Raw genomic sequence first — 47607 nt, 5'->3', positions numbered from 1 at the left:
GCCAACGCCGGCGCCCGCTACATCAGCCCGTTCGTGGGCCGCTTCGACGACATCGCCGAGGACGGCATCGAGCAGCTCGCCAACGTCGTGACCTGCGTCAAGAACTACGACTGGACGGGCAAGAACGTCGACGACCAGGTGGAGATCATCACCGCCTCGGTGCGCACCCCGAACCACGTGACCCAGGCGGCCCTGCTCGGAGCCGACATCGCCACCGTGCCGTTCGCCGCGCTCAAGAAGTGCCTCAAGCACCCGCTCACCGACCAGGGCCTGGCCTCCTTCGAGGCCGACTGGAAGAAGGTCGTTGACGCCCAGTAAGGCGCTGTTTTGTCACGCCCGCCGCGGGGTCTTGCCCTGGGGCGGGCATGCTTTGAAAGGAGGCACCTCATGACCGACGACCAGCTGAAGAAGGTCGCGAACGAGGTCCGCAAAGGCGTCATCATCGGTACGCACGCCGCGAAGTCCGGCCACCCGGGCGGTTCGCTTGGCGCTGCCGACATCATGACGTATCTGTATTTTGAAGAGATGAACATCGATCCGGCCGACCCGCACAAGGCCGACCGCGACCGCTTCGTGCTGTCGAAGGGCCATTGCGCGCCGGGCCTGTACGCCACGCTTGCCGAGCGCGGCTACTTCCCCAAGGAGGACCTGGAGACGCTGCGCCACATCGGTTCTCACCTGCAGGGTCACCCCAACATGAACGACACCCCGGGTGTCGATATGTCCACCGGCTCGCTTGGCCAGGGCATCTCGGCCGCGGTGGGCATGGCGCTTGCCGCTAAGCACTGGGGCGATACCTATCGCACCTATGCGCTGCTGGGCGACGGCGAGATCGAGGAGGGTCAGGTCTGGGAGGCTGCCATGTTTGCCGGCAACCACCAGCTCGACAACCTCTGCGTGATCGTCGACCACAACGGCCTGCAGATCGACGGCACCATCGAGGAGGTCAACTCCGCGATGCCCATCGCCGACAAGTTCCGCGCCTTCAAGTTCCACGTGATCGAGGTCGCCGACGGCAATGACATGGCGCAGCTTCGCGCGGCTTTCGCCGAGGCCCGCGAGACCACCGGTGCCCCGACGTGCATCGTCTGCGAGACGGTCAAGGGCAAGGGCGTCTCGTTCATGGAGAACCAGGTGGGCTGGCACGGCAAAGCCCCCAACGATGAAGAGTTCGAGCAGGCCATGGCCGAGCTTTCGAAGGAGGCCTAGAGATGGCAGATGTGAAGAAGATCGCCACGCGCCAGAGCTATGGCGAGGCCCTGGTCGAGCTGGGCGCCGAGCACGATGACTTCGTCGTCTTTGACGCCGACCTCGCCGCTGCCACGCAGACCGGTAAGTTCAAGGCCGCCTATCCCGACCGCTTCTTTGACGCCGGCATCGCCGAGTCCAACATGATGGGCCTTGCTGCGGGCGTTGCGACCACCGGCCGCGTCGCCTTTGCAAGCACCTTTGCGATGTTCGCCGCTGGCCGCGCCTTTGAGCAGGTGCGCAACTCCATCGGGTACCCGCACCTCAACGTGAAGGTCGGCGCCACGCACGCCGGCATCTCCGTGGGCGAGGACGGCGCTACCCACCAGTGCAACGAGGATATCGCCCTCATGCGCACCATCCCCGGCATGACGGTGATCGTGCCTGCCGACGACGTAGAGGCTCGTGCGTGCGTCCGCGCCGCCTACGAGTACGAGGGCCCGGTCTACATGCGCTTTGGTCGCCTGGCCACCCCGGTCATCAACGACCGCCCGGACTACTCGTTCGAAATCGGCAAGGGCATCGTCATGCGCGAGGGCGCAGACGTCACCATCGTCGCCTGCGGCCTCATGGTTGCCGCCGCGCTCGAGGCCGCCGAGAAGCTGGCTGCCGACGGCATCGACGCCGAGGTCATCGACATGCACACCATCAAGCCGATCGATGCTGAAACCATCATTGCGAGCGCGCGTAAGACCGGCAAGGTCGTCACCGCCGAGGAGCACTCGGTGATCGGCGGCCTGGGCAGCGCCGTGTGCGACGTGCTGGCCGAGTCCTGCCCCGTTCCGGTGAAGAAGGTCGGCGTGCAGGACGTGTATGGCGAGTCTGGCCCCGCGGTCGACCTGCTGAAGAAGTATGGCCTTGACGCCGACGGCGTGGAGGCTGCCGTGCGCGAGCTGCTGGCCTAGCGCGCGTATCGTCGCATGATGCGATAACAATCCAACGGCGCCGCACCGATAACGGTGCGGCGCCGTTTTTCTACGGATTCCGTGTGGTGCCCAGAGCGTTTGGATGCCGAGAATCTGTTTCGAAAGGCGTTTGAGGGGCAATCGAGGGGGAGTGCCATATGAGTATCACCATTGAGCAGGGGAATCGCGACGATGCGTTCGCGGTGCGCCGCGCTGTCTTCATGGAGGAACAGGGGTACGAAAACGAGTTCGAACCACTCGATGACGTGCCCGAATGCATCCATGTGACCGCTTATGTGGACGGCGAACTCGCCGGATGCGCCCGCACCTTCCCCGAGCCGCTTGAGCATGCATTTGCACCCGATGCTCCACACGCTCCTGCAAGCGCCCTTGACGCCAATGTCACACCCCAGGAGATTTACCTGCTGGGTCGCGTGGCAGTGATGCCCGCATTTCGTCGGCAGGGCCTGGCAAGCATGTTGGCGCGCGAGGCCGCGCGCCTCGCCGCGGCCGCTGGTGCGCGCGTTATGAAGCTGCACGGTCAGGAGTATGTGCAGGGCATGTATGCCAAACTGGGTTACGACCCCATCGCGCCGGTCGACTACGAGGATGAGGGCCAGCCGCACGTGTGGATGGCAAAGCGTTTGGACGGCGCATCGGAATAAGTGCCGCTTGTAGCACATGTCTTTCGTGCGGCGCCGGCATGCGCCGGCGCGAGCGCGCTGCCTGTGGACCGCGAACGTGGCGGCCGGCCGGGTTAGTTACAAGAAGCTCCCATAGCGCTCGATCGCAGGCAGCAGCTTCTGGCGAAGAAGCTGCTGGCGCGTGGCAAACGCGTCGCTGCGCACGCGTATCCGGCGCCCCGTGGCCCGAGCGATGTCGTCTACGAGCTGCTGAAACAAATGCTCTTGAACAAGGTCGTCATACCAGACGTTCAAGATGGTCATGCCGGTGCCGGCAATCTTGTTCTGGCGGCGGTCGTCGCGGCTTGTGCGTTCAAGTGAATGCGCCTCTTTGCCTTTATATTCGAGACCTAGGTTGTATGCCACGAACGCCGCGTCTATCCAGCGTGGGCCGGTGGAGGTCTGGACCTGATAGTTCAACGCAACGGGACCCAGGTCCAACCCGCCAAGGCGGCGTGGGAGGGTAAGCAGCATGCACAGTATGGTTTCCATGGGAGAGTTCGAGCCGTTGCGGATAAGCGAAAGGGCCCCGCGAGCTCGTTTTATGCCTCTCCTGTGGGGCAGCTGGTCTGCTAAGCGGGCTATCTTCTCGACGGACGTCATGGCAATCCCCGTGTTTACCAATCCGTCCCAGGATTGGTCGACTACGTACGTCCCGCACAGCTCATAGCCGATTAATATAAGGTCAAGTTCGTCGAGAGCGCTGCTGGAGGCAAGGTCACAGAAGAGCAGCTCTGGGCCAGTTACCAGAATGCACCTGTTCACAACAATTAGGCTGCGACGCGGTAGGTCTGTTAGCTGTTTATGGCAAACGACATCATCACGGCTGCGCCAGTCTGCGTGAGATCCCACCATCAGGTGGTAGGGCCGGGTCTTTACGCCCACTCTAACGAGCTCATCTTCCAGGATTGCGTGCGGCGGGATGCCCAAGCCGGTCGTTTTTGAGGTTCGGGGAAGTTCAAGCAGCTCGGGCAGGAGGCGTCCATACGAACGCAGCAGCTCCAATCCCGATATGTTGCAGACGCAGGCTCGCATGTCCTGCTCCAATCGCCAAAATGTATAAACTACAGTCAGTTGTGTATCAAAAATCCGCTGCTTCCACTCTCGCGTACGCTAAAAATCAAATGGGTGGTCAATTTACCCACTGAGGTAGTTTTTCTTATCTCCAACTTGGACGTACAAGGGCGTCCTCGCGCCTCAACGGAGCCATTTTTCCGGTGGGCGTGCAGTAAATGGGGTGTTATTAGCGCCTTTTGGCGTATGCATGTAACATCGAGGCGCCTCAAAAAACTACCTCAGTGGGTAAATTGACCACACAAACGATTTCTAGCGTGAATTCCCAGCGCGATCGAAATGAGCGCATCATGGTGGGCGGTGTGTTTTGCCGGCGGCAGGTGTTTTGTATGCGCCTCAATGCATGCACTGGGAACGTTGCGGCTGTTCAATGAAATAATCTAAGTCTTTAACACTAAGGTTTTATGAGCGTCCAGATGGGTACTATGCACTAGGAACATGAACAATGGCCCACGAGGCGTCAGACGGGTGCAATCCCGTATTGCAGGCAGAAGGGATGACGGTACATGCGTCAATTCAAGACCGAGAGCAAGAAGCTCCTCGACCTCATGATTAACTCGATTTACACCAACAAGGAGATCTTCCTGCGCGAGCTGATCTCGAATGCGTCCGACGCCGTGGACAAGCTGAACTTCAAGAGCCTTTCTGACGATAGCGTCAAGCTCGATGAAGGCGACCTGGCTATTCGCGTTGCCTTCGATCGCGATGCCCGCACGATCACGATCTCGGACAATGGCATCGGCATGACCGAGGAGGAGCTTGAGCGCAACCTGGGCACCATCGCACACTCCGGCAGCGAGGAGTTCAAGGAGGCAAACGCCCAGAGCCAGGGCGACGCCGTAGACATCATCGGCCAGTTTGGCGTGGGTTTCTACTCGGCGTTCATGGTCGCAAGCCGCGTCCGCGTGGTGTCGCGCGCGTATGGCGAGGACACCGCACATGTGTGGGAGAGCGACGGCCTAGAGGGCTATACCATCGAGCCGGGCGAGCGCGCGACCCATGGCACCGACGTCATCCTCACAGTGCGCGAGAACGAGCCCGGTCACGATGGCGAGGAGGGCGAGAACTACGATCGCTATCTCACCGAGTGGGGCCTCAAGGACCTCATCAAGCGCTATAGCAACTACGTGCGCTACCCGATTCAGATGATGGTCACGAAGTCCCGCCAGAAGCCCAAGCCCGAGGACGCCGGCGACGACTACAAGCCCGAGTATGAGGACTATCAGGAGCTTGAGACCATCAACTCCATGACGCCGATTTGGAAGAAGCGCAGCTCGGACGTAAGCCAGGATGACTACAACGAGTTCTACAAGAGCACCTTCCATGATTTTGAGAACCCGGCCCGCGCCATCAGCTTCCATGCCGAGGGCGCGCTCGAGTACGACGCACTGCTGTTTATCCCTGGCCGTGCGCCGTTCGACCTGTACAGCAAAGACTACGAGAAGGGCCTCGCGCTCTACAGCTCCAACGTCATGATCATGGAGAAGTGCGCTGACCTGCTGCCCGACTACTACAACTTCGTGCGCGGCGTGGTCGACTCGGCCGACGTGTCGCTTAACATTTCCCGTGAGACCTTGCAGCACGATCGCCAGCTGCGCGCCATCGCCCGCCGCGTGGAGAAGAAGATCACGAGCGAGCTGGAGGACATGCGTGACAACGACCGTGAGACCTACGAGAAGTTCTTCGAGAACTTCGGTCGCGGCCTCAAGTACGGCATCTATGCGAGCTATGGCGCGAAGGCCTCCGAGCTGGCCGACCTGCTGCTGCTCTGGAGCGCGAAAGAGCAGAAGATGGTCACGCTTGCCGAGTATGCGAAAGCCATGCCCGAAGGTCAGAAGGCCATCTATTACGCCGCGGGCGACGACCGCGAGCGTCTGGCGAAGATGCCGGTGGTGACGGGCGTGCTGGCGCGCGGCTACGACGTGCTGCTGTGCACGCAGGACGTGGACGAGTTCACCTTCCAGTCCATGCGTGAATACGTGGCTAGGGATATGCCCAAGGTCTACGAGGATGACGCGGCGCGCGAGGCGGCCGAGAAGGCCCAGGCCGACGGCGCCGAGCCCGAGACCGAGGACCGTCATCTGGCGCTCAAGAACGTCGCGACCGGCGACCTCGACCTTGCCACCGAGGACGAGAAGAAGGATGCCGAGGAGGCAACCAAGGAGCACGAGGGCCTGTTCGACGCCATGAAGGAGGCGCTCGGCGACAAGGTCGAGAAGGTCGCCGTGTCGTCGCGTCTGGTTGATGCGGCGAGCGCACCGGCATGCATCACGACCGAAGGCCCGCTGTCGCTCGAGATGGAGAAGGTCCTGAAGAAGGGCCCGGATGGCGATATGCCCGGCGTGCCGCAGGCGCAGCGCGTGCTGGAGCTCAACGCGAAGCATCCGGTTTTCCAGAAGCTGGCCGCTGCTCAGGAGGCAGGCGACACCGACAAGCTGAAGCTCTATGCAGGTCTGCTCTACGATCAGGCGCTGCTCGTTGAGGGCCTGCTGCCTGAGGACCCCGTAGCGTTTGCCCAAAACGTCTGCGAGCTCATGTAGCAAAGCGCACGTCGTCCAACAGCGGCGGAGCATAGCGGCGGTGAAGCGTCGCACAACATCGGTGGGGCTCGCGCGGCGCAATCGCAGCGCGAGCCCCACCGTGGTAACGGTGCACTGTGCAACGCGATGCGGCCGTGGCGCCGTGCCGGTTGTGCGTGACTGCTCGTGCGATTGCCCGTGTAACAATCCCGCTCATAACAGAAAACCCGGCGTCCGAGGTTTCGGAGCCGGGTTTTCTGCGAGTCGCCACAAAGGCGGCGCGCTGTAGAAGGGGAAGGGGAGAGAAAGCCTTTACAGCGCTGCCGCGTGATTAAGGGGCTGCACGCTTAATGCATCGAGCAGCGCGCGGCAGGACGATACAAGGTTGTCCCGCTGGTCGCGCGAGCGATGCGATGCAGCCGACTGCTGGCGAGCGGTGGGGGAGCTGAGGAGGCCTGATCTCTGTGTCGGGGGGAAGGAGAGTTGGTCCGCATGTGAGGATGGCTGCATGGCTGCTCGTGTGTCAGCTGCGTCTCTGGGAGAAAACATGCGATAGCCTCCTCGCTCACCACCTGTACCATACGCGCAAGGAGTGCTGCTTCTCCTGCGCTGACCTCATTATGTCCAGGGTGCCGAGAAGCTACACCACAAGCCTGCTTAAGACCTTCTTACGCCTTCGTGAAGGACCCGTGATTCCGCAGGTGGTATGCGAAATCTGAGCCAGTTGCAGCGTGTGAGACAGGCGCCTGTACAGGTGGGATATTGTGGCGAAACCATGGCCGAGCCGTGATGAAACCATGAATGCGTCTGCGGCGCCGCCGGCTGCCGCCCAAGGCCGAGGCACTCCCGCCCGTGCGGTAGCCTGGCTGCTCTATCGCTTGGCGGCGCGCACCGTGGCGATGACCTTGTCCATGGTCTCGTCGATACAGTCGCGTTTGAGCTGGCATTCCCAAATCGTTATAGGGGTCCAACCCATCTCGGTAAGCTCGGAGATAGCCTTAGCGTCACGCTCGACGTTGCGGCGAAACTTGGCCTCCCAAAACTCGGTATTGCGCTTGGGGGTGCTGGGATGGCAGTGCGGGCAGCGATGCCAGAAGCACCCGTTTACAAAGATGGCAACCTTGCGGCCGGGAAACGCGATGTCGGGACGGCCCGGCACCTTTTTCCACTGCAGGCGATAGCCGGTGAGTCCGGCGGCTCGCAGGCGCTGGCGCACAAGCAGCTCGGGCTTGGTGTTCTTGCCGCGATTGCCCTGCATGGAGTGGCGGCTGTCGTGGCGGCGCTTGACCAGCGCCTGTTCGGACGCGGCGTCGTGCGTCTCGGAGAGGGCATCGATAAGCCCCTGATCTGCCGGCATCCATTCCAGCGTGGCCAGGGAGCGCCGAGACACCCAGCGAATGTCGAGCTGGCGGTCAGAGCGCTGTGGCTCCTTCGATGCGTCGTCAAGCTCGCAGAAGAAGCACTCCATGGACAGGTGAAAGTCGGGGTAGTCGTATTCGACGGTATAGAAATCCCGCAGGTTGGTGACGCGCACCTGAAGCTCCTCGGCAAGTTCGCGCCGGCAAGCGTCCTCGGGCGTCTCGTCGCGCTCGATCTTGCCGCCCGGGAACTCCCAGAGCCCTGCCATATCCCCATAGCCGCGCTGGACCGCGAGCACCTCGTCATGGTTTCCGTCGCGGCAGATGATGCCGGCGGATACGCGGACGGTTTTCATGGGGCTCCTCCAGATGCACTCGGGGATAGAAACGCATATGCATCCTAGCAGATAGCAGCCACCACCTGCCGCTTAAGGCTTCCTTCAGCATACCTTACAAAAGCGCAAGCTCGCTGTAAGCCAAATCGATGGCAGCGCGTGGGCGGTGCTGCGAGTATAGGGTCAGGAGGTGTCGATGATGAACATCACAAATGCAACCGCAACGACCCCAAGGCCCGCTACGTATGGTGTTACCGACCGCAACCCATATGCGGTGAGGCCGGCTGAGCGCAAGCATGGTCGGGTGACGCGAGCCGGCATGTCGCTTGTCGAGATGATCGCCTGGCTCGTCATTATGGCGGTGCTCTCGCTGGGTATGATCTGGCTTCTCTGGAAGACAGGCAACTGATAATCGCCGGGGCCGGGGCGGTGTGCCGTCCCGGCCGCACGCGGTGAGAGGCGCCGGCAAGGCGCTCCTGCTCTGAACGATATGGACGCCCCGCCCGCGACGTGGCTTCGCCCGCGACGTAGCCCCGCCCGCGGTGCGGCGTCTACGAGGAAGGAATACCATGAATCGCCTCACGAATGTTCCCACACGGCCTGGCGCCGCTTCGTCCCGTCACGGCGCTGCGCCTACGGTCCCTGCCCAGGTCGCGCCGAACGCTGCGGTTGTGGCACCGAACGCTTCGACCACGGCGCCGGCAGCAGCCGCCGTGCCGCCGACCGCAGCCACCACAGCGCCGACCACGTCCGCGCCTGCGGCCCCCGGGGTGCACATGCGTCTGGATGCGCAGGCGGCCCGCAAGGGTGCGGCCCCGGCCTTCGCGCCCTCCGCCCGCCAACAGCCGGTCCTAGACGTCCGCCACATCGAGAAGGTCTATGGCGCGCGCGGCAACCTGACCCGAGCGCTCGTCGACGTGTCGTTTACCGTCATGAAGGGCGATTTCGTAGGCATCATGGGCGCGTCGGGATCGGGCAAGTCGACCCTGCTCAACTGCGTGTCCACCATCGATGCAGTCACGAGCGGCAACGTGCTTGTAATGGGCGAGGACGTCACGAAGCTCAAGTCCTCTAAGCTCACGCGATTCCGCCGCGAGCAGCTGGGCTTTATCTTCCAGGACTCCAACCTGCTGGACACCCTCACCGCGCGCGAGAACATCGCGCTGCCGCTTACCATCAGCCATGTACCTGCCAAGGAGGTGCTGAGCCGCGTCGAAGAGGTCGCCGGCCGTCTTGGCATCCACGAGACGCTCGACAAGTATCCCTATCAGCTTTCGGGCGGGCAGCAGCAGCGCGTTGCCGCAGCTCGCGCGCTCGTGACCGACCCCGCCATCATCATGGCCGACGAGCCCACAGGCGCGCTTGACTCCAAAAACGCGCGCCTGCTGCTTGAGAGCTTCGAAGCCATGAACAAGAGCTATCAGGCGACGGTGCTCATGGTTACGCACGACAGCTTTGCCGCGAGCTACACGCACCGTGTGCTCTTCATCCGCGACGGGCGCATCTTTACGGAGCTGCGTCGCGGCGACTCCACGCGCCAGGAGTTCTTCGAACGCATCATGGAGGTCGTGGCCATGATGGGCGGGGAGGGGTCCGATGCTCTGTAAGATCGCTTTGGGCAACGTGCGGCGTGCGGGTAAAGACTACCTCGTTTACCTGCTTACGCTCACGCTGGCCGTCACCGTGTTCTATGCGTTCAACACCATCTCCCTGCAGGTGGACATCGCCGGCGTCACCCAGGAAAACGCCGGCATGGGCGAGACGCTTGGCAGCATCATTTCGGGCCTCACGGTGTTTCTTGCCGTGGTCATGGGCTTTCTTATGGTGTATGCGAACAACTTCATCATGAAGCGGCGCAAGAAGGAGTTTGGCCTGTACCAGGTGCTTGGCATGAGTCGCGGACAGGTGGCCCGCATCATGGCGCTCGAGACCCTGTTCGTGTCGCTTGCGGCGCTGGTGCTTGGTGTGGTGCTGGGCCTTGCGCTCTCGCAGCTCATGGTGTTTTTCACAGCGTCGCTCTTCAAGACGCAGATCGCCAACTTCCACTTCTTCTTCTCGGTTGGCGCCTTCATGACCACCGTGGGATGCCTGGTCGCGATCTTCCTGGTGACGCTCATCTTCAACCTGCGCGTGGTCGCCCGCGCCCGCATCATCGACCTCATGAGTGCAAGCCGCAAAAACGAGACCATCAAAACACGGAACCCCTGGGTCTCGGCGGCGATTTTCATCGTGGGGCTGGCGGCGATCATCGTGGCGTATGTGCGCCTGCTCAACGACGGCCTGCCCTACGACGGCTCGCCCCAGGCCATGCAGGCGTTTCTCATCACCACTATCATCGTCGTGGTGGGCACGATTCTTTTCTTCTTTGGGCTTTCGGGCTTTTTGCTCAAGGCGCTGCAGGGCGCTCGCGGCATCTACTGGCGCGGCCTCAACATGGTCACGCTGCGTCAGCTTGCCGCGAAGGTGAACACGGTGAGCTTCTCTATGGCCATGATCGCCATGATTCTCTTTTTGGCCATCACGTCGGTCACGGCGGGCATGTCGCTCGCAAGCGTCATGAACGAAAACGTGGACCGCGGCACGCCCGTGGATTTCACGCGCTGCCTTGTGTACTTTAGCCCACAGACGGTCGACGAGATGAACGCCTCGGGCGATGCACCCGAAGACCCGTCGCCCACGCACTATGCGGTGGCGACGGAGCCGGTGGACCTTATGAAGGCAAGCGAGGCCGACACGTTTATGTCGGGTGAGCGCGAGGGGCAGCCGTTCGATCTGCAGTCGATTGTGGGCGACTACGTAGAGGTCAACGCCTACGACTCGACGCCGCTGGGCACAGATGCCCCGGTCGTGTCGCTGCAGGGCCTGTGCGATGCGGTGAACATGCCGTTGCCCAAGGGCGTGAGCGACGCGGGCGTGGAGACGCTGGGGCTTATGGTGATGCGCGCGAGCGACTACAACGCGTACCGCGCCTTCCGAGGAATGGATGCGCTCGATGTGGGCGAGGACGGCTACACGCTTCTCTCCGATATGGGCGACACCGTGAACCGGGTGTACAACGCCGTGCTCGGCCAGGGCATAGGCCTTACGATCGGCGGGCGGTCGCTGCATCCCGTGCAGGATCGCGTGGACGTGGAGGCGAGCGTCTTCATCAACTCCTCGATGGGCATGAATTCCGGCACGATCGTGCTGCCCGACGATGTGGTCGATTCGCTGAACCTGCCGCTTTACTACGGATACCTGCTGTGCAACTACGCCGACGGCGTCAGCGTGCAGGACGGTGACGACTACGTGTCGGAGCCCCGCTCGTACGGCGAGATCACGAACAGCCAAGGCGATGTCGTGGCTGGGTGGGGCGTCGAGGCGACGCGCACGACGACCTACCAGTCGGTGGACTCCATGAACGGCCTCATCAGCTACCTGGCCATCTACATCGGCTTTGTGCTCGTGGTCGCATGCGCTGCCATTCTCACCATCCAGCAGCTCTCGGGTGTGGCCGACGCCGGCCCCAACTACCGCATCCTGTCTGAGCTGGGCACCTCCACGCGCGAGATCTCGCATTCGGTGCTGGTGCAGCAGGCGATCTTCTTCGTCTTTCCGCTGGTGATGGGCATCGCGCACTCCTGCGTGGCGCTCTCGGTGATCATCGAACTCGTGGCGCTGTTTGGCGGCATGTCCATCGGTGGCACGGTGGGGCTTACGGCGGCGATTTTTGTCGTGGCCTACGGCGGGTACTTCCTGGTGACCTATCTCATGAGCAAGGGCATCATTCGCGACGCCGTCCGAGTGCGTCACGGGGAGTAGTCGGTCGAGCGGCAGGGGCCCGCCAGAGCGGCGGACTTCGACCGCGAGCTCCGCCGGAGGCGCCGGCCTTCGAAGCAGGGGTGGTGGCATCCAGCCCCGCCCCTGCTGGAGACGCACGACACACAACAGGGAACAACAGCAATAGGTTGAAAGGGGTGCGCTGTGAAACGCGTACTGGGAATCGTCGTGACGTGTTTGGTCATTTGTGCGGCGGCTGCGGCGGCCTGGTGGGGGTACCAGCAGGTATTCGTGGACTCGTCGGAGTGGTACGTGCAGGTGGATAACGCGCGCCTCACCAAGGCAGATGAGAACAACAACGGCTTTGACTATCACTACGACCTGCCTGCAGCAGATGCCCAGGGCAAGCAGGAGACGCTGGGGTTCGATGCCTCGCACGAGCTGCGCGAGGGGGCCTATCTCAAGCTCGAGACGCTTGCGTTGCGCGGCGTGGTGAGCTGGGAAGAGGTGTCGTGGGACGAGATTCCCGCGGCGGCTCAGGACAAGCTTTCCGCACCGGACGCTGCATCGGCTGCCGCGCCGGACGCCGCTCCGGACGTCGCCGCTGAAGCCGCGGTGGGCGCTGAGGCGGCGGCGTAGCCGACACATCCCCGGCAGCCGTGTGCCGTCTGCGCGCGGCTGTCCCCATTGGAGCGCATTGCACCGAAAGGAGTCACGTCATGTCCAAGGGCATCAACTGGTCCGCTGTGATCCAAACCGTTACCGACTCCTGGCTTCCGCTTTTGGGGTGGCTTGCCGCCGCGGCGGTGGTGTGGCTGGTTGCCGGCACCATTCGTCGCAATCGCTAGCGCGGCGGCGCGTGCGGTAGCGCTATGGCACGGGCAGTAGTGCGGCGGCGCGCGTATGCCCCGTCAGGACTTCCAGAAGTCTACGCACACGTCGTCGCGGGTCTTTTGCTCGGTCTTGACCAAGATATTGTGCACGTGCGCCTTGACGGTGCCCACGGCTAGATAGAGCTCATCGGCAATCTCCTGGTTGTTCTTGCCCAACAGCACCAGGCGCAGCACCTCGGCTTCGCGCGCCGAGAGCCCATGGGCATCGCGATAGAAGGGCATCTGCTCGTCGATGTGGCGGTCCAGGTCGCTCACATCCTCCTTCTGCGGCACCTCTTTCATGCGGATGGAGAGCACGTTGACGGCGTTGCGAATGAGAAAAACCGCCAAGTAGCACATGAGCACGTTTTCCGAGAGGTTGCGCTCAGACAGATAGAGGGGCAGCCAGTCGGGATAGATGCTCATGGGAGAACCCAGGATGACGATGCTGTCCTCGATGAGCACCACGAGGGTCAAGACGGCAGTCACCGCGAGCGGTGTGCGAAACCGCTGGAGCCGCGTGCGGTAGCTTTGGTCCGTTGAGCGACGATAGGTGTAGAGGCAGTAGGCGTACACGAAGAACAAGAACAGCTGCCGCGTGGTGTAGTAGAGCCACTGGCGCCAGGGGCCTGTGGGCAGCAGGGCAAGGATCGCCACGTTCGATAGAGCGAAGACGACGACTGGCGTCCAAAACCTGCGTGAAGAGATGCGGTCGAGCGCGTCGAGCACGATGGCCCAGATGCATCCGTTCAGTATGGAGATCACAACGGTGCGAAAGACCGGCATGGTGATCTCGTAGTACATGCCGGCGTCGAAGGGAAGGTTCTGCATGGCGTACTCGCCGAAGAAGATCTCGGTGGTCTCGACGGCGTAGAGCGCAAAGATGCCGGCGGCAAAGAGGTACGACCGGCGCCGGCACGAGAGGTAGGTCGCACCGGCGATCGCGGCGGTGAGGACGCAGATCACCAGAAGCGCGAGCGTATAGAAGAAAAACACGTAGTTCATGGTCGCTCCATCCGCCATTTGGGTTCCAGTTGATGGTACCGGCGGTTTGGGGCGATTCCTGTCCAGTAATGTGTCTAAACTGTAAGCACATTTGTGAGCTGCGGGTTTACTGAGTTTAGCGCGGATATATTTCCGCCAGCGGTGCTCAATCGACCGTTCACGCCTCTGCACCGCGTGTTGTTGGGGTCGAAGACCCCCTGCCGTTTGCGGGACGCATCCGACCGTTCGCCTCAGGCGTCTCGAGGCGCCACAATCGGCGAGCGGCAGGCCCGTCGGCGCGTCCGTGCGTGCGGTGTGCGCCTGACCTGTGGAGGCGTGCGCGGTTTAGACCGGTCCTATTTCCGCCAGCGGCATTTAACCCAGCATAAACTCACGCTTTTTTGAGCGAGGCGAAAAGATGGAGTCAGCGGGGACGCGCACCACGGCGTCCCAAGAGACAAGGTCGCGGGCCAAACCGCGACCGCCGGGTTTAGGAGGAACCATGGTTAAGGACTTCATCGACACCAACGACTTCACCAAAGAGGAGATCCTCGCGATCGAGGACCTGGGCCTCGCCATGAAGAAGGCCATTAAGGAGGGCGGCTACTATCCGCACCTGCTGCGCAACAAGAGTCTCGGCATGATCTTCCAGCAGGTCTCCACCCGCACGCGCCTCTCCTTCGAGACGGCCATGACCGACCTCGGCGGCCACGCGCAGTTCTACGGCCCCGGCAGCATCCAGCTGGGCGGCCACGAGTCCCTTGGCGACACCGCTCGCGTCATGGGCAGCTTGCTTGACATCATGATGGCGCGCGTCGACCGCCACAAGGACGTGGTGGGCCTTGCCGCCGGCTCTGCCGTGCCGGTCATCAACGGCATGTCCGAGTATAACCATCCCACGCAGGAGATGGGCGACCTCATGACCATGCTCGAGAACCTGCCCGAGGGCAAGAAGATCGAGGACTGCACGCTCGCGTTCATCGGCGACGCCACGCAGGTCTGCGTCTCGCTCATGTTCATCTGCTCCAAGATCGGCATGAACTTCGTGCAGTTTGGTCCCAAGGGCCATCAGGTCACGGACGGCGGCCTGCAGGTCGAGAACAAGGTCGACCTGGTGGCTATCGCCGAGGAGAACTGCAAGGTCTCCGGTGGCACCATCACCATCTCCGACGACATCGAGTGCATCAAGGGCGCCGACTTCATCTACACCGACGTGTGGTACGGCCTCTATGACGAGGAGGTCTCGGGCGAGAGCTACATGGACGTGTTCTATCCCAAGTACCAGGTGACCATGGACATGATGAACTACGCCGGCCCCAACTCCAAGTTCATGCACTGCCTGCCCGCCACCCGCGGCGAGGAGGTCGTGGACGAGGTCATGGACGATCCCGAGCGTTCACTCTGCTGGGTCGAGGCCGAGAACCGCAAGCACTCCATCCGCGCACTGCTGGCCGCCCTTGGTCCCCGCACGCCGCTCAACGATGAGGGCGTGGACTACGCGGGCAAGGACGAGCTGCACGCCGCCCTCTCCAAGATCGAGGCACTGCAGGCCTAAGGCCTGAAGCCTGAGGCGACCTTTGGCGCCTCCCACCCGGCAACCGGGAGCGTTTGTCTCTTTGCGTTTCCGGTCGCTTTCCCTTCTGCTGCACGGCGCGGCGACCATGCGGGCCCGCGCCGTGCGACCCACGCACCAATGTGTGACTCGTCCGGAAGCCACAGGTGTGCTTTAGACGCCTGCTTTAGAGCTGTGGAGCTGCGCCTGCGCTTCTGGACCGGCGGATGCTCGTCTCCGCCACGGTATGGCCGGCACCCCCTCGCATGTCTTGCGACGGCACGCCGGCGTTGCAACGACTGAGCAAAGGATTTTGTATCATGGCAGAAAAAGCAAAGAAGCTATCGTTTCTGACCGTCATCGCGTCGGTCATCTGCGTCGTGTTTGTCTGCGAGGCCGCCGCTCCCGCTGCGGCCATTGGAAACCAGCAGTTCTTCTGGTGGATCTTCCTCATCCTCACGTTTTTGCTGCCCTACGGCATGGTGGTCGCCGAGCTGGGAACCACCTACGACTCTGAGGGCGGCCTCTACGACTGGGTGCGCGAAGCGCTCGGTGACAAATGGGGCGCGCGCGTTTCGTACTACTACTGGGTGAACTACCCGCTGTGGGTGGCATCGCTCGCAACGCTGTTCCCCGACATTCTGGGCATGGTCTTTGGCGTGAGCTTTGACCTCCCGGTGGCGCTGGTAATCGAGCTCATTTTCGTGTGGGTCGTCGTGGTCATGGGCTTTTCCAAGGTCTCCGACTCCGAGTGGATCCTCAACGGCGGCGCCGTGCTGAAGGTTGCCATCGCCGTCGCCGTGGGCGCGCTGGGCATCTGGTTTGCCACGCAGCATGGATTTGCCGGCGACATGAGCCCGCAGACGTTCCTGCCCGACCTCACCAACACGAGTGCGCTCGGCTACCTGTCCGTTATCATCTTCAACTTCATGGGCTTCGAGGTCGTGTGCACGTTCGCAAACGACATGTCCGACCCCAAGCGCGACATCCCGAAGGCCATCATCATGGGCGGCCTCGCCATCGGTGTGATCTACCTCTTCTGCGGCTTTGGCATCGGCGCGGCGATTCCGGCCGACCAGATCGACCCCGACTTCGGCATGATCGTGGCCGTGCGCACCATCGTGGGTGACTCGCCGATCTTCTCCGTCATCGCCATCGTGTTTTTGATCACGCTGTTCGCCAACATGGCCTCGTGGTCCTTCGGCGTGAACTCTGTGGCGTGCTATGCCGCCAAGCATGGCAACATGCCCAAGGTGTTTGGTTACGAGAACCCCAAGACCGGCATGCCCACGCACGCCTCGGTGGTCAACGGCGTCGTCGCCACGCTTGCGCTGCTGCTGCAGCTTGTGCCCATCCCCGCGGTGTCCGAGGGCGTCTTCTGGATGCTCTTCTCGGCCAACGTCGTGTTCCTGCTCATCTCCTACATCCCCATGTTCCCGGCGTTTTTGAAGCTGCGCCGCGTCGACGCCGACCGTCCGCGCGTCTTCACCTTCCCCTTCAAGGGCAAGGCCATGATGGTGGCGCTCGTCATACCGGCAATCGAGCTCGTGCTCGCCATCATCGCCACGGTGGTGCCGCTGTCGGCGGATGAGGTGGCCGACAAGCTGCCCATTCTCATTGGCGTGGTCTTCTTCATCGCTGTGGGGGAGGTCGTTCGCGTGGTGAGCGCACGCGGTCGCGCCGAGGAGTATCACGGACTTACGCCGGAGCTTGCGGCGGAGCGTCTGGCCGAGGAGGCCAAGGCCGAGTAGCCGCTTGCGGTCTGCAGGAGCAGCTGCCCGCGATGCGCAGAGAAAGCCTCCTGCCGCCCATCGGGGCGGGGCCACGCCGGGCGAGCTGGATATTCCCCGTCCCGTTCCTATCAGCAACGAAACCTTTTAGGTCATAACCACTCGATTTGGAGGTTCCCATGCGTACCATCACCGAGTCCGAATCCACCCCTAAGGCCGACGGCTTCTACATGCCCGCCGAGTTCGCGCCGCAGGACCGCGTGTGGATGGGTTGGCCCCACCGCACCGACACCTGGGCCCACGGCGCCAAGCCCGCGCAGAAGCAGTATGCTGCCATCGCCCGCGCCATCGCCGAGTTCACGCCGGTCTACATGTGCGCCAACCAGGCCGACTACGCCAACTGCAAGGCGGTCTTTGAAGAGGACGAGAACATCACGGTGCTCGAGATGACCACCGACGACGCCTGGTTCCGCGACACCGCCGCGACGTACGTCATCGACGGCAAGGGCGACAAGCGCGCCTGCCACTGGCACTTCAACGCGTACGGCGGCATGATCGACGGTCTGTACTTCCCGTGGGACAAGGACGAGCAGATCGCCCTCAAGATGGCCGAGCTCTCTGGATGCCGCCGCTATCGCCCCGACGACATGATTCTCGAGGGCGGCTCGATCACCGTCGACGGCGAGGGCACCGTCGTCGTGACCGACCAGTGCCTGCTCTCTCCGGGCCGCACCGCCTCTGCCGTGCGCGTGGAGGAGGACGAGGACGACCTGTGGCCGAGCTACGCCCTTAAGTTCCAGCCCTGGAGCGAGGAGCTGCGCGCATACATGACCGAGCACCTCGAGCAGTACCTGGGCGTCGACAAGGTCATCTGGGTCAAGGAGGGTATTGACCCGTGTGAGACGAATGGCCACATCGACGACGTCGCGACCTTCATCGCGCCTGGCGTCATGGCCTGCATCTGGACCGACGACCCCGAGTACCCCTTCTACCGCCAGTGCCACGAGGCGTACGAGACGCTCTCGAACGCGGTGGACGCCAAGGGCCGCAAGCTCAAGGTCTACAAGCTTCCCATGCCCGTGAAGCCGCTCTATATGGACCAGGCCTCCTGCGACTCCATCGACATCGACGAGAACGCAGAGCCCCGTGTGCCCGATGAGCCGCTGATCGCGTCCTACATGAACTACCTCGTCACCAACCACGGCGTCATCGTGCCGCAGTACGGCGACGAGAACGACCAGCTGGCCGTCGATACGCTCCAGAAGATCTACGACGAGGTCTGGGGCGAGGGCGTGTACCGCTGCGTAGGCGTCAAGTCCGAGCAGGTCGTGTATGGCGGCGGCAACATTCACTGCATCACGCAGCAGGAGCCGTCTGCGTAATCGTTTCTCCTCTCGCGGGGCGTCCGAGCGGCGCCCCGCATCATCTTCTGCACACGCTGTCCCCGCGCGCATGCCGGGGACATGACCAGTGAAGGGAACCGCTATGTCCAAGCCTATCGGCAAGCCCGACCGTATCGTTGTCGCGCTGGGCGGCAACGCTCTGGGAGACACCCCGGCCGAGCAGATCGAGCGCGTGAACCACGCCGCGCATGCGCTCATCGGCCTCATCGAGCAGGGCAACGAGATCATCATCACCCACGGCAACGGCCCGCAGGTGGGTATGATTCAGAACGCCTTCGCCGCGGCGCACAACGCGATCGGCACGCCCGAGATGGACCTGCCCGAATGCGGCGCCATGAGCCAGGGCTACATCGGCTACCACCTGCAGCAGGGCATCGGCCGCGAGATGCATCGCCGCTACAAGCGCTGGCACGTGGCCACCGTGGTGACGCAGATCGAGTGCGACCCGGACGACCCGGCGTTCCAGAATCCCACTAAGCCGATTGGCCCATTTTATACCGAGGAGCAGGCCCGCGAGCTCATGGCCGCTGACCCCGAGAAGATGTTCGTGGAGGATTCCGGCCGCGGATGGCGCCGCGTGGTGGCCTCTCCCGAGCCCAAGAAGATCGTCGAGGCCGATTCGATCCTGAACCTGCTCGACAACGAGTTCATCGTCATCGCCTGCGGCGGCGGTGGCATCCCGGTCGTGCGCGATTACGCGGACAAGGGCTGCTACAAGGGCGTGGCCGCGGTCATTGACAAGGACATGGGCGGCGAGCTTTTGGCCGAGGACTGCGACGCGCAGGTGCTGTTCTTGCTGACTGCCGTCGAACACGTGGCGGTCAACTTTGGCAAGCCCGACCAGCGCGACCTGACGGAGGTCTCGGCGGACGAGGCCGAGCGTCTGGCCGACGAGGGCCAGTTTGGCAAGGGTTCCATGGAGCCCAAGGTGCGCGCCGCCATCAAGTTTGCGCGCTCCCGTAAAGGTCGTGTGTGCATCATCGGTGCCCTCGACAAGGCCGCCGAGACCATGGCCGGCCTCTCCGGCACGCGCATCTACGCCTAGGGCGTTACAAAGGCGAGCACAACCACCGCACTTCATACAGGGCCGGCCCGGCGGCGAGATGCTGTCGGGCCGGCTTTGCTGGCATTGTGGTCGTTACTGCTGCTAGTACTGAAGCTTTGCGGTGCGACAGGTGTGTTCAAAGATCAGCTGTCCCGCCACGATGGCGACCGCGCCGACGGCGAGGGTGACCACATGCCCAACCGTGACCTCGGTGACAGCCGAAAGCAGCATGGTGCCTGCGCCTCCGCCGAAGCCGATCGCCATACCGCCGAAGACGCACACCATCACAGGCAAGCCACGCTTGACCACCTCGTTTGGGGAGCTCCAGTCCAGGTTGGGGTTGCGCGCGTCAAGGTGCAGCGCAATGCAGGTGACCAGGTAGAAGCCGCCAAAGCCTACGATAAGAATCTCGAGGGCGGTCACCGGGGCGATCTGTCCTGTTCCCAGAAGTACGCCGGTGCAGAGCGCGAGCACGGCGGCGACGGGAATGGCGTTGGCGGCAAGCTTGGCGCCCAATACGGTGCGAGGTGGTATCGGCAGCGTTTCCATGATCCAGGCACCGCGCCCTTCCATAGAGACCGAGCATGCGGCGGTGGGGCTCATGGTCGCAAAGAAGGCGAACATCCACGGCACGATGAGCATGATCTGCCCCAGCGCCGCGTCAATGTCTTGCGCCGAGAGGTCGACGCCGTCGATGACTCCGGAAAGCAGCAGGTCGCGCAGGCCCACAACCGACAGCGCAATAGCGATGACTATGAGAAAGACATAGCCAAACAGGCAGTTGATGGCATAGGCGGGCACCCCCACCATGGTGGCGAACTCTTTGTGAAGGAGCGCTTGGAACGGCGTGCGCGAGCGCATGGACACGGGCGCCGCGGCGTCGGTGCGGGCAGCTTGGTCGGCCCTTGCGCGCTGCGCCGGTCCAGAGCGTCGGCCGGTCCGTGCGACGAGCATGCCCGTGAGCGCAAGGTAGTTGCGCTGGATTACTTCGAGTGTAAGCGCAGGTATGGCCAGGGAGAGCCCGACGAACAGCAGCAGGCTTACCACAGACCCCGAGGTCACCGCCGAGGCTGCCCAGTTGGCGGGCGGCCAGAACGTGGCGATGCCGCTGCTCGCGGTGGAGGCCAGGGAAGTCACCATGGCCATGGCAGCAGCGTCGTCCTGACGGGGCATGGCGAAGGAGAACCCATAGATGCCCACGACGAGCGCGGTGATGAGCGCAAGCGTCAGAACGATATAGGCGGAATTGGCATGCCGGAACCGCGCAGCAAGCGCCGTGAGCCCAAACGAGGCGAAAACGGCGATGCTCACCGGGATGGCGGGGGCAAGCACTACGGTGACGGCCGCGCACACCACGCCGGGTACCGTTGCTCCCGTTTCCAGGAAGTAGGCAGCGTAGAGCGGTCCCGCAAGCAGGATCGATGTGGCCACAGATGCAAGATAGAGGCTTGCCAGACGCGATGCGACCACGGTTCGACGCGGGACGGGCAGCGCCATGACATGGTCAAAGTCGGTGAGCTCGAACAGGGTGCCGCGCGTCTTTGCGAAGGCAAACCCCACGCCGCCCAGGGCGCCGGCGAGCACGGCAAAGACAGGGATGGCGTTCGCGAGCCCCAGGGCAACAAGGCCGCAGCCCATCATGAACAGGTATCCAACGCAGATTACGGCGAGCACCACATAGCCAAGGGCGGCCAGGGCTATACGCCCCTTCGTTCTGCGCTTTCCATGGTTGCGATGTCCCGGTGCGAGCGAATTAAGAAGGCCAAGCAGTTGGACGCGGCACAGAATGACAAAGTCGTGCATGGCTACCGCCCCGTCTCGTCGGTAGTTTCAACAAGCTCGAGGAAGATGTCCTCAAGCGAGTCGTCGCCGCGCACTTCGTCGGTGGTGCCCGCAGCGATCAGCTCTCCTGCGCGAATGATGGCGACTTTGCTGCAGAGTTTTTCGACCACCTCGAGCACGTGCGAAGAGAAGAATACTGCGGCGCCTCGAGCTGCGGTTTCATGAAGAATCTCTTTGAGTTCGTGCGAGGCGACGGGGTCCAGGCCTACGAAGGGTTCGTCAAGCACCAGGAGTCGGGGATCGTGAAGAAGAGCGCCGATGAGCACAAGCTTCTGGCGCATGCCGTGGGAGTAGGTTGCCACCGGATTGGCGAGGGCATCGGAGAGCTGAAGGCGCTCGGAGAGCTCGCCGGTGCGCTGGCGGCGCACGTCGGCGGGGACCCGGAAGATGTCTGCCAGGTAGGCGAGGTATTGCAAGCCGGTCATAAACGCATAGACGTCGGGGTTATCGGGCACGTAGGCGAGCTGTCGCTTGGCCGCCACGGGATCGCGCGCTACGTCGATGCCGCAAACCTTGATCTGCCCGCCGTCGATGTCCTGGGCACCTACGACGGATCGGATCAGAGTGGTCTTACCGGCGCCGTTGTGGCCGATGAAGCCATAGATGTCGCCGGGCTCGACGGTAAGCGAGAGGTCGCGTACGGCAACTTTGTCGCCGTAGCGCTTCTGGTAGTGGGAAACCTCGAGGATGGGGCTGGTCGGTGCCATGTCCATGGGTAACTCCTTCGTGTAGTCTGTTGGATAGGGTGTTTGTAATTAAGAATCCAGGCGGTTTGGGACGTTTGCAGGGTGCTGATTTCAACTCGTTTCGTTTTTATGCAGTTACTTTGCGATTTGCCGAGTAGCCCCGCTTTTTGGCTCGTCGCGACCTGCGGTTTTGTTGGAAATATTGGCCGTCTACTCGCCGAATCCGAAAACAACTGCATAAAAACGAAACGAGTTTTCCTGGAGGGGCTAACAAGACGAGCTGACAGGAGGTCGATCGGGCAGGAATGGTGCGGTGTGCGAGGTGGGCGGCCGTCCTTCGGGCCAGGGACGTGCTTCACGCCTGTTTTGAACGCGCGCTCCGCCCGGGTCTCTTTGTTCAGGCTGCCCTGTCTAGAGCGTCCCGTCCGGAGCGGCAAGGTGTTGGCTCTTACTGGTTGGGTTCGTTTGCTTTGGTGGCATCGGTGTCGGTTCCGCCGGGTTTTGGGAGGCGACCGTAGCGTTTGAGGGCGTCGCGCAGTATCCATTCCACCTGGCCGTTGGCGCTGCGCATCTCGTCATCCGCCCAGCGTTGGACGGCCTCCCAGATTTTGGGGTCGATGCGTAGGGGATATTGTTTGCGTGCCATGGCGGTCACCTGCTTTATTGGGCGACAGGAGGTGGAATTCCACGTGCGCGGTCCTGCCGTCCCTCGGGTTCGGGAACGCGGCGGCAGCGGTGCGCGCATGCTGTCGCCGCGTGTGCGATCTGGTGGGAGCCGGTATCCGCTGCGGGCGCAAGTTGACTACGCCCGCCAGACGACCGTGCCCCTCACTTCAGGAAAGGCTAGTAGAGGGAGCCGGCGTTCACCACGGGGTGCGCCTCGGATTCGCCGCAGAGCACCACCATGAGGTTGGACGCCATGGCGGCCTTGCGCTCCTCGTCAAGCTCCACCTGGCCGCCGCGGGAGAGCTCTTCCACGGCCATCTCAACCATGGAGACTGCACCTTCGACGATCTTCTTGCGGGCGGCGATGACGGCCTCGGCCTGCTGGCGACGGAGCATCGCCTGGGCAATCTCGGGAGCATAGGCGAGGTGTGTGAGGCGCGCGTCGTCTACGGCAACGCCGGCGGGCGCAAGGCGCTGCGTGAGCTCATGCTTGAGCGCGGTAGATACCTCTTCGATGTTCGAGCGCAGCGTGATGGAGTCCATGGAGTCCGAGCTGTCCTCGGCGTGGTCGTAGGCGTAGATGCTTGCTACATGACGGAGCGCCGTCTCGGCCTGCGTGGCCACGAACTGCTCGTAGTTGTCTACGTCAAAGAGTGCCTTGGCGGTGTCTTTCACGTGCCAGACCACCACGTTGGCGATCTCGATGGGGTTGCCTACCTTGTCGTTGACCTTCAGGATGTCGCCGTTGAGCGTGCGTGCGCGGACGGAGACCTTCGTGGACAGGCCGCCTGCCGCCTTGGCCGCGACCTCGATGGACTTACCGAGTGAAAGACCACTTTTGGTGACGGTCGACGCGATGGCATCCTCGCTGGCAGAGTTGGAGCCCATGGAGCGGCTGTAGAAGGGGTTGGCCCAGCGGAAGCCCTCGTCACGGACGGTGCCCTTGTAGTTGCCAAACAGGATGCATACGCGCGCCTGTCCTGGCTGCAGCGTGAAAAAGCCCGAAATGGGAATCCAGATGAGGCAGAAGGCGGTGATGCTGAGCCCAAGGCCCCAGCCATAGAGCGGGCTGGCGGCTACACCCGTATCTTCTGCGGTAGCGAGCCCGATGATGCTAAGGACGAACACGGCGATGATGACGATGAAGGCAATAATGACTGCGAGGAGCATGCCCCAACCGGATGCAGCCTTGATTTTCTTCTCGGCACTCATGGGAGTTCCTTTCTCACTATCGGTCGCGCGATGCGACCCGTGCCGCCTAACGCGGCCTACCCCTGAATTGGTGGCGGGGGGGGGTGCTCCCCGAGCAAGCGCCCTGTGCGCTTGTTGATTGCATTGTGATATCACTTTGAGTTCAGGTCAACTACCGTTCACCGAAGAGCGGCGGCATGCGGAGGCCGCGCGGCAAACGGCGAGAAGTTGCCGGTGGACGGCACCTGAGTGGGTGGGGAGCGCGTTGGGGCGGGTGGGAAAGCGGGAACAAACACCTCCATCATTCCGAAAAGAAATAATGACCCACACGTGGTCGCCGAAGCAGTTAGCTATGGTATCCTTCCGCGTATAGGATTTCTCGGTGAACGGCTTCGAATGCGCCCTGGACGCATCGCGGAACAGGCAAGTGGTACGGCGGCTACGATTGGCTTGGTGGTTCGTTCACCGGCTGGTGACCGCCGTGCAAATTGCTTCCAAAGTGCTTTCATTTAGCGTATCCGCTCCTGGCACCGAGAATCGGTGAATCCCGTGCCGTACCCACCGGCACAGACACGAGGAGCGTGGTTATACAATGCAGGAAGCATGGGAAGGCTTCGAGGGCGGAACCTGGACCGGCGAGGTCGACGTCCGAGACTTCATCCAGCGCAACTACACCCCCTACGAGGGCGACGGCTCGTTTTTGGCCGGCCCCACGCAGCGTACGACGGAGCTTTGGGACTACGTCATGGGCCTGCTCACCAAGGAGCGCGAGCAGGGTGGCGTCCTCGACATGGACACCAAGACGGTCACCGGCATCGTGAGCCACCCGGCCGGCTACATCGACGCTGCTCACCCCGAGCGTGAGACTATCGTTGGCCTGCAGACCGACAAGCCGCTCAAGCGCGCGCTGCACGTGAACGGCGGCATCCGCATCTCCATGCAGGCGGCCGAGCAGCACGGCTACAAGGTCGACGACGACGTGGTGGAGAACTACACCTACCGTCGCAAGACCCACAACCAGGGTGTCTTCGACGTTTACACCCCCGAGATGCGCGCCTGTCGTTCGGCTCACATCATCACCGGTCTGCCCGACGGCTATGGCCGCGGCCGCATCATCGGCGACTACCGCCGCGTGGCCCTCTACGGCATCGACTACCTCATCAAGGACAAGGAGGCCCAGAAGGCCTCGACCCCGGTGGTCATGACCGAGGATAACATCCGCGACCGCGAGGAGCTGCAGGAGCAGATCCGCGCCCTCGGCGAGCTCAAGATGATGGCCGACTTCTACGGCTTTGACATCTCTGGCCCGGCGAAGAACACGCAGGAGGCTATCCAGTGGATGTACTTCGCGTACCTGGCCGCGGTAAAGGAGCAGAACGGCGCCGCCATGTCCATGGGCCGCACCTCGACCTTCATCGACATCTACGCCGAGCGCGACCTCAAGCGCGGCACGTTCACCGAGGAGCAGATCCAGGAGTTCGTCGACCACTTCATTATGAAGCTCCGCATGGTCAAGTTCGCCCGTACCCCGGAGTACCAGAACCTGTTCTCCGGCGACCCGCAGTGGGTCACCGAGTCCATCGGCGGCATGGGCGTTGACGGCCGCACGCTCGTCACGAAGACCGCCTTCCGTTACCTGCACACGCTCGAGAACATGGGCACCTCGCCGGAGCCCAACCTCACCGTGCTGTGGTCCAAGAACCTGCCGCAGGCCTTCAAGGAGTTCTGCGCCAAGACCTCCATCGCTTCGAGTTCCATTCAGTACGAGAACGACGACGTCATGCGCGTATACCACGGCGACGACTACGCGATTGCCTGCTGCGTATCCTCCATGCGCGTCGGCAAGGAGATGCAGTTCTTCGGCGCTCGTGCGAACCTGGCCAAGTGCCTGCTCTACGCGCTCAACGGTGGCGTGGACGAGATCTCCAAGAAGCAGGTCGGCCCGAAGTATCGTCCCGTCGTGGGCGACACGCTTGAGTACGACGACGTGGTCGAGAAGTTCAACGACATGATGCGCTGGCTCGCCGGCGTGTACGTGAACGCGCTCAACATCATCCACTACATGCACGACAAGTATTGCTACGAGCGCATTCAGATGGCTCTGCACGACAAGCACGTGCATCGCTGGTTCGCCACGGGCATCGCCGGCCTCTCCGTCGTGGCCGACTCGCTCTCGGCAATCAAGTACGCCAAGGTGCATCCGGTGCGCGACGAGAACGGCGTCATCGTTGACTTCGAGATTGAGGGCGATTTCCCCAAGTACGGCAACGACGACGACCGCGTCGACACGATTGCCCACGACGTGGTGCACCAGTTCATGGAGTACGTGCGCATGAACGACACGTATCGCAACTCTGTGCCCACGACCTCGGTACTCACCATCACCTCGAACGTCGTGTATGGCAAGAAGACCGGCGCCACCCCCGACGGCCGCAAGGCCGGCGTGCCCTTCGCCCCTGGTGCGAACCCCATGCATCAGCGCGACACGCACGGCGCCATCGCGTCGCTGTCCTCTGTCTCCAAGCTGCCGTTCCGCGATGCTCAGGACGGCATCTCGAACACCTTCTCCATCATTCCGGGTGCGCTCGGCAAGGATGACCAGGTGTTCTTCGGCGAGCTCGATCTGGACAGCATCGATTTCTCGACCGCCGACATCTCGGTCGAGAACCCCGACTGCGCCGAGTGCTAGCAGCCGGCATGGGGCTGGACAAACGGGCCCGGCCCCATGCTGTGTCGGACATGCGTGCAGCGAGAAATTGGCTCGCGGCGCGCGTGTTCGGCTGCCATAAATGGTAGTAGCGCGGTATCAATATCGCGGTATACTGAGAACACCCCATGGCGTGACCCCCGGGCGGTCGCGCCCCAATGCAAAGGAGATACCATGAAGGTCCAGGACGTCCCCCAGGCGCAGGCCGACAACCTCGTCAGCATGATCGATGCGTACGCCGAGAAGGGTGGCCATCACCTCAACGTGAACGTGTTCAACCGTGACACGCTGCTCGACGCGCAGGCTCATCCCGAGAAGTATCCGCAGCTCACCATCCGTGTGTCCGGCTATGCGGTGAACTTCCACAACCTCACCAAGGAGCAGCAGGACGAGGTCATCTCCCGTACCTTCCACGAGGGTATGTAACGACTCGTCCGAAGGCTGTGTGGGCCAACGACTCGTTCGAAGGCCGTGTGACCGCTTGTTCGTGGCCTGACCCAAGACGCCTGCGCGCGGGCTTTGTAGCATCTGCTGCGAGTTGGGCCCTTCGAGCTTAAATGGATTCGGCGCCGCACCTCTGCGCATAGGGCGTATGAGGTGCGGCGCCTTTTTGTTGGCGACTTTGTTGGCGAGTCGGCGATGTGCTTGCCGGGGTTGTTGGGGATGGCGTCGCCTTGTTGGTTCGGACGACGCACGTTGGAGCAAGGCGAGGCGTGCTGATGCGCGGATGACGCGCGGATGACGCGTGCCGGCGCGGGGAGCAGCGGCGCTACCAGCTCTGCTCGATATCGCGAATACGCCCGTAGAGCCACTCGTTTTGCGGCACCAGGATGCCGTGTTTGTGCGCCAGAGCGACAACGGTTCCGGCGAACTCGTCGACTTCAGTGGGTTTGTGGTTGATGCGGTCCTGCGCCATGGAGGGAAGGCCGGCGGGGTCAAGCGACGCGATAAGCGCAGCCATCTCCGCAAGGTCTCGCTCGGTAAGGCTGATGCCTTCGGCGCGTCCCACCGCAAGCACCTCGCGCATCGCTGCCACAAAGCAGCGGTTTTCTTCGCCCGGACGGCTCGCCGCTCCATAGTCGCAACCGTAGGCCATGCAGGTCTGATTGATGCCTGCGTTTAGCATGAGTTTGGTCCAAAGCCGATGCCAGATGTCCTGCTCGACCACATGGGGCACGCCGGCGCGCACAAAGAACGCATCCAGGGCAGGAACGACCTCTGGGAGCGTTTCTTCGGCGGCGCCAAATCGAATCTCGCCGGTGTGCGTGAACGTGAGGCCTCCATCAAGAAAGACCGCGTCCATGCCCTGGGCGATTGCAAGCACCGTGCGCTGCCAGCTAAAACGCTCGGCGATGCGCTGCTCACTTCGAATGCCGTTGATCAGCGAAATGATGCATGTGTCCGGACCTACCAGCGCCTCCATGGTGTCAAGCGCCTGCTCGAGTCCCGTCGCCTTGGTTGCGACGATCACCAGGTCTGCCTGCGTGGCCTTGCTAGCGGGAACGGTTGTCAGCGCAAGTGGCTCGCCGTTGATGGTGATGTGCTCGCCGCGATGACGCTCGTAGCGGGCATCGTCCATCACATAGGTCACGCTGTCTTGGCCCAGGTGCTCGGCGATGACACTGCCGTAGAGGAGCCCCACGGCTCCGCGTCCAATGATGGCGACATGTTTGATGTCCATAGATACCCCTTTGAGTTCAAACGCCCGGGCGTCTTCGACGCCTGTCGAAGCAGTAGGCGTACGGCTAACGATTGGCTGGTTCATTGTACGATGCGACGCAAGGGTAGAGCGCCTTGTCCCTGAAGGCGCGCGCATTAGGTTTCTTTTACAATGGCGATAAACAATCGCTACGGCGACGTGAGGCGCGGCGGACCAGACGGTTCGCGCATCGTATGGCGCGGCAGGCCTGATGACTCGCGCACCGCGCGTCGCGGCGAGCCTGATGGCTTTTGCGTTGATCGGCAGGCGGATTGATGTCTCTTGCGTCGACCGCCCGGCGGGCCGAAGGACTCACGCACCGCGTTTTCGACGCTGTGGCAACAAGGATAGAGGAGGTTCCCACGATGGCAAAGATGGAGCTCGAGTCGTTTGGAGGCGACGCCTCATCGCGTTTTGCCATCGGGAATATCCACTCCATTGAAACCATGGGCACGGTGGACGGCCCGGGCATGCGATTCGTTGTATTTGTGCAGGGGTGTCCCATGCGGTGTGCCTACTGTCACAACCCCGATACCTGGCCGGTCAATGTGGGGACACCGGTGTCGGTTGAGCAAATCGTTGCGGCGTTCGAGAACAACCGGCAGTTCTATCGCAACGGCGGCATTACGGTAACGGGCGGCGAGCCGCTGCTGCAGCCAGAGTTTGTCGCCGACCTGTTCGAGCAGATGCATGCGGCGCCTCATGGCCGAGTGCATACCTGCTTGGATTCCTGTGGCTACGCCTTTTCGCCTGACCATCCCGAGCGGTTTGCGCGGCTGCTTGAAGCGACGGATCTGGTGCTGCTGGATATCAAGCACGCCGACCCGGAGGGACATCGAAAACTTACCGGACGGGACCCTGCGCGTATTCTCGCGTTTGGTGACGAGCTCGCCCGGCGGGGCATCAAGGTCGTCATTCGTCATGTGGTTGTGCCGGGATATACCGATACGGTGGAGGAGTGCGAGCAGCTCGGCCGCCTCATTGCGCCGTGGCATAACGTGGTTGGACTTGAGATGCTGCCGTATCACACCATGGGTGTCGTGAAGTACGAACAGCTGGGCATTCCATACCCTCTGGAAGGCGTTCCGGCTATGGATAAGGCGCGTATGCCCGAGCTGCGTACGGCGGTGCTGCGCGGCATGAAGAAAGGACGCGCCGAGGGATAGCGAGCGCGCCATTCTCAAATCATTCTTAGGCAAGAATGTGCCGTTATCAGCTTCAATAATGCTTTATATCGGTACAATCTTGCCTAAGAATGAAAGAGGCGCGGAATCTTCGTACATATCCCTTGCCTCTTGTGCTCCGGCGTATACGGAGCGCATTCACCCAGAAGGGGGTGAGGACCACGCGATCAGAGGTTTCAGAGCGAATCGCTTGCCAGATTGCTCAGGCCGAGAAGGACGGCGCGCTTTTCCGTCCATCGCGAGAAGAGATTCGTGCGTTTCGCCGGCGCGTGGGCCGAGGTGAGCTGGTAGAGCCGTTTCCGCAGCTGTTTGGGCGTAGCGCGTACTGGGCGAATCTTGAGCGATGGGAGCGTCCGTTCGTCATCATCAAATCGCTCGCGCGCCATGACGATCACCTGATCTTCGCCTCGTTCTCTGCGGCATGCGTTTTTGGACTGCCCGTATCGCTCGAGCTGCTGGAAGACGTGTATCTTGCGGTTTCGCCTCGCTCTCACACGGGAAAGGCGGGCCGATTCGTGCGCTGCGGCGTGCGTGCCACGCCGGGCATTCCAACTTTTGCGCGCGGTACGGTGCACGGAATCCATGTGACATCGCCCGAACAGACCGTGGTCGACTGCCTCTGCACGGCGCCGTTTCCCCAGGCGCTGGCCATCGCGGATGCAGCGTTGCGCCTTCTTGGCATATCGCGCGACGAGCTCATGCAGCTCGTTAAGCGATTCGGTGGTCGTAAGCGCGGCGTCAGAGGTGCGCTTCGTGTGGCGTCGTATGTAGATGCACGCAGCCAAAGTGGAGGAGAATCTATCGCGCGCGGCGTCATGATTCAGGAAGGGTTCGTCGTGCCCGACCTCCAAGTGGCGTTTCCCGATGTGCTGGAGCCATGGCAAACATTCTATGTCGATGGAGCGTGGCTTTTGGATGACGGGACAAAGTTGGTGTGGGAGTTCGACGGCAAGGACAAGTACACGCGCTTTGCGGGAGAGCACGGCGATGCCGTGGGGCGCATGATGCACGAGCGTCAGCGTGAATCTCGTCTGACGGCAGTGTGCGACGCGGTGATTCGTTTTGATTATCGTACGGTGATGACGCCCGGCGCACTCGCGCGCCTTCTTGATGCGTATGGCGTTCCGCGAATTGCGTCGTCGGGCTCTTGAGCTCGCCGTTTGGTGAACCGCTTGGCCCATCTGGCCTCATTCGAATCCGTTTGGACTTTGCTTGGGGTCGTATATGCATTCTTGGGCAAGAATGTGCCGTTACCAGCTGAATATCAGAGCCTTAAAGGCACAATCTTGCCCGAAGATGAAAAAGACGTAGAGTAAGAGACGAAGAACGCGACCCGATGATGGGCGTTTGGCGGATGAACGTTCCGGGCCGGACTCCTCCGACTCGGATTCGCTCTGGCTGTACGCGCTTGCCAGCGCATCCATGTCCGGTGCGCCTGTTTGCGTACGCGCCTGTCAGTACACCTGCCGACAGGCGCGTCCTATCTGCTGCGTTACGCTTCGAGCGCGCGGCGACCAAGCTCCAGGCAGCCCATGATGCCCTGCTTGCCCTCAAGGCTGTTGTTCACAATATAGGTGTCGAGGTCGGCGAACTCCGGCGTCACGATATAACCGTTGAGCGCCGCGGCGCACTTCTCTCGTGCGAGCGACACGATGGGCGTGTGGTCGGCAACGCCGCCGCCGATGATGATCTTCTGCGGCGCATAGCACAGGATGAACGTCGCGAGCGCCTGTCCCAGGTAACCCGCGAGCAGATCCATTGCCTCGGCGTTATCGGCCATCTCGCCAGCTTTCTTGCCGTCCCACCGTTTAGCGATGCCGGGACCGGCGATGAGGCCCTCCAGGCAGTTGGCGTGATACGGGCAGCCCGATTCGCCCTCGGGCAGGGTTTCGCGCGGGTCGCGGACCAGCAGGATATGACCGGCTTCGGGGTGCATGTTGCCGTGCACGAGGTTGCCGCCCGACAGCACGCCGGCGCCGACGCCCGTGCCAATGGTGAGGTACACGACGTCGGTAAGCCCCTTGGCGCATCCAAAGGTGACCTCGCCCAGGCACGCGACGTTTACATCGGTGTCGTAGCCGCAAGGAACGTTCAGGCGGTCGCGTACCGAGCCGAGCATGTCGAAGTAGCGCCACGCCGTCTTCGGCGTTTCAAGGATCTGGCCAAAGCGCGGGTCGGCGGGGTTTACGGCGGTGGGGCCAAAGGCGCCGACACCCAGGGCGGCGATGCCCTTTGTGGAGAACCAGTCGGCTACCTGCTCCATGGTCTCAGCCGGGGTGGTGGTGGGCATAGAGACCTGCTCTACGACGGTGCCGTCGCCATAGCCAACGGCGCACACCATCTTCGTGCCGCCGGCCTCCAAGGCTCCAATGAGGGGTTTATCCATATCAAGCGCTCCTTTCGCGGGTGGTCACACATGCATCATTTCATTATAGAAGTGGGGGAGAACCGCCCTTGCGTAATCCGTGAGCGTAGTCTTCTGGCCCGCCGGTGTCAGGCTCGCTTTGTTGCCACAGGTGTCGGACGCGTCTTGTGGCCCGCCGGTGTCGGGCTCGCGACCATAGGTGTCGGACGCGCTTTACGGCCACAGGCGTCGAGCGTGCTTTGCATGTGTCCCAGGGGCAAACGGGGTGCGCGCCTGTGTTTTGCGCGTCGCGCCTGATAGCCTGATAAGATGTGCTGCAGACACGACGGCGCCGTTTGTCGGCGCACAGGAAGGGGAGAGGTCATGGCACCTACCATCGCCATCATCGGAGCGCTTGATAAAGAAGTTCGGAATATCTACCACGCGCTGGAGAAGGGCACTGTCACCGACGAAGCCGGTCTCACCGTGATGGGCGGGTCGTATAACGGCTTCAACATCGTGGCGACGACGGCCGGCATGGGCACGGTGAACGTTGCTGCGGCAACTCAGCATCTCATCAGCGTCTACGGCGCGAACGCCGTCATCTTTTCTGGTATCGCAGGCGGGCTCAACCCGGCGCTTCACATCGGCGACGTGGTGGTGGGAGAGTGCCTGCGCTACATCGATACCGACACGGCGCTCATCGCCGAGTCCGCGCCGCACATGGAGGAGTTTGCGTCGTCCGATTTCCTGGTCGATCTGGCAGAGGAGGCCCTTGTCGCGCACGGGTTTGTAAATGCCGCGCTGGGTGAGGAAGCGTCGGAGACGGGAAGCGACGCACGTGCCGTAGCCGATGCCACGCTGTTCCGTCGCAACAACCCTGATGCCGATCCGCACCGGTATCTGCGCGGAACCATCGCTACGGGCAATCGCTTTATCACGGGGGATGGGCTGCGCGCTGCCGTGGTCGCAGCGACACAGGCCGATTGCGCCGAGATGGAAGGGGCCGCGGTGGCGCATATCGCCGCGAAAAATCAGGTGGACTGCCTGGTGCTTCGTGCGATTTCGGACAACTGCGACGAGGCGTACGATGCGCTGTGCGAGCGTGAGTTCGACTTGGACGAGTATGCGAAGACGGCGAGCGACCTCACGCTGTCTATCATCCGGCGCCTTGGCGCAAAGCTGGGCGTGTCGTTTCGCGACTAGCTTCCCTGTATAGCGGGCCGTCGTCTGTGGGCACGCCCTGCCCGCCCCGTTGAATGACGGCATGGCGACCGGTGCAGCAACCGGTGTGGCAAACAGTGCAGCAGCCGGCATGGCGAGTGGTGTGTCAGAGGATATGCCGTTTTCCTGCCGTTCCCCGTGGGCGAGGGATAGTCCTGATACGATGGGCATGCCGAACGACGCATTGGTGCCGAGGGGTACCGCTGTAATCCACCAGGAGGTTCCCATGGCCGCTCACATCAACTACAACCTCGTCCACTTCGTTGCCAGCTATGGCACGGCGTCTCAGATTCCGCCCTCGACCTGCCCCGAAGTGTCGTTCGTAGGCCGGTCAAACGTGGGCAAGTCTTCCATCATGAACAAGATCTTCAACCGAAAGGGCCTGGTCAAGGTTTCGGCTACGCCTGGCAAGACCGCCAACGTCAACTTCTTCGAGGCCGACGGCATCCACTTCATCGATCTGCCGGGCTATGGCTTTGCCAAGCGTTCAAAGGCCGAGCGCGATCGCTGGGCCAAGCTCATCGGAGATTTCTTCAACCTGGAGCGCAGCTTCAACCTCGTAGTGTCACTGGTGGACATTCGGCATGACCCCAGCGCGCTCGACCATCAGATGATCGAGTATCTGCAGGAGGGCAACTTCCCCTTCGTGGTGGCGCTCACCAAGGCTGACAAGCTGAGCCGCTCGCAGCAGGGGCGTCAGCTTGCGACGATTCGCAAGCAGTTGAACGTGCCCGCCGAGGACATCATCGTGACGAGTTCTCAGAGCGGTTTGGGCATCGACAAGCTCAAGCAGCGTATCGAGGACGCCTGCCTGTAAGGGGTCGGGCCTGTCACCAGGGACGCGAGTCTGATTAAAAGCGCGAGCCTGCTGCCCGCGGGCCTGTCGCTAAGGGCGCGAGTCTGCTACCAAGGACGCGAGTCTGTCACCGGGGATAGAGCTTCAGCCATGCAGTGCATGACGGTATTCGATTTGACCTATGCATGAATGGTATAACGACCGAACGTACGGACAAATATTCGAAGAAATCTATCTTTTGACGGAGGGGGATAGCTTTTCAAATCCGAGCAACCTGTTAGCTAAAGGAAACGCAGACTGGCATCACATAGCGTATGACCTGCGCTTTCTTCCATGGACGGCAGAATATTCACGGTGAACGGTAATTTACAACCAAATTTCAAAAGTCCAAATTAAATGTACGTACATTCTGATAACCTAATAAACGTCCGAAGTAAGGATGTTTCGTGAAGAGTCAGTTGGGGCTTGAAGACGGAACAATGCGCGAAGAGGAGGACGCAATGTACGTAACCCTTCGAGAGGTGCTGGCCGAGGCCGAGCAGCTTAACATGGCAATCGGTGCATTCAACACGCACAACCTTGAGATGATGCCGGCGATCATCCGCGCCGCAGCAGCTCAGCACACCCCGGTCATCATCCAGACCAGCGAGGGCACCGCGAGCTACGTGGGCCATCGCAACCTGGTCGCCGTCGCCAAGTCCATGGCTGAGGAGCTGGGCGTCGACGTTGTCCTGCACCTCGACCACGCCAAGAACTTCGACGAGATCCACAAGGCTCTCGACGCCGGTTACAGCTCGGTCATGTTCGACGGCTCCGCGCTGCCGTTCAAGGAGAACATCCTGTGCACCAAGCGCATCGTGGAGTACGCTTCGAAGACCAACGCCTCCGTCGAGGCCGAGCTTGGCACCGTGGGCGGCACCGAGGATGGCATCGCCGTCGCTCAGGAGGACGTGCACTACACCGAGCCTGACCAGGCTGTCGAGTTCATCGAGAAGACCGGCATCGACGCGCTCGCCGTGGCCATCGGCACCAACCACGGCCAGTACAAGTCCAAGACCAACATCTCCTTCGAGCAGCTCGAGAAGATCCGCGACGCTGTGAACGGTTTCCCGCTGGTCATCCACGGCGGCACCGGCGTCAAGGACGAGGACGTCCGTCGCGTCATCGACCGCGGCATCCGCAAGTTCAACGTGGGCACCGAGCTTTTGGTGAACTGGAACATCGAGTCCAAGAAGGCCTACGACGAGCACAAGGAGAACACCTCCAACCGCAACAACGTCGTGCCTGCGCTCGAGGTCGTTCAGAGCATCGTCGAGCACAAGATTTCGCTGTTCAAGAACATCGCGTAAGAGAATGCGAGAAAGCCATGCAGTTTAGCGAAATGCTGAAACCCGAGAATGTCCGCATCGTTCAGTCCGTCGATACCTGGGAAGACGCCATCCGTCTTGCCGTGAAGCCCCTCGAAGAGGGCGGGTACGTCGAGCCGTGCTATGCCGACAACATCATCGAGGCGACCAAGAAGATGGGCCCCTATTACGTGCTCACTGAGGACGTCGCGCTCATCCACGGCCGTCCCGAAGACGGTGTCCTGAAGCAGCAGTTCGCTGTGACGCTGCTGCGTGAGCCGATCAAGTTCTCCGAGGACAGCTTTGAGGTTCGCCTCCTGGTGACGCTTGCCGCCGAGGACGCGAACTCGCACATCGACGCCATGCGCGTCCTGGCGAGCATCTTCTGCGACGCCGATAAGATCGCCCAGATCGTGTCGCTCGACACGGCGCAGGAGGTCTACGACGCCTTCGTGGAGGCTGCCGCCGAGTAACGCCATCGTCTGCGATGGCAACGTACGGGCTTTATCCGCCCGAGCGAGGCGGATGTGATAGCCGGTTGGGAAAAGGGGTTGACGCCCCGGAATGCACAGAGAGGAGCAATGCCGTATGGGGAAGCTACGCATTCTGACGGTATGCGGTAACGGCCTGGGGAGCAGTTTCGCCTGCCAGATGGCCGTCGAGGGGGTCCTGAAGGGCCTCGGAGTTGACTGCAAGCTCGATCATGACAGCGTTTCCAGCGTTGCAAGCGCTGCCAGGAACTTCGACATGATCATCGCCGCCGAGAACTTCAAGACGCAGATCGAGAGCGCGAACACCGGACTTCCGTGCGTGTTCCTGCACCGTCTCGTCGACAAGAAGGAGATCGAGGAGAAGGTTACCCCCGTCCTTAAGGACATGGGCCTGCTCTAGGCATCTCCTGAACTTTCCAGACGTTTCACCAATGGGAAAGGGAAGTGAAACACAGCATGGAAATCTTGCAATGGATTATCGATAACATTCTGACGCAGGCCTCCGTGATCATCGGCCTCGTCGCGCTGCTGGGTCTCGCGCTGCAGAAGAAGCCCATCAACGAGATTATCTCCGGCACCCTGAAGACGATGCTCGGCTTCCTGGTGCTCTCCGCCGGCTCGAGCGTCATGCAGACGTCGCTCACCTACTTCGGCGACATGTTCAACCAGGCCTTCGGCTTCAACGGCATGTCGGCTGTGGTTGCCTCCATCGAGGGCATCAACGGACAGGCCATGACCGACCTCGGCCTTGGTTCCGAGATCGCCATCTGCCTCGCTGGCATCTTCATCGTGAACATCATCCTGGCGCGCTTCACGCCGTTCAAGTATGTGTTCCTGACCGGCCAGGCCCTTCTGTGGGAGTCCACCCTCTGCGTCGTGTTCGCTTGGTTCTGCGGCCTGCGTGGCATTCCGCTGATCCTCATCGCCTCCATCGTCGGTGGCGCTTTCGCGACCCTCATGCCTGCGTTCGCGCAGCCGGTCGTTCGTAAGATCACCGAAAGCGACGACATCGCCCTTGGTCACTTCTGCACCTTCGGCTATATGTTCACCGCGCTCATCGCGACCATCACCAAGAAGCTCGCTGGCGGCCATGAGTCCCAGTCCACCGAGGAGCTCGAGCTTCCGCAGAGCCTGTCCTTCATGCAGGACAGCTACCTGGCCGTTATGGTCGTCATGATCCCGTTCTACCTGATCATCGCCGGCTTCGCCGGTCCCGAGGCTGCTGCTGACTACGCGGGCGACGTGAACTACATGGTGTACGCGTTCCTGCAGGCCATGCAGTTTGTCGTTGGCCTCTACGTCCTGCTCGCCGGCGTCCGCCTGCTCCTCGCCGAGCTGGTTCCGGCCTTCCAGGGCATCTCTATGAAGCTCGTGCCCAACGCGCGTCCTGCTCTCGACTGCCCGGTGCTGTTCACCTATGCTCCGAACGCGGTCATCATCGGCTTCATCTGCACCACCATCGGCTCGCTCATCGGCATGGCCATCACCGGCTTCATGGGCACGCTCGTCATCCCCGGCGTCATGTCCAACTTCTTCGCCGGCGGCACCGCTGGTATCTTCGGCAACGCCATCGACGGCCGTCGTGGCGCTATCATCGGCGGCATCTTCCACGGCATCTTCATCATGATCCTGCCTGCGCTGCTCTCGCCGATGCTCGCTCAGATCGGTTTCGTGAACATGACCTGCACCGACGTCGACACCGTCGTCACCGGTTTCTTCTTCATGGCCATTCACTCGATTCTGGGCCTCTTCGGCATCGCGTAAGCTGACCGCACATCCTTGCGCGTCGGTGACGTGGAGGGGAGTCGCCCTTCGCCTGGACCCCTAGGCACAAGGGGCGGCTCCCCGTTGCTTTAAGTTAGGAGAGAAGAACATGGGACTGTTTGGATTTGGCAAGAAGAAGGACAAGGCGCCGGCTGCTGAAGCCGCCGCTCCCGCGATGAACCGCGAGGAAGTCCTTGCCAAGATCGAAGAGGCCAAGGCCAAGGTCGCGTCCCTCGAGGGCGTTGCCCGCGCCAACGCGCTCATCGAGCTGGGCAAGCTGCATGCAGATATTGACCAGGTCGACGAAGCAATCGCCGCCTACGAGGAGAGCCTCGAGCTCAACCACGTCATGGGCAAGGCTTCGAGCTCGCTCGTGAAGCTGTACAACAAGAAGCGCGCCCAGGCCGCCGAGGCGAAGGACGACGAGAAGATCAAGTACTACCTGGACAAGGTCAACGAGATGCTGGCCCTCTCCAAGGACTCTCTGCGCGGCAGGGCATAGCTCCTTGCCACAGACGTAGGCACCGCACGCTTGCGTCGCCGCGGTCCCTCCCATCCGCCGCGGTGCCGCACGTTGCGTCGCCATATATGCGCTGCGCCGGCCGTGAGGCGCGTCGTGCGCCGTTAGGCAGCGCGGCCGGCACAGCGCAATTTTTGTATCTATCGCGTATGAAGGCAGAAGAGAGGAGAGGCGCATGAAGAAATCACTCATCCTGCTTGCGGGATATCCCGCGACGGGCAAGACGTATCTGGCCAACCAGATCATCGACCGGCATCCCGACGCCTTCGCCGTGATCACGCCCGACGACATCAAGGAGCAGGTGTGGGACGAGGTGGGCTTCGACAACGCCGAGGAGAAGGCGAAGGTCGAGCTCGAGGTCTGGCGCCGCTACTACGAACAGATCGAGGAGAGCTTCGCTGCGGGCAAACAGGTCATCAGCGAGTACCCCTTCTCGGACAAGCAGAAGCCCACGCTGACAAAGCTCACCGAGCAGTACGGCTACCAGGTGCTCACGGTGCGCCTGGTGGGAGATCCGAAGGTCATCTATGCGCGCTCCTATTCGCGCGACCTGGGCTCCGACCGGCACCTGGGCCATCTTATGACGCACTACCACAAAGGCGACGTTCTGGAGGACCGTACCAAGGCCGACGCCCTCGTCACGCTCAACATCTTCCTGGACCGCTGCGCCCACAAGGGCTATGACCGGTTCTGCATGGGCGAGCTTATAGAGGTCGATGCCACGGATGTGTCGAAGATCGACTACCCCACACTGCTCGATTAGATCGACGCCCACCTGGCCGACGACACGGCCGAGACGGGTTCTGCAGACGCTGCCGGCCACGACGAATAGGGGAGAGGCCATGGGAATCTTCTGCGTCGGTCAGGCCGTCTATGACATCACGGCGCCCTACACCGGGCCGCTGCAGGCCAACCAAAAGTACCGCATCACGGCCCCGCATGGCTGCTCGGGCGCTCCGGCGCTCAACGCGGCGTGCCTGTGCGCGCTCTGGGGCGCGCCCACCGAGCTGGTGGCGCGCATCGGCGAGGACGCGTACGGCGCGCTTGTTCGGGCCGACCTGGACCGCTGCGGGGTGGGGAGCTCCTACCTCATCCCCGACCCCGAGGCGACGACCGGGTACAGCTTTATCGCCGTCGACGATAAGACGGGCGATCGCACGATCTTCAACGTGCCGAGTGCCATGCACGACGTGGTGTATCCCGTGCCTGCAGAGAAGCCAGATGTCATACTGTCCGACGGCCATGAGCCTGCAGTGAGCCTGCAGCTTATGGAGGCCTTTCCCCAGGCGCAAACCGTGGTCGATGCGGGCACGTATCGAGAAAGCACCTATGAGGTTGCTCGTGCCGTCGACTTTTTGGTGTGTTCGGAGGACTTCGCCCGGCAGTACACGGGTTCCGGGCTGGAAAACCCCGATGATGCGGTTGCCGTTGACGCGCTGCTCCAGCGTATCGAGGGCATCAATGGTGGCGTGGCGGTGGTCACGCTTGGCGACCGTGGGCTGGTGTATCGCGACGAGGACGGCTCGCCGCAGCACCTGCCGGCATTCAAGGCGCATGCCGTGGACACCACGGGTGCGGGAGACATCTTCCATGGCGCGTTTGCCTATGGTGTGTACCAGGGCCTTTCGCTGAGGGAGAACCTGCGCCAAAGCTCCATGGCCTCATCCCTGTCGGTGCGCGCTCTGGGCGGGCTGACGTCGATCCCCACATATACGGACGTCCGCCGGGAGCTTGTCGCCTCTGCGTAAGTACAGGCGCGGCGTGGGATGGGTGCCGTCCTTGGACGGCGCTGAAGGGGCGCGACTTGCATAGACGCATGCGAGCCGCGCCCTCTTTGTGACCGTTGGCCGGAAGGTGTGCGATGTGCGGGGCTGAGCGGCGGGCGTGGGCGAACGTTTGCCTGTGCGGCGCGGCGGCTCGGGTTTGTGCACCTGCGCGGCCGTGCGGGTTTGTGCGGGCCCGCGGGTTCGTTCGGCCGGGCTGCATGGCCGTGCGGGTTCGTTCGGCGGCCGGATTAGCGTGTCCGCCCGGGCTCGAGCTGCGGCCGGACTCGCTCGGCCACCCGAGTTTGCTCGTTCGCCAGGTCCATGACCAAACGTTACAAACATTATGTTAGGCGACGCGTATTGCTCCAAATGATGTAACGAGGACGGCTTTTTTCGAGATGTGGCTGTATAAAGTCGCATAATAGAAGAGCGAATATTCTATCAATTGAGGAGACCCTGATGACAACCTTGGACTTCAGCGGGAGGGAGCAGCTGTATCGTCAGCTATACGACATCCTTTTCCAAGACATCATCAGCGGGGTGTATGTTCCCGGCGACCTGATTCCCTCCGAAAGCGAGCTCATGAGCAAGTACGGCGTCTCGCGCGCCACAGCTCGACGAGCCATGGAAATGCTTTCCAACAACGGTATGATCAGCAAAAGGCGCGGGGTGGGTTCCGAGGTCATTTCAAGCCGCCCCAACACGTCGCTGAGCCGTGTGACGAGCTATCTCAAGAAAAACGTCGACGACCGCGTTGTCGCGGAGAAGCGCCTGGTGGATGCGTCGATCATTCCGGCGCCGGCCGACGTTGCCGAGACGCTGGGCATTCCCGAGGGGACGCAGGCGTACAGGCTTCGTCGCGTGCGCTATGCAGGCGACGAACCCATGTACTTTGAGGTCAACCACTTCGAACGTGCATTTTTGCCGCATGCCGTCGAGCGTGATTTCTCCAAGGAGTCCCTGCGCGCCTACGTCAACGACGAGCTGGGCATCCAGTGGAGCCGCGCGCAGCAGCGCATCTATGCTGTGGCGGCCGACGACGAGGTTGCCCGGTTCCTTAACGTTGGCGATGGCGAGCCGTTGCTGCTGGTGCGCCGCGTGTCGATCGATATGGACAACGTGCCGCGCGAGCTCGTTATGACCTACTACCGGGCCGATCGCTATCACCTGGAGATCGAACTCGACTCGTAAGGTGCTCTCTTGGCCATCGCGGCTTGCTCGGTTTCGTCCGCAATGCTAGCCGCGATGACCGCCTCGGTTCGCTTCACGTCCCTGGCCGGCCCGGTTGCGTCCGGCTGCGTTCGAGCCGCGCTGTGGGCGACCGAAGGCGCCGCCTGAGGGCTGCGTGCGATGTCGGCTGCGGCCGTCCATGCCACCGTGTTTGCCGCGACCATGGCCACCTGCTGTCTTGGCATGACGGGACGCGCCTGTTGTCTCTCCAGAGCCATTTGCGCGGTCGTGTTGCTCCGCTCCCTGGCTACGCTGCCCCTTGCCGTTGCGGCCAGCAGAAGCTCGGCCTGTGGATTTGACCCCATGCGGCCGCGTGGGACGGATGAGGCACTTGGGCCCGTAGCCGATCAGGTCCTCTCGTCCCGCCTTGATGAGCGCCTCGCGTACCAGGTCGTAGTTTTCCGGCTTGCGGTACTGGATGAGTGCGCGCTGGAGCGCTTTTTCGTGAGCCGTTTTGGGAACGTATACGGGTTTCATGGTGCGGGGGTCGACGCCGGTGTAGTACATGCAGGTCGACATGGTCGAGGGCGTAGGGTAGAAGTCCTGGACCTGTTCGGGCATATAGCCCATATCCCGCACGTATTCGGCAAGCTCGACGGCCTCTTTGAGCGTGCTGCCCGGATGGCTCGACATGAGGTAGGGAACCAGGTACTGCTTCTTGCCAAGCTCGCGGTTCACCTCGCGGTATTTCGCCACGAAGCGGTCGTATACGGCGCGGCTCGGCTTGCCCATCACCGAAAGCACGGCGTCGCTTACGTGCTCGGGCGCCACCTTGAGCTGGCCCGATACGTGGTGCGCGCACAGCTCGCGGATAAAGGTGTCGTCGGGGTCTGCCAGGGCGTAGTCAAACCGGATGCCGCTGCGCACGAAGACCTTTTTCACGCCGGGCAGCGCGCGGAGCTCGCGCAGCAGCTGCACGTAGTCGCGGTGCGAGACATCCATTTGCCGGCAGACCTTGGGCCACAGGCAGCGCTTGTGCACGCAGGCGCCGTGGGCGAGCTGCTTTTTGCAGGCCGGCTGGCGGAAGTTTGCCGTAGGGCCTCCGACGTCGTTGATGTAGCCCTTGAAGTCGGGCTCCTGGGTGATTTTGCGCGCCTCGGCCAGCAGGCTCTCGTGGCTTCGGGCCTGGACGATGCGCCCCTGATGGAACGTGAGGGCGCAAAACGAGCATTCGCCAAAGCACCCGCGGTTGGAGATGAGGCTCATCTTGACCTCTTTGAGCGCGGGCACGCCGCCGGCATCTTCGTAGTCGGGGTGATAGGTGCGGGTGTACGGGAGGTCGTAGGCCTCGTCGAACTCGGCTTGAGAGAGCGGCTTCGAGGGCGGGTTTTGCACCACGAAGACGTCGTGGGGGTACGGCTCCACCAGGCGTCCACCGCTCATGGGATCCATGTTCTCGTACTGGATATTGAAGCTTTTGGCGTAGGTGAGGCGGTCGGCTTCAAGGTCGTCCCAGCTGGGAAGCACGGTGGCGTCGTAGACCTCGTCGAGCGAGCGGGTGCGATAGACCGTTCCGTCGATAAAGGTGATTTGGTCTATGGGCAACCCGGCGTCGAGGGCCTCGGCGATGGCCACGATGGAGCGCTCGCCCATGCCGTAGCTGATGAGGTCTGCGCCGGAGTCCAGAAGGATGGAGCGCTTGAGACGGTCCTGCCAGTAATCGTAGTGGGCAAGGCGGCGCAGGCTCGCCTCGATGCCGCCGAGGATGATGGGCGTCTCCTTGAAAGTGCGTCGGATAAGGTTGCCGTAGACCGAGACGGCGTGGTCGGGCCGCGCGCCCATGATGCCGCCGGGGGTGTAGGCGTCGGTGCGGCGGCGATGTTTCGTTACGCTGTAATGGTTGACCATGGAATCCATGTTGCCGCCGGAGACCAGGAAGGCCAGGCGCGGCGCGCCAAGAACGGCGACGCTTGCCGGGTCGCGCCAGTCGGGCTGCGCGATAACTCCCACGCGAAAGCCATGGGATTCAAGCAGCCGCACGATGATCGCAGCGCCGAAGCTCGGGTGGTCTACGTATGCGTCGCCCGAGACGTAGACAAAGTCGCACTGGTCCCAGCCGCGCGCCTCCATGTCGGCGCGCGTCGTAGGCGGGAAGTCGGCGCGGGTGAAACCGAGCGCCGTGGGACCGGTGGGGTCAAGCTTAGGACGGGTGGCTTTACGTGCACGCTGGGCGTGGGCGTGTGCCGCGCCGCTCTTGTGGGATTGAGGATGACGTGCTTCGCGCTTCGGGGACGAGGGTGCCATGGTGCTCCTGTTCGGGTGGTGTGCTGCCCTCATCCTAGCAGAGCGCCCCGCCACAGCGCATGGCGGTGGTTTGCTCTTGTGCGCGCGAGCGCGAGTGCGGGGCTCTACAGGTACTCGATCTGGGCGCCTTCGGTGTCGCACGTAAGGATATGCGTCTCGCAGGCAGGGAAGTTCTCGCGCAGGCGCACCTGCAGGAACTTGGCAACAATGGTGTCGTCGGTGACGGCCATGAGGGTCGAGCCCGAGCCAGAGATCCACAGCGTCTTGGCTCCGCCCGCAAGGCACGTTTCACGAATGGCGCCGTAGTCGGGAATGAGGGCGCGGCGATAGGGCTCTTGCAGACGGTCGTCGTTTGCGGCTGCGATAAGTGCGGTGTCGCCCGTCTCAAGCCCGCGTGTAAGTCCGGCGATGCGGCCCATCTGCCATACGGCGGTGGAGAGCGGCACTTCCTGCGGCACCACCTTGCGCGCCTCGCTCGTATGCACCTCGTAGGGCGGGATGATGGTGATGAAGCGCAGACGGGGGCTCACGTCGTAGCGCAGGCAGCGCGGAAGCTCACCCTCGGGCGTGAAGGAGCATACGGCTGCGCCCAGGATGGCGGGAGCGACATTGTCGGGGTGCCCCTCCAGGGACGTGGCAAGCGCGACGAGTTCTTCGCGCGTCACGGTGTGATTGGTGAGGGCAGCCGCGCCCATGATGCCGGCGACCACGCAGGTCGAGCTCGATCCCAGGCCGCGGGCTACGGGAATCTCGGTCTGGATGTCGATCGCAATGGGGAAGGGCTCGACGCCCCAGGCATCAAGGGCCTGCTCAAATGCAACGTAGACCATGTTGTCGGCGTTGCGGAACTCCTCGGGGCATCCGGTGATGGTGAGCGTGTCGGCGCGGTCGAAGGTGAAATGCGAATAGAGTGACACCGCCATGCCCAGGGTGTCGTATCCAATACCCAGGTTGGCGCTTGTGGCCGGAACGGTTACACGGATCATGCGGAGGAGACTCCTTCCAGGGCTCGCAGGCCGCCAGGCGCTTGAGCGCGCAGCCGCGCGCCGTGTGCCGCCTGATGGCCTGCGGGAGGCAAACGGACTTAGGGAAACACCGATTAGGCCATCCCGCGCCCGGGGTCAGCGTGCCGGGTTCCTGCGGCCTCAGACGGCGCCGGCGCAGCTCCACCGCGCCTTACTCGTTTTCGGCCGCATCCGTCTCGCCGCAGCGGCCCCGGGCGCGAAAGCCTTTAATCAGTCTTTCCCTAGAGCTTTTTGGCGGCGCGCTCGACAAACGCTGCCATGCGGTCGATGTCGACCACGCTGTCGTGCAGGATGGGCGCGTCCGACAGGCGGGCGAGCTGCGCGGGCGGCACGGTGTTGGTCGCGTTGGCAAGGACGTCCATGCAGGCGAAGTCGTCGCGAGGAACATCAAGGCCAAGAGCCTGGGCGACGGCGCGCGGGAACTTGTAGGGGCTTGCGGTCGACAGCAGAACGCGCGCCTTGGCCTCGGGGGCTGCGGTCGTCTGCTCAAGCACGTGGTAGCCGCAGGCGGTGTGGGGGTCCATCACGTATTCGTGGGCGCCCCAGCAGTCGGCGATGGCCTGCGCGACCTCGTCCTCATCGGCCCACCCACAGCCAAACGTCTCCTGAATGCGCCCGAGCAGCTCCGGCGAGATTTCGTAACGACCGCTCTCGGCAAGCTCGGCCATGAGGCTTGCGACGAGTTCGCAGTCGCCCTCGGACAGGAAGTACAGCATGCGCTCCAGGTTGGACGAGATGAGAATGTCCATGCTGGGCGAGGTGGTGGTGAAGAACGGGCGGTTGCGGTCATAGACGCCCGTGGTGAGGAAGTCGTAGAGCACGTTGTTCTTGTCGCTTGCCACCAGGAGGCGCGCCACGGGAAGGCCCAGGAGTTTTGCATAGTAGCCGGCAAGCACATCGCCGAAGTTTCCGGTGGGTACGCAGAATTCTACAGCGTCGCCGGGCTGGATGTCGCCGCGGCGCAGCAGCTGCGCGTAGGCGGCGAAGTAATAGACCACCTGCGGCACCAGGCGCCCGACGTTGATGGAGTTCGCGCTGGAAAGCACCACGTCGCGCGCGCTCAGGCGGTCGGCGAGCTCCTGGTCGGCGAAGATGCGCTTCACGGCGCTCTGGGCGTCGTCGAAGTTGCCGCGCACGGCGCATACAGCAACGTTCTTGCCGGCCTGGGTGGTCATCTGCAGCTGCTGAACCCGGCTTACCTTGCCCTCGGGATAGAAGACGGTGATGCCACAGCCCGGTGCGTCGGCAAAGCCGGCGAGTGCGGCCTTGCCCGTGTCACCCGAGGTGGCGGTGACGATCATGATTTTCTGGGCGCTGTCAGCGGTGCCCGTGCGGGCCATGAGGCGGGGGAGCATCTGAAGTGCAACGTCCTTGAAGGCGCTTGTGGGGCCATGGAAGAGCTCGAGCACATAGGTGCCGGGGGCGTCGTCGGAGGCGTCGGACAGCGATACAAGGGGCGTGACCTCGGAGCTTTCGAAGGTGCCGGAATAGGCCTCCTCAACGCACGCGGCAATCTCTTCGGGCGTGTAATCAGGTAGTAACATTCCCAGCACGTCGCGGGCAATCTCGGCGTAGTCCTTGGTCGCAAGGGCGCTTACGTCGTATTTTTCGGACCCCAGGGCGTCAGAAACAAATAGGCCACCATCAGGCGCGATACCGGTACGTATGGCGTCTTTACTTGAGCATGCTAAAGCACGGGAACGTGTACTATGATACAAACTCATGTCGGTAGCTCCTTGTTTGCCTGGGCTTTTCAGTAGGCCCATGGTATCAGAGCTCCGCGCCGCGCATACACGGCTTAGGAAAGGTAACCTCTTTGTCATGATTAAAGTTGCTAAATTCGGCGGGTCCTCGGTGGCCGATGCCGAACACTTCAGGAAGATCCGCGCCATCATCGAGGCCGACTCGTCCCGTCGCTTTGTGGTGGTCTCCGCGTGTGGACGCCGCTACAAGTCCGATGCGAAGGTCACCGACCTTCTCTATCTGGTGAGCGCGCACGTGCGCTACCACGTGTCGTGCGATGACCTGCTGGCGGACATCGGTCAGCGCTATTTCGATATCGCCGACGAGCTGGGTCTTAACTACCCCATCCGCGAGGAGTTCGCTGCGTTTGCCGAGAAGGCCAAGGCCGGAGACCTCTCCACGGAGGAGCTCGTGAGCCGCGGCGAGTACTTTACTGCGCAGCTCATGGCCGAGTACCTGGGCCTTCCCTTCCTGGATGCGGCCGATGTCGTGGCGTTCCATCACGACGGCACGCTTTCTATGACGCGCACCCAGGCCCTAATTCAGGAGCGCGGCATCCCGGGCGGCTTCGTCATGCCCGGCTTTTATGGTGCCACCCGCGAAGGCCGCATCATGCTGCTTGACCGTGGCGGCGGCGACATCTCTGGATCGATTCTGGCCAAGTGCCTGGATGCGGCCCTCTATGAGAACTGGACGGACGTCTCGGGCTTCCTGTCGGCGGACCCCGGCATCGTGCCGCACCCGCAGCCCATCTCGCGCATTACGTATTCGGAGATGCGCGAGCTTTCCTACATGGGCGCCTCGGTGCTGCATGAGGAGGCCGTGTTCCCGGTGATGGAGGCGGGGATTCCCATCGCGGTGCGCAACACGAACCGCCCCGAGGACCCGGGCACCATCATCTCCGACCGCGAGGACTTCGTGGCCGACGAGCCCATCATCACGGGCGTCACGGGTAAGCGCAATTTCGTGGCCGTGCACATCCTTAAGGACCACATGTCCAATGAGGTGGGTATCGTGCGCCGCGTGCTCTCCATTTTCGAGCGCTACCGCGTGTCCATCGAGCACATTCCGTCGGGCATCGATTCGTTTGCCGTGGTGGTGCAGGGTGAGGACGTAAAGGATTCGCTGTGGTCCATCGTTGCCGACATCAAGACCGAGGTGCAGCCCGATAGCATCAAGGTCGTTGACGACCTGGCGCTCATCTCCACCGTTGGCCGCAACATGAGCGGACGCCCCGGTATCTCGGGAAGCCTGTTCGCGGCGCTGGGCCAGGAGGGCATCTCCATCCGCATGATTGCGCAGGGTTCCGATGAGATCAACATCATCGTGGGCGTGCGCGACGAGGACTTCGAGCGCGCCATCCGCGCGATCTACAGCGCCTTCTCCGATGGCGACCACCTGCTTGAGCTTAAGGACCTCAAGCGTGCGGAGGCAGCGGCGCAGCCTGGAGTGGGCATCTAGCCTTGTAGGAAGTCCGGAAAGATGCGGTGTCTGACTGCGTGACGGGAACAAGGGGAGGGGCTCGGCGGCGAACCGCCGAGCCCCTCCTCAACTTCATGGACTTTAGTCCGTGCCGCGCGGCACGCGCGGCGCAGAAAACCACCCGCTGTGCGGGTGGATGGCACTAGATGCTATGCAACGAGGCCCCTTCCCCTCTAGCATGGTGATTGTT

At 62.4% G+C, this 47607-nt stretch carries 41 protein-coding genes; 29 read left to right on the top strand and 12 right to left on the bottom strand.

Annotation, left to right across the window (positions count from 1 at the left end):
- The 4 genes from B5F33_RS09145 to B5F33_RS09130 all read left to right on the top strand — a co-directional run.
- Positions 1 to 318, top strand: a 318-nt coding sequence (locus B5F33_RS09145) for a transaldolase family protein (RefSeq protein WP_275532074.1), incomplete at its 5' end; no start/stop codon positions are given.
- A gap of 69 nt (positions 319 to 387) precedes the next feature.
- On the top strand, positions 388 to 1209 hold the full coding sequence (locus tag B5F33_RS09140) for a transketolase (RefSeq protein WP_087411504.1): 822 nt from the start codon (positions 388 to 390) through the stop codon (positions 1207 to 1209).
- Positions 1210 to 1211: 2 nt separating this feature from the next.
- Positions 1212 to 2153, top strand: coding sequence for a transketolase family protein (locus B5F33_RS09135; protein WP_087411503.1), 942 nt, complete (start codon positions 1212 to 1214; stop codon positions 2151 to 2153).
- 158 nt (positions 2154 to 2311) lie between these two features.
- A complete protein-coding gene (locus B5F33_RS09130) occupies positions 2312 to 2818 on the top strand; it encodes a GNAT family N-acetyltransferase (protein ID WP_087411502.1) in 507 nt (168 codons plus the stop codon).
- Between the two features lie 96 nt (positions 2819 to 2914).
- Here the strand turns inward: B5F33_RS09130 and B5F33_RS10840 are convergent, their stop codons facing one another.
- Positions 2915 to 3439, bottom strand: a complete 525-nt coding sequence (locus tag B5F33_RS10840) for a hypothetical protein (RefSeq protein ID WP_158095347.1) — start codon at positions 3437 to 3439, stop codon at positions 2915 to 2917.
- A gap of 977 nt (positions 3440 to 4416) precedes the next feature.
- On the opposite strand from B5F33_RS10840, the gene htpG reads away from it, so the two are divergent.
- Complete coding sequence (gene htpG / locus B5F33_RS09120) at positions 4417 to 6450, top strand: molecular chaperone HtpG (RefSeq protein ID WP_087411500.1); 2034 nt, start codon at positions 4417 to 4419, stop codon at positions 6448 to 6450.
- Between the two features lie 850 nt (positions 6451 to 7300).
- Here the strand turns inward: htpG and vsr are convergent.
- Positions 7301 to 8143 carry a DNA mismatch endonuclease Vsr gene (gene vsr / locus B5F33_RS09110; protein ID WP_087411498.1) on the bottom strand — a complete coding sequence of 281 codons (843 nt, stop codon included), beginning with the start codon at positions 8141 to 8143 and terminating at the stop codon, positions 7301 to 7303.
- 175 nt (positions 8144 to 8318) lie between these two features.
- On the opposite strand from vsr, the gene B5F33_RS11040 reads away from it, so the two are divergent.
- From B5F33_RS11040 to B5F33_RS11095, 5 genes are all read left to right on the top strand, one after another.
- Positions 8319 to 8531, top strand: a complete 213-nt coding sequence (locus tag B5F33_RS11040; RefSeq protein WP_087411497.1) for a hypothetical protein — start codon at positions 8319 to 8321, stop codon at positions 8529 to 8531.
- A 367-nt stretch (positions 8532 to 8898) separates the two neighbouring features.
- Complete coding sequence (locus tag B5F33_RS09100) at positions 8899 to 9729, top strand: ABC transporter ATP-binding protein (RefSeq protein ID WP_087411508.1); 831 nt, start codon at positions 8899 to 8901, stop codon at positions 9727 to 9729.
- Entirely contained in the window at positions 9719 to 11923 is a 2205-nt protein-coding gene (locus B5F33_RS09095; RefSeq protein WP_087411496.1) for an ABC transporter permease, read from the top strand. Before B5F33_RS09100 ends, B5F33_RS09095 begins: the two co-directional genes overlap by 11 nt.
- 162 nt (positions 11924 to 12085) lie before the next feature.
- On the top strand, positions 12086 to 12520 hold the full coding sequence (locus B5F33_RS09090) for a YxeA family protein (protein WP_087411495.1): 435 nt from the start codon (positions 12086 to 12088) through the stop codon (positions 12518 to 12520).
- Positions 12521 to 12600: 80 nt separating this feature from the next.
- Positions 12601 to 12729, top strand: a complete 129-nt coding sequence (locus B5F33_RS11095; RefSeq protein ID WP_255376264.1) for a hypothetical protein — start codon at positions 12601 to 12603, stop codon at positions 12727 to 12729.
- A gap of 63 nt (positions 12730 to 12792) precedes the next feature.
- On the opposite strand, the gene B5F33_RS11035 is transcribed toward B5F33_RS11095, so the two are convergent.
- Positions 12793 to 13758 carry a helix-turn-helix transcriptional regulator gene (locus B5F33_RS11035; RefSeq protein WP_143757970.1) on the bottom strand — a complete coding sequence of 322 codons (966 nt, stop codon included), beginning with the start codon at positions 13756 to 13758 and terminating at the stop codon, positions 12793 to 12795.
- 481 nt (positions 13759 to 14239) lie between these two features.
- Here B5F33_RS11035 and ptcA point away from each other — a divergent pair, with 481 nt between their 5' ends.
- From ptcA to arcC, 4 genes are all read left to right on the top strand, one after another.
- On the top strand, positions 14240 to 15292 hold the full coding sequence (gene ptcA, locus B5F33_RS09080) for a putrescine carbamoyltransferase (RefSeq protein ID WP_087411493.1): 1053 nt from the start codon (positions 14240 to 14242) through the stop codon (positions 15290 to 15292).
- Positions 15293 to 15609: 317 nt separating this feature from the next.
- Positions 15610 to 17040 (top strand): APC family permease, encoded by a 1431-nt coding sequence (locus B5F33_RS09075; RefSeq protein ID WP_087411492.1) that lies wholly within the window; start codon positions 15610 to 15612, stop codon positions 17038 to 17040.
- A gap of 158 nt (positions 17041 to 17198) precedes the next feature.
- On the top strand, positions 17199 to 18401 hold the full coding sequence (locus tag B5F33_RS09070) for an agmatine deiminase family protein (RefSeq protein WP_087411491.1): 1203 nt from the start codon (positions 17199 to 17201) through the stop codon (positions 18399 to 18401).
- Between the two features lie 103 nt (positions 18402 to 18504).
- On the top strand, positions 18505 to 19467 hold the full coding sequence (gene arcC / locus B5F33_RS09065) for a carbamate kinase (RefSeq protein WP_087411490.1): 963 nt from the start codon (positions 18505 to 18507) through the stop codon (positions 19465 to 19467).
- A 102-nt stretch (positions 19468 to 19569) separates the two neighbouring features.
- On the opposite strand, the gene B5F33_RS09060 is transcribed toward arcC, so the two are convergent.
- The 4 genes from B5F33_RS09060 to B5F33_RS09045 all read right to left on the bottom strand — a co-directional run bounded on the left by B5F33_RS09060 (position 19570) and on the right by B5F33_RS09045 (position 23873).
- Positions 19570 to 21270 (bottom strand): hypothetical protein, encoded by a 1701-nt coding sequence (locus B5F33_RS09060; RefSeq protein WP_087411489.1) that lies wholly within the window; start codon positions 21268 to 21270, stop codon positions 19570 to 19572.
- Between the two features lie 2 nt (positions 21271 to 21272).
- Complete coding sequence (locus B5F33_RS09055) at positions 21273 to 22022, bottom strand: ABC transporter ATP-binding protein (RefSeq protein WP_087411488.1); 750 nt, start codon at positions 22020 to 22022, stop codon at positions 21273 to 21275.
- A gap of 421 nt (positions 22023 to 22443) precedes the next feature.
- Positions 22444 to 22641 (bottom strand): Arc family DNA binding domain-containing protein, encoded by a 198-nt coding sequence (locus B5F33_RS09050; protein WP_087411487.1) that lies wholly within the window; start codon positions 22639 to 22641, stop codon positions 22444 to 22446.
- A 197-nt stretch (positions 22642 to 22838) separates the two neighbouring features.
- Positions 22839 to 23873: an SPFH domain-containing protein gene (locus tag B5F33_RS09045; protein WP_087411486.1), complete on the bottom strand. Its 1035-nt coding sequence runs from the start codon at positions 23871 to 23873 to the stop codon at positions 22839 to 22841.
- Positions 23874 to 24444: 571 nt separating this feature from the next.
- Here B5F33_RS09045 and pflB point away from each other — a divergent pair.
- Both pflB and grcA3 read left to right on the top strand, forming a co-directional pair.
- Complete coding sequence (gene pflB, locus B5F33_RS09040; RefSeq protein WP_087411485.1) at positions 24445 to 26541, top strand: formate C-acetyltransferase; 2097 nt, start codon at positions 24445 to 24447, stop codon at positions 26539 to 26541.
- A gap of 192 nt (positions 26542 to 26733) precedes the next feature.
- On the top strand, positions 26734 to 26985 hold the full coding sequence (gene grcA3 / locus B5F33_RS09035) for an autonomous glycyl radical cofactor GrcA3 (protein WP_087411484.1): 252 nt from the start codon (positions 26734 to 26736) through the stop codon (positions 26983 to 26985).
- Positions 26986 to 27328: 343 nt separating this feature from the next.
- On the opposite strand, the gene B5F33_RS09030 is transcribed toward grcA3, so the two are convergent.
- On the bottom strand, positions 27329 to 28240 hold the full coding sequence (locus B5F33_RS09030; RefSeq protein WP_087411483.1) for a ketopantoate reductase family protein: 912 nt from the start codon (positions 28238 to 28240) through the stop codon (positions 27329 to 27331).
- Between the two features lie 383 nt (positions 28241 to 28623).
- Between B5F33_RS09030 and pflA the strand changes: the two genes are divergently transcribed.
- Together pflA and B5F33_RS09020 are read left to right on the top strand one after the other, a co-directional pair.
- The gene (gene pflA / locus B5F33_RS09025; protein WP_087411482.1) at positions 28624 to 29424 is read left to right on the top strand and encodes a pyruvate formate-lyase-activating protein; all 801 of its coding nucleotides are present in this window, start codon (positions 28624 to 28626) and stop codon (positions 29422 to 29424) included.
- 170 nt (positions 29425 to 29594) lie between these two features.
- Positions 29595 to 30593 carry a hypothetical protein gene (locus B5F33_RS09020; RefSeq protein WP_087411481.1) on the top strand — a complete coding sequence of 333 codons (999 nt, stop codon included), beginning with the start codon at positions 29595 to 29597 and terminating at the stop codon, positions 30591 to 30593.
- A gap of 341 nt (positions 30594 to 30934) precedes the next feature.
- Here B5F33_RS09020 and B5F33_RS09015 read toward each other — a convergent pair whose 3' ends face one another.
- Complete coding sequence (locus B5F33_RS09015) at positions 30935 to 31828, bottom strand: ROK family protein (protein ID WP_087411480.1); 894 nt, start codon at positions 31826 to 31828, stop codon at positions 30935 to 30937.
- Positions 31829 to 32170: 342 nt separating this feature from the next.
- Between B5F33_RS09015 and B5F33_RS09010 the strand changes: the two genes are divergently transcribed.
- From B5F33_RS09010 to B5F33_RS08965, 10 genes are all read left to right on the top strand, one after another.
- On the top strand, positions 32171 to 32992 hold the full coding sequence (locus B5F33_RS09010) for a 5'-methylthioadenosine/S-adenosylhomocysteine nucleosidase (protein ID WP_087411479.1): 822 nt from the start codon (positions 32171 to 32173) through the stop codon (positions 32990 to 32992).
- A 244-nt stretch (positions 32993 to 33236) separates the two neighbouring features.
- Positions 33237 to 33827: a ribosome biogenesis GTP-binding protein YihA/YsxC gene (gene yihA, locus B5F33_RS09005; protein WP_087411478.1), complete on the top strand. Its 591-nt coding sequence runs from the start codon at positions 33237 to 33239 to the stop codon at positions 33825 to 33827.
- Positions 33828 to 34306: 479 nt separating this feature from the next.
- Positions 34307 to 35155, top strand: coding sequence for a class II fructose-bisphosphate aldolase (locus B5F33_RS09000; protein WP_087411477.1), 849 nt, complete (start codon positions 34307 to 34309; stop codon positions 35153 to 35155).
- Between the two features lie 17 nt (positions 35156 to 35172).
- Positions 35173 to 35625: a PTS sugar transporter subunit IIA gene (locus B5F33_RS08995; protein ID WP_087411476.1), complete on the top strand. Its 453-nt coding sequence runs from the start codon at positions 35173 to 35175 to the stop codon at positions 35623 to 35625.
- A gap of 115 nt (positions 35626 to 35740) precedes the next feature.
- The gene (locus B5F33_RS08990; protein ID WP_087411475.1) at positions 35741 to 36043 is read left to right on the top strand and encodes a PTS sugar transporter subunit IIB; all 303 of its coding nucleotides are present in this window, start codon (positions 35741 to 35743) and stop codon (positions 36041 to 36043) included.
- Between the two features lie 56 nt (positions 36044 to 36099).
- Positions 36100 to 37407, top strand: a complete 1308-nt coding sequence (locus B5F33_RS08985; protein WP_087411474.1) for a PTS ascorbate transporter subunit IIC — start codon at positions 36100 to 36102, stop codon at positions 37405 to 37407.
- A gap of 109 nt (positions 37408 to 37516) precedes the next feature.
- Positions 37517 to 37909, top strand: a complete 393-nt coding sequence (locus B5F33_RS08980) for a hypothetical protein (protein WP_204214491.1) — start codon at positions 37517 to 37519, stop codon at positions 37907 to 37909.
- A gap of 193 nt (positions 37910 to 38102) precedes the next feature.
- Complete coding sequence (locus tag B5F33_RS08975; protein WP_087411473.1) at positions 38103 to 38690, top strand: AAA family ATPase; 588 nt, start codon at positions 38103 to 38105, stop codon at positions 38688 to 38690.
- A 79-nt stretch (positions 38691 to 38769) separates the two neighbouring features.
- A complete protein-coding gene (locus tag B5F33_RS08970; protein WP_087411472.1) occupies positions 38770 to 39675 on the top strand; it encodes a PfkB family carbohydrate kinase in 906 nt (301 codons plus the stop codon).
- A 477-nt stretch (positions 39676 to 40152) separates the two neighbouring features.
- Entirely contained in the window at positions 40153 to 40884 is a 732-nt protein-coding gene (locus B5F33_RS08965) for a GntR family transcriptional regulator (RefSeq protein WP_239285007.1), read from the top strand.
- A 45-nt stretch (positions 40885 to 40929) separates the two neighbouring features.
- Here B5F33_RS08965 and B5F33_RS08960 read toward each other — a convergent pair whose 3' ends face one another.
- From B5F33_RS08960 to thrC, 3 genes are all read right to left on the bottom strand, one after another.
- Complete coding sequence (locus B5F33_RS08960; RefSeq protein ID WP_239285005.1) at positions 40930 to 43167, bottom strand: YgiQ family radical SAM protein; 2238 nt, start codon at positions 43165 to 43167, stop codon at positions 40930 to 40932.
- Positions 43168 to 43271: 104 nt separating this feature from the next.
- A complete protein-coding gene (gene thrB, locus B5F33_RS08955; protein ID WP_087411471.1) occupies positions 43272 to 44153 on the bottom strand; it encodes a homoserine kinase in 882 nt (293 codons plus the stop codon).
- Between the two features lie 260 nt (positions 44154 to 44413).
- Positions 44414 to 45916 (bottom strand): threonine synthase, encoded by a 1503-nt coding sequence (gene thrC / locus B5F33_RS08950; protein WP_087411470.1) that lies wholly within the window; start codon positions 45914 to 45916, stop codon positions 44414 to 44416.
- 97 nt (positions 45917 to 46013) lie between these two features.
- Here thrC and B5F33_RS08945 point away from each other — a divergent pair, with 97 nt between their 5' ends.
- Positions 46014 to 47396, top strand: a complete 1383-nt coding sequence (locus tag B5F33_RS08945; protein ID WP_087411469.1) for an aspartate kinase — start codon at positions 46014 to 46016, stop codon at positions 47394 to 47396.
- Positions 47397 to 47607 lie beyond the last annotated feature (211 nt).

Source organism: Collinsella sp. An2, from assembly GCF_002160065.1.
Taxonomy (GTDB): Bacteria; Actinomycetota; Coriobacteriia; order Coriobacteriales; family Coriobacteriaceae; genus Limicola.
This window is presented reverse-complemented; position numbering and strand designations above follow the sequence as displayed.

Bases quoted from the DNA above. Each gene is read 5' to 3' on its own strand.
- B5F33_RS09140 (WP_087411504.1), top strand. From the start codon at position 388: ATGACCGACGACCAGCTGAAGAAGGTCGCGAACGAGGTCCGCAAAGGC.
- B5F33_RS09135 (WP_087411503.1), top strand. From the start codon at position 1,212: ATGGCAGATGTGAAGAAGATCGCCACGCGCCAGAGCTATGGCGAGGCC.
- B5F33_RS09130 (WP_087411502.1), top strand. From the start codon at position 2,312: ATGAGTATCACCATTGAGCAGGGGAATCGCGACGATGCGTTCGCGGTG.
- B5F33_RS10840 (WP_158095347.1), bottom strand. From the start codon at position 3,439: ATGACGTCCGTCGAGAAGATAGCCCGCTTAGCAGACCAGCTGCCCCAC.
- htpG (WP_087411500.1), top strand. From the start codon at position 4,417: ATGCGTCAATTCAAGACCGAGAGCAAGAAGCTCCTCGACCTCATGATT.
- vsr (WP_087411498.1), bottom strand. From the start codon at position 8,143: ATGAAAACCGTCCGCGTATCCGCCGGCATCATCTGCCGCGACGGAAAC.
- B5F33_RS11040 (WP_087411497.1), top strand. From the start codon at position 8,319: ATGATGAACATCACAAATGCAACCGCAACGACCCCAAGGCCCGCTACG.
- B5F33_RS09100 (WP_087411508.1), top strand. From the start codon at position 8,899: ATGCGTCTGGATGCGCAGGCGGCCCGCAAGGGTGCGGCCCCGGCCTTC.
- B5F33_RS09095 (WP_087411496.1), top strand. From the start codon at position 9,719: ATGCTCTGTAAGATCGCTTTGGGCAACGTGCGGCGTGCGGGTAAAGAC.
- B5F33_RS11095 (WP_255376264.1), top strand. From the start codon at position 12,601: ATGTCCAAGGGCATCAACTGGTCCGCTGTGATCCAAACCGTTACCGAC.
- B5F33_RS11035 (WP_143757970.1), bottom strand. From the start codon at position 13,758: ATGAACTACGTGTTTTTCTTCTATACGCTCGCGCTTCTGGTGATCTGC.
- ptcA (WP_087411493.1), top strand. From the start codon at position 14,240: ATGGTTAAGGACTTCATCGACACCAACGACTTCACCAAAGAGGAGATC.
- B5F33_RS09075 (WP_087411492.1), top strand. From the start codon at position 15,610: ATGGCAGAAAAAGCAAAGAAGCTATCGTTTCTGACCGTCATCGCGTCG.
- B5F33_RS09070 (WP_087411491.1), top strand. From the start codon at position 17,199: ATGCGTACCATCACCGAGTCCGAATCCACCCCTAAGGCCGACGGCTTC.
- arcC (WP_087411490.1), top strand. From the start codon at position 18,505: ATGTCCAAGCCTATCGGCAAGCCCGACCGTATCGTTGTCGCGCTGGGC.
- B5F33_RS09060 (WP_087411489.1), bottom strand. From the start codon at position 21,270: ATGCACGACTTTGTCATTCTGTGCCGCGTCCAACTGCTTGGCCTTCTT.
- B5F33_RS09055 (WP_087411488.1), bottom strand. From the start codon at position 22,022: ATGGACATGGCACCGACCAGCCCCATCCTCGAGGTTTCCCACTACCAG.
- B5F33_RS09050 (WP_087411487.1), bottom strand. From the start codon at position 22,641: ATGGCACGCAAACAATATCCCCTACGCATCGACCCCAAAATCTGGGAG.
- B5F33_RS09045 (WP_087411486.1), bottom strand. From the start codon at position 23,873: ATGAGTGCCGAGAAGAAAATCAAGGCTGCATCCGGTTGGGGCATGCTC.
- pflB (WP_087411485.1), top strand. From the start codon at position 24,445: ATGCAGGAAGCATGGGAAGGCTTCGAGGGCGGAACCTGGACCGGCGAG.
- grcA3 (WP_087411484.1), top strand. From the start codon at position 26,734: ATGAAGGTCCAGGACGTCCCCCAGGCGCAGGCCGACAACCTCGTCAGC.
- B5F33_RS09030 (WP_087411483.1), bottom strand. From the start codon at position 28,240: ATGGACATCAAACATGTCGCCATCATTGGACGCGGAGCCGTGGGGCTC.
- pflA (WP_087411482.1), top strand. From the start codon at position 28,624: ATGGCAAAGATGGAGCTCGAGTCGTTTGGAGGCGACGCCTCATCGCGT.
- B5F33_RS09015 (WP_087411480.1), bottom strand. From the start codon at position 31,828: ATGGATAAACCCCTCATTGGAGCCTTGGAGGCCGGCGGCACGAAGATG.
- B5F33_RS09010 (WP_087411479.1), top strand. From the start codon at position 32,171: ATGGCACCTACCATCGCCATCATCGGAGCGCTTGATAAAGAAGTTCGG.
- yihA (WP_087411478.1), top strand. From the start codon at position 33,237: ATGGCCGCTCACATCAACTACAACCTCGTCCACTTCGTTGCCAGCTAT.
- B5F33_RS09000 (WP_087411477.1), top strand. From the start codon at position 34,307: ATGTACGTAACCCTTCGAGAGGTGCTGGCCGAGGCCGAGCAGCTTAAC.
- B5F33_RS08995 (WP_087411476.1), top strand. From the start codon at position 35,173: ATGCAGTTTAGCGAAATGCTGAAACCCGAGAATGTCCGCATCGTTCAG.
- B5F33_RS08990 (WP_087411475.1), top strand. From the start codon at position 35,741: ATGGGGAAGCTACGCATTCTGACGGTATGCGGTAACGGCCTGGGGAGC.
- B5F33_RS08985 (WP_087411474.1), top strand. From the start codon at position 36,100: ATGGAAATCTTGCAATGGATTATCGATAACATTCTGACGCAGGCCTCC.
- B5F33_RS08980 (WP_204214491.1), top strand. From the start codon at position 37,517: ATGGGACTGTTTGGATTTGGCAAGAAGAAGGACAAGGCGCCGGCTGCT.
- B5F33_RS08975 (WP_087411473.1), top strand. From the start codon at position 38,103: ATGAAGAAATCACTCATCCTGCTTGCGGGATATCCCGCGACGGGCAAG.
- B5F33_RS08970 (WP_087411472.1), top strand. From the start codon at position 38,770: ATGGGAATCTTCTGCGTCGGTCAGGCCGTCTATGACATCACGGCGCCC.
- B5F33_RS08965 (WP_239285007.1), top strand. From the start codon at position 40,153: ATGACAACCTTGGACTTCAGCGGGAGGGAGCAGCTGTATCGTCAGCTA.
- B5F33_RS08960 (WP_239285005.1), bottom strand. From the start codon at position 43,167: ATGGCACCCTCGTCCCCGAAGCGCGAAGCACGTCATCCTCAATCCCAC.
- thrB (WP_087411471.1), bottom strand. From the start codon at position 44,153: ATGATCCGTGTAACCGTTCCGGCCACAAGCGCCAACCTGGGTATTGGA.
- thrC (WP_087411470.1), bottom strand. From the start codon at position 45,916: ATGAGTTTGTATCATAGTACACGTTCCCGTGCTTTAGCATGCTCAAGT.
- B5F33_RS08945 (WP_087411469.1), top strand. From the start codon at position 46,014: ATGATTAAAGTTGCTAAATTCGGCGGGTCCTCGGTGGCCGATGCCGAA.